Source organism: Lysobacter firmicutimachus (genome assembly GCF_037027445.1).
Taxonomy (GTDB): domain Bacteria; phylum Pseudomonadota; class Gammaproteobacteria; order Xanthomonadales; family Xanthomonadaceae; genus Lysobacter; species Lysobacter firmicutimachus.
Map to the genome: position 1 here is coordinate 4835344 of NZ_JBANDL010000002.1, position 56225 is coordinate 4891568.

Here is a 56225-nt window from a genome sequence, read left to right on the forward strand (position 1 = left end):
CTGCTGGACGCGATGAGCCGCGAGCAGATCGACAACACCCTGATCGTGCGCTTCGCCGATCACGGCGAACTCGGGCTCTCGCACGGGCTGGTGGAGAAATTCGTCAACGCTTACGACGAGGCACTGCACGTGCCGCTGCTGTTCTCCAATCCGATCGCCTGGCCGCGACCGCAGCGCAGCCAGTGCCTGGCCAGTTCGGTCGACCTGCTGCCGACCCTGGCGTCCCTGCTCGGCGTCGCCGACCAGTTTCCCGACCTGGTCGGTCGCGACCTGAGCCCGGCGCTGGCCGATCCCGAGGCTTCGGTGCAGGACGAGGTGCATTTCACCTACGACGATATCGGCGGCGCCGGGCCGAGCACGATCCGCGCGATCCGCAGCGAACAATGGACCTATGCGGTCTACCTGCCGCCGGAGGACCAGCCGGACCAGGGCGGCGACTGGGAGTTGTACGACCACCGCACCGACCCGCAGCAGGACCGCAACCTGGCCGGCGACCCGGCGTACCGGGACCAGCAATGGCTGCTGGAGCAGGCGCTGGTGGCGCAAATGCAGGCCAAGGGCACGCTGCCGACGAACTGGCCGCCGGCCTACGTGCCCGGCCGCAGCCGCGGCGGGCCGGCGTAGCGCGTCGCCGAGGCGACCGCCTGCAGGAACGGCGTGAGCCGCGACCAAGGGACGCGCAGAAAACCCCTGAGCCTTCGTCATCGAGCGAAGCCAAACCCCACCTGTAGGAGCGGCGTGAGCCGCGACAACCGCAGCGAGGTGCGCAAGCGTCGCCCGCCGAAGCACGGATATGCGGCGCTTCGCCGTTCGCATGCAGGTCAACGGCTTTGGCCCCTGCGTGGTATTGCACCGCTTCGGCGGTCGCGGCTCACGCCGCTCCTACAGGGGGCGGGGCCATCGCGATGGATACGAAAACGCCCCGCGATGGCGGGGCGTTCCGTGACGATCCGGGGCGAAGCTCGGGGCGAAGCGCTCAACGCTCCAGGATCGCCACCACGCCCATGCCGCCGGCGGTGCAGATCGAGATCAGACAGCGGCCGCCGCCGCGCTGCTTGAGTTCCTTGGCCGCGGTGGCGACGATGCGCGCGCCGGTCGCGGCGAAGGGATGGCCGGCCGCCAGCGAGGAACCGTTGGGATTGATCTTGGCCGGGTCGATCTTGCCCAGCGGCGCGTCCAGGCCGAGGCGGTTCTTGCAGTACTCCTCGCTCTCCCAGGCGCGCAGCGTGCACAGCACCTGCGCGGCGAAGGCCTCGTGGATCTCGTAGATGTCGAAGTCCTGCAGGCTCAAACCGTTGCGCTTGAGCATCTCCGGCACGGCCACGGTCGGCGCCATCAGCAAGCCTTCGCCGTGGACGAAATCGACCGCCGACACCTGCGCGTCGCGCAAGTAGCACAGCACCTCGTGGCCGTGGGCCTGGGCCCATTCCTCCGAGGCCAGCAGGCAGGCCGCGGCGCCGTCGGTCAGCGGGGTCGAGTTGGCCGCGGTCAGGGTGCCGCGGCCGGAGGTCTTGTCGAACGCCGGTTTCAGCGTGGCCAGCTTCTCCAGCGAGCTGTCCGGACGCAGGATGTTGTCGCGCGAGACGCCGCGGAAGCTCACCACCAGGTCGTCGAAGAAGCCGCGCTCATACGCCGCGGCCAGCTTCTGGTGCGAGGACAGTGCCCACTCGTCCTGCGAGTCGCGCGAGATGTTCCACTGCTTGGCCATGTCCTCGCAGTGATCGCCCATGCTCTTGCCGGTGCGCGGCTCGGCGACGCCGGGGAACTCGGGCTTGAGCTCGCGCAGGTGGAAGCCCTTGAACGCGGCCAGCTTGTCCTTGGTGGTCTTGGCCCGCGCCGCTTCGAGCAGGCGCCGGCGCAACTGCTTGCCGTACACGATCGGCACGTCGGAGGTGGTGTCCGAGCCGCCGCCGATGCCGGCCTCGATCTGGCCCACCGCGATCTTGTTGGCGATGGTGATGATCGAATCCAGCGAAGTGCCGCAGGCGCGTTGCAGGGTGATGCCCGGGGTCAGCGGCGACAGCCCGGAGGACAGCGCGGCCTCGCGGCCGAGGTTCCAGTCGTTGCTGTGCTTGATCACCGCGCCCATCGCGACTTCGCCGAGCTGCTGCCCGTGCAGGCCGAATTTCTCGACCAGCGCGCCGAGGGTGCGGACCGACATGCCCAGATTGCCCACGTCCGCATAGGCCGTGTTCTGGCGGCAGAACGGAATACGCACGCCACCGAGCACGGCGACGGGACGGTTTGGACGCATCGGCACACCTCGCGGGGGATTCGGGACGGCCCGCCATGGCGGAGCGGGCATAATGGGGCTCAGTGTAGCGCCGCACACGCGCTCTACCAAACGCCAGCGTATCCTCGGTGACCATGAGCCCTGCCAGCCCCTCCGCCAGCGGTCGATCCGCGCCCCTGCACGTCCTCGGCGCCCTCGCCCTGGAGCTCCGCGGCGATGCCACGGTCGACCGCGCCGCGCTGCCGCGCCAGGACGCCGGCGCCCTGGCGGAAAAGATCGCCCGCGACCTGGCCGGCTTCGCCGCCGACAGCGCCGGGCTGGACCTGATCACCGTCGGCGCCCATTACGACCCGGTTGAATTGCTGCGCCCGGGTTGGCCGCTGCACCGCGAGCTCGACCAATTGGCCGCCAACGCGCCGCGCGAGCGCCACGCCGAAACGCCGGCCGGCCGGGTCATCGCCTTCGGCGCCCACGACGCGCAACTGCCGGGCGCGCTGACGCCCTCGCCCGACTATGCCGGCGGCCCGCTGCGGCTGGTGCCGTTCTTGCTCGGCGGCGACGCCGCCACCGTGGCCCGGGTCGGCGATCTGCTCGAATCCAACCTGCTCGAAAACGGCATGGCCGGCGCCGATACCGCCCTGGCCGCGCAGGCCGCATTCGGCCTGCAGGTCGAGCATGCGCGCTACCTGACCGTGCACGACCTCGCCGCGATGATGGCGATGCAGTACGAACACGCCGGCCTGGGCGCGCTGTGGCCGTTGCTGGAAACCGCCCTGCTCCAACCCGAGGGCGAGGAATGGCTGGACGCGCCGCCGGAGCCGCTGGTGCATTACAGCGAAGGCGAGGCCCGCATCGCTCTGTTCTCGCCGGCCGCCTGGCACGCCCGCTACGCGCCGGAGGCGCCGTGCAATACCGAGGAATGCCGGCAGACACTCAACCGCCGTTACCAGCATTTCGAAGCGCGCCTGCGCCAGATCTCGGCCGTGCTCGGCGCCCACGCCGTACCGGTCACCTTCGTCCACTGCGACGGCCCGGCCGAGCGCGAAGCGCTGTAAGGTCACGGGACGCGCAGAAAGCCCAAGGCCGTCGCCTCAGATCGAAGCCACGCGCCCGCCGCCTGTAGGAGCGGCGTAAGCCGCGACCGCCGCAGCGGCGCGCGTGAGCGCCGCAACCGAAGCCCGGACCCGCGGCGGTTTTGTTCGCTACGCCATGGAGCGCCGGTCTTCGGCAGCATGCGTGGCATCGCGCCGCTTCGGTTGTCGCGGCTTACGCCGCTCCTACAGGAAGCGCCGCCGCACCGGCGATCGCTCAGGTGCCCTGCTCGTAGATGTCGTAGCCCGCGTCGTCCATGCCCATCGCCCGGTAGGTGCGCTGCGCCGCGGCATTGCCGCGTTCGACGTACAGGCGCAGGCCGACCACGCCGGGCGTCGCCCGGGCCAGGGCCGCGACGTGGCTGTGCAGGGCCTGGTACACGCCCTGACGACGATGCTCGGCGGCCACGTACACGCTCTGGATCCACCACCAGTCGCCGTTGCGCCAGTCGCTCCACTCGCGGGTCAGCATCAAGGTGCCCGCAGGCACCGCGATGGTCTCGTGGCCGGCGACTTCGGCCTCGCGCATGGCGACGAAGTAGCGCGCCTTGGCCGGATCGGCCAGGCCGGCGCCCACGCCGGCCTGCACGGTCGGCGGGTCGAGCCGCTTGTGCTCGGTCTCCCAGGCCATCGCGACCATCCAGTCGGCGATCAGGTCGCGGTCGGCGGCGACGGCGTCGCGAATGCGCAATCGGCTCATGGCGGCGTACTCAACATAGCGGGCTAAGGCGGCGGGCTCAGAACAACGTGCTCGGAACAGCATGCCCAGACGGCGAGCTCAGAACAACGCGCCGAAGACGGCGCGGCTCAGCTCGGCATGGCCGATGACGACGCAGCGCACGACAGCCGGTCGCTTCGACCGCCCGGCGCGCGCGGCGCGAATGCCGCGCGCAGTCGCCGGCTCAGCGCGCGATCTTGATGATGCCGCAAGCCAGGCGCGCGCCGGCGTTGCCGGCCGGCTGGCTGGCGTAGTCGTCGGCGGCGGCATGCACGATCACCGCGCGGCCGGCGACGTCGTTGATCGCGCCGCCGCCGAGGGTGACGCCGCTGGCGTGCACATCGACCTTGGCCACGCCCTCGGCGTCGGCGACCAGGTTGTTCATGTCGCCGGCGTGGTGCGGGCCGTGCCCGACCTGCCCGTGCGGCTGGCCGGAAGGATTGAAGTGGCCGCCGGCGCTGCTGGCGTCGGCCGCGCTGCAATCGCCCTTCTCGTGGATGTGGATGGCGTGGCTGCGGTTGGCGCCGAGGCCGCCGATCTCGCCGGTCAGGTGCACACCGTCGCCCATCGGCCGCAGGGTCAGCTTGCCGCTGACCAGGCTGCCGGAGGCCGAGGCCATCACCGCGACCGCGGATTGCGCGGTCGACACCGGCCTGGGCCCCGGCGGCGGCGTGGGCTTCTTGACGGGCTGGCCGCCGCAAGCGGCGAGCGCGAGCGTGGCTACGGCGATCGAGGCGGTGCGCAGGATCGGGAACATGCAATGGCTCCTGTCGGCGCCAACTCGGACGGCGCACGTGCGAGGGGAATTCCGACGCTAGCCCCGGCGGGGTTCAGTGCCGGTGAAACGGATGCCGCAGCGCCGTCGACGCGGCCGCGCCCGCGCGAGCGCCGGCTGCGACAGCGCTGGCGACCGCGACGACGGCAGCAGCGGAACGCTAGTCCGGATTATGTCGGCAGCGGCCGCGCCGGGCCGGACGCGGTTCGCATTCCGCCAAGCGCGGTAAACCGCTGCCCCGCTCACGCGCCGCGCCGGCCCGGGCCAAGCTTGCGCGTCAGCGTATTGCGCCCCAGCCCCAGGCGCGCCGCCGCTTCGGTGCGGCGTCCGCCGGTGTGCTCCAGCGCCGCTTCGAGCAAGGCGTGGTCGAAGCGCTCGCGCGCCTCGGCATGCAGATTGGCGCGGCCCTCGGCCAACTGCGCGCGCACCCAGGCCGACAACTGGAGTTCCCATTGCGTCGCGCCCGCAGTAGGCGCTTCGGCCACGTCCAGCACTTCGTCCAGGTCGGCGCGGGTGAGGGTCTCGCCCGGCGCCAACGCGGCCAGGCGCCAGCACACGTTCTCCAGTTCGCGCACGTTGCCGGGCCAGTCGTGCGCCAGCAGGCGTTCCAGCGCCGGCTTGGACAGGCGCTTGATCGGCGCGGCGAAGCGCGCCGCGGCCGCCGCGAGGAAGCGCTCGGCCAACTGCGGCACGTCGGCGCGGCGCTCGCGCAGCGGCGGCAAGCGCAACCGCACCACGTCGAGCCGGTGCAGCAGGTCGGCGCGGAAGCGTCCCTGCGCGACCAGGTTTTCCAGGTCCTGATGGGTCGCGGCGATCACCCGCACATCGACCCGGATCAGTTCGCGCCCGCCGACGCGGAAGAACTCGCCCTCGGCCAACACGCGCAACAGCCGGGTCTGCAACGGCAACGGCATGTCGCCGATCTCGTCGAGAAACAGGCTGCCGCCGTCGGCCTGCTCGAAGCGGCCGATGTGGCGGCGCTGGGCGCCGGTGAAAGCGCCGGCCTCGTGGCCGAACAGTTCGCTTTCCAACAGTTCGGCCGGAATCGCGGCGGTGTTCAAGGCCACGAACGGCCGCGCCGAACGCGGCGATTCGCGGTGCAGCGCGCGCGCGACCAGCTCCTTGCCGGTGCCGGTTTCGCCGGTGATCAGCACCGACAGCGGCGCCTGCGCCAAGCGGCCGATCGCGCGGAACAGGTTGAGCATCGCCGGGGTGTCGCCGATCAGCGTATCGGCCGGCGCCTCCTCGGCCGCCGCAGGCGCCGGCTCGGGCGCGCCGTTCGCGGCCAGGGTGCGCGCGGCCAGCGCCACCGCCTCGTCCAGATCGAAGGGCTTGGACAGGAACTCCTGCGCGCCGCCGCGGAACGCGCCGGCGGTGCTGGCGACGTCGGTGTAGGCGCTCATCACCACCACCGGCAGCGCCGGCGCGCGCGCTTTCAGTTTCTCCAGCAGTACCAGGCCGCCGTCGCCGGGCATGCGCACGTCGGTGAACAGCAGCTCCGGCGCGCCGCGCGCATCGAGCGCGTCCAGCGCATCGGCGGCGTTCTCGAATTCGTCGACGCGGTAGCCGGCGGCGCGCAGGGCGGTGGCCAGAACGAAGCGGACCGAACGGTCGTCGTCGACGACCCAGATGCGTGCGGCGCTCACGGGCGCGTCTCCTCGGCGCCGCCGTCGATCTGCATCGGCAGCAGCAGGGTGAATACGGTATGGCCCGGTCGCGAGCGATAGGCCAGCGAACCGCGGTGCTCGCGCGAGACCTGCTGCGCCAGCGCCAGCCCCAGGCCGCTGCCTTCGGCGCGGCCCGACACCAGCGGCAGGAACAATTGCTCGGCCAGTTCCTCGGGCACGCCGCGGCCGTCGTCGACGATTTCCAGGCGCAGGGCGATCGGATGCACGCTGTCGGCGATGCGCACGCCGTGCTCGATGCGGGTGCGCAGATGGACGTGGCTGGCGCCGGCTTCGATCGCGTTGCGCACCAGGTTCCACAGCGCCTGCATCAGACGGTCGGCGTCGCCGAAGAACTCCGGCAGGCTGGGGTCGTAGTCGCGCACCAGCCGCACCGCCCAGCCGGCGTCGGCCTCGGCCAGGCGCAGCACGCGCTCGAGCACGGCGTGGATGTTCAGCGGCGCATGCGGCCGCGGCGGGGTCGCGACCAGCAAGCGATCGACCAAAGCGGCGAGGCGCTCGACTTCGCTGTCGATCAGCTCGACCAGCTCGCGCCCTTCCAGGTCGTCGATCCGCCGCCCCAACAACTGCGCCGCGCCCTTGAGGCCGGCGAGCGGATTGCGCAGTTCGTGCGCCAGGCCTTTCAACGAGGCCGACAAGGCCGAAGGCAGCAGCAAGGCCGGGTCGTCGCCGGGGAACTCGTCGACCGGATGCGCTTCCAACAGCCAGCCGCCGGTGTCGCGCCGGCTCAGCCACAGGTCGGCGAAGCGGTCCTCGCCGCCGGCATAGCGCAGGCGCATGCGCCGCATCCGCAGCGGCGCCTCATCGCCGCCGGCGCGCGCCAACGCCCGCGCCAGGCGGCCGTCGTCGTCCGCGTCCAACCCCGCCAAGGGCCAGCCCAACAGGCGCCGCGCGCCGATCCCGAACCAACGCGAGAACGCCAAGTTGCAGCCGGCGATCGCCCCGGCCGGATCGGTCCAGGCCATCGGCGTGGTCAGGCTGTCCTGGCTCAGGTCGGGCGCGGGCTGGGGGTCGGAGGGCATTGCACCATCTTAGTGCAACGGATGGGCGAGGGAGGGGTTCAGGCGCGCTTGCCCTCGGCCCCTTCTTTCATTGCGGGATTCAATTCGTCGGCGAGCTCGGCGAACTGCGCCACCACGTAGTCGACCAGGGCGCGGATGCGCGGGGTGTCGCGCAGATCGGAGTGAAAGCCCAGCCGCACCGAGCGCAGCGGCATGGCCTGCGCCAGCGGCACTCGCCGCAGCGAAGGCTCGCGCTCGCCGAGCAGGCAAGGCAGCACCGCCATCGCCGCGCCGGCACGCACCGCGGCCAGGTGCGCGCGCAAGCCGTTGCAGCGCAGGACCGTGCGCGCCGCGTGCGCCAGCGGCGGCAGCCACTGCTCGTGCGGCACCTCGCCGGCGGCGCGGTCCAGATACGCCACGGCGTGGCCGGCGAAACCGTCGCCGGGCTCGGGCCGGCCGTGCCGCTGCAGATAGTCCTCGGCCGCGTACAGCGCATACGCCGCTTCGCCGATGCGGCGCTCGATCAGGTTCTCCTGGGTGAAAGCGCCGAAGCGGAACGCCAGATCGGCTTCGCGCCGGGCCAGGTTGTAGACCCGGGTGTCGTTGACCAGCTCGATCTCCAGCCCCGGATGCAGGGCGCCGAAACGCGCCAGCATCGGCGCCACCACCTCGTCGCCGAGCCAATCCAGGCTGGTGACCCGGATCTCGCCCGACAGGCCGGTATCGCGCGCGGCGACCTGGCGCTGCACCGCCGCGGCCCCGGAATCCATCTGCTCCAGACCTTCCAGCAGCGAATGACCGAGCGCGGTAGCGCGCAAGCCGATCGCTTCGCGGTCGAACAGCTTCGCGCCCAGCCGCTGCTCCAGGGCCTCCAGCCGGCGCCCGACCGTGGGCTGGCTGGTGCCGAGCGCGCGCGCGGCGGCGCTGAGCGTGCCGTGGCGCGCGATCGCCAATACGGTCTTGAGATCGTCCCAATCGATCGACATCGTCCACTCGCTCATGCGTTTGCGTAGGCCCGGCATACCGAATCGTCGACTGCGATCGCGGCGGCCGCTTCCTAGACTGTCACGACCGCGGCCGCCGACCAAGCCAGCGATGCGACCGAGGTCCGTTTCCTCTTCCGTTTCCTCTTGCGAAAAAGCGAGGCTCGCATGTTGCGGCTCGACCATCTGATCCTGCGCGTCGCCGACCCGACGACGTCCGCCGAGTTCTACCAGCGCACGCTCGGGCTGATCGCCGAACGCGGGGAATCGCCGTTTCTGGCCTTGCGCCTGAGCGAGGACTGCGTGATCGACCTGCTGCCGCAGGCGCCGCACGACCCCGCTCACCTCGCCCTGCACACCGACCGCGCGCGATTCGAGGCGGTGCGGGCGACATTGCGCGCGCTCGGCATCGCCCACGGCGGCGGCCCCTTCGTACGCGACGGCCGGGTCGCGGCGCAGTACGGCGCGCGCGGCTGGGCCGACGCGCTGTACTTCCACGATTCCGACGGCCACAACATCGAGGTGCGGACCTATGAGCCCTGCTGAAGACGCGGGCGCCGCGTCGGCCGGCGCGCCGATCTATCCGGACCTGCGCGGCAAGTCCGCCGTGGTCACCGGCGGCTCGCGCGGCATCGGCGCGGCGACCGCGCTCGCCCTCGCCGGCCAGGGCATGCGCCTGACGATCGTCGGCCGCGACGAGGCCGCGCTGGCCGCCAGCCTGGCCGCGGTCCGCGCGGCCGGCGCCGACGCGATCGCGGTGCGCGCCGATTGCGCGGACGCGGCGCAGACGCAGCGTATGCGCGACGAAGTGCTGGCCCGCTTCGGCGTACCGGACGGCGTGCTCGCCTTCGCCGGCGGCGGCAGCGGCAAACCGGTTCCGGTCCAGGATATCGACGAGCGCGACTGGCGATCGAGCCTCGACCACAACCTCACCGCGACCTTCCTGACCCTGCGCGCCTTCCTGCCCGGCCTGCTCGAACGCGGTCGCGGCAGTCTGCTGACCATGGCCTCGGCCGGCGCGCGCGTCGCCGCCGGGGCACCGGCCGGCTATGCCGCGGCCAAGGCCGGAGTCATCATGCTGACCCGTCATCTCGCCCAGGAAACCGGGCCGCGCGGCCTGCGCGTCAATTGCCTGTCGCCGTCGGCGGTGCTGACCGAGCGCACCCGCGCCCATCTGCCGCCCGAACGGCAAGCGCAGATGCGCGCGGCGTTCCCGCTGCGCCGGCTCGGCGAGCCCGAAGACGTCGCCAATGCCGCGGCCTTCCTGCTCAGCGCCGCTTCGTCCTGGATCACCGGGGTCGTGCTCGACGTCGCCGGCGGACGGGTGATGGTGTGAAAGCCGGCGCCCCGCAACGGCGGCGCCGGCGCCGGGTCAGGGTTGCTTGACCGCGTTGGAAGAGCTGTTGGCGACGTAGATGCTGGTGCAGTTTTCCTGGGTGTCGAAGGTGAATTCGATATAGGAATCGGCTTCGACGGCTTGCGCCGCCGATACCATGGCGGCGTTGTAGGTAATGCAGCGCACGTAGCGGCCGCCCGAGTTCTGCGCCTCGCAGACCGCACCCGCACTGCCCGTGCCGACGGCGCTGATGCCGCAACCGATCACCTGGTTGCCGTCGGCGCTGTTGCGTGCGGTACCGACCATGCCATAGGCGCGGAACGCATGGCCCTGGGGGTTGTTCTCCACTGTCACCGGCACGTTGGACTTCAGGCCGGCCTGGGCCGCGCCGCAGACCGCCACCAGCATCGCCGCGGCCAGCGCGGTCCGGATCGAACGATTCATCGTGTTTCCTCCTTGAAAGCTCTCCGGGATGGAGAGCGTGCCGCACACTGGAGCATGCGTCCGCGACGGCCGCCATCGGCGTTTTCGACCCGTGCAACGGAATGCGGGTGGCGTCGCGCCATCGCCGAGGCGGCGGTCGCAGTCGCGAGGCTTGCGCAGGCGCGCAACCCGGTTCACCCTGCCGTTCCGCTACGCCCGTGCCGGCGTCCGCATCGTTCCTCCGCCTTGCCATGACCGATCTCGACGCCTACCTGCAACGCCACTACCGCTCGGCCGAACAACTGGCCGCCGCATGCGCGACGACACCGCAGACGCTGGCCGAGCTGGTCCGCCACCGGCTGGTGCCCGCGCCTTCGTATTCGGTTTGCGCGCAGGGCCGCCTGCATTCGGCGGCGTTCGGCGAGTTCGCCGACTGCGGCGCGCGCCCGGGCGATTATTTCCATCCCGGCAACGCGGCCTGGGTCGCGCTGGCCCTGCGGGTCTGCGACGACCGCCCCATGCAGGCGGCGCAGGACGAATTGCAGGCGCGGTTCCGCTCCGGCTATGCCGCGGCCCTGCGCGACTGCGACCGCCGCATCGGCCGCTTGCGCGATGCCTTCGACGACAATGGCGAACCGATCGCCGCCGGGCTCGATGCGCGCACCGCCGAGGCGTGGGCGGCGCTCGTCGATGGCATCTACAGCCTGTGCGTGGCCGATCCCTCTTCGGAGCGCGCGATCGCCGAGAAGGAAGTGCTGCAGGAAACGCTGACCGCCCTGCACGCCGACCCGGCCGCGTCGACGTGGCCGGACCAGGAAAAGGCCCGCGTGCGCGGACTGATCGATCGCTATGCCGACGCAGCGATGCCGTTCTCGCCCTTGGAGTACCCGCGCAGCAGCCGCAAACGGCTGGTCGAGGATTTCCGCGCCGCACTGGGAGCCCGAGGAGCCGATTCGCCGCACGACGGCGGTTGAGTCGGCCCCGGCTGGCGCGCAATCCGGCCGGCGCGGTCGCGTTGTCCGTTTGCTACTCTGCCGGGCACTCCATCTCCTCCATCGCGGGTTCTGTCGCCATGGCCGAGCACCCGGAAGTCGCCGCCGCCATCGTCGCCCGCCTCTCGGCGATCTGCCTGGGCCTGCCGGAGGCCTGGCAAGAACGCGCCTGGACCGGCACGCGCTGGATGGTCGGCAAGAAGAACTTCGCCCACGTGGTCGCCATCGCCGAAGGCTGGCCGCCGGCCTATGCCCAGGCCGCCGGGCATCCCGGCCCGCTGACGGTGCTGACGTTCCGCCTGCCGCAGGCGCGCGCGGACGCGCCGCGCTTCAGGCGCGCCCCGTTTTTCCGCCCGGTATGGTTCGCCAACCTCGTCGGCCTCGCCCTGGACGCCGGCACCGACTGGGACGAAGTCGCCGATCTGCTGGCCGAAAGCTACTGCGTGCTGGCGCCAAAGAAGTTGGCGGCGATGGTGGATCGCGGCTGAGTCCGCTGCGGCTCGCGCGGACCGCCTCCGCGCCATCGCACACAGGCGATGGCTTTTCCGTTCACATGACGATATTCGACCGTACCGAACCGGCCGGCACAAGCCGGCTCGGCACAGGCGAGGCTGGAACGGACCGGCTGCGGTTGCAGCCGGTCGTACCGATGGGGCTACAGCGTCGGGCTGCGGGTGTTCATCGCCCCGGCGGCGTCGCCACCGCAGCGTCCCAGTCCAATACGTACCACCACCAGTCGTTGTGCACGCCGCCATAGCTGCCGACGAAGTTGGGGATCTTGCCCAGCCAGTACAGATGCCAGCCGCGGTCGGCGGCGGCGTGGCCATCGGGGAAGCTGCAGCGCGGCCCGCCCCATTTGCTGCAGTCGTTGGTCGTGGTCGCGCCGGTCAGGTCGGGATAACGCTCCCAGTCGTCGCAGGTATTGGTCTCGCGGTGCGGGTTGGTGTAGTCGTAGCCCCACCAGTTGTTGACCGGATCGAACGTCGGCGCGTTGAGGCTGCCGTGGATGTTGCCGCAGGCCGCGGTGCCGACGTCGAAACCGCGCATGGTGAAGCGCTCCAGCGGATTCGGGCCCGGCATCGACGCGGGCGGCGGGCCGTACGTGTTGCGCCACTGGTCGGCGAAACGATGCTGCATCGTGCCCTCGACGCGATGGCCCATGTCCTCGAGCATGCGCTCGGGCTCGCGTTCGTAATTGAAGCCCATGATGTTGAGCTTGACGTTGCATCCGGTCAGCGTGTGCGGAATCGGATCGCCGTTGGTGTCGAAGGCGCCGGGGCCGGTCATGTTGGCCTCCCAGTAGCCGAAGTACGGCCCGCCCCACAGCCACAGTTCGTCGATCTCATAGCGATTGGCGCGCTCGCACACACCGTAGTCGCGCAACGCGGCGACGTAGTCGAAATCCTCTTCGCGCGGGCAACTGTCCGGCTCGTCGGCCAGGCAGCGCTGATAGCGTTCGTCGGTGTAGACCGGGTTGCGGGTGCGCGGCGGGAACGCGTCCAGGCGCAGGTGCTCGGCGATGGTGTACTGCACGACCTGGTCGCTGGCCTGCTCGATGAACTCGATGTACTGCTGCTCCAGCACGCGCGGGTCGCGCCAGCCCATCGCCTGGTTCAGCGGCTGATCGATGCGCTGGCCGTTCAGGCGGTACTCGATGGTCGGGTTGTATTCGATCACCATCACCCGCTTGTGGATCGGCTCGTCGACGCGCGCGTTCGGTGAGCGGCCGACGCCGGCGAACAGGCCGCTGATGTTCTCCCAGGTGTTCCAGTTCGGCTCGGTTCGGCGCAGCACCTGGTTGCCGCAGACCACGAACTGCCGCAGTTTGCCGTCCTGGTACAGGGCCGAGTGGAACGACGTGATCGGGCTCTCCGAACCGCAGGCGCCGTGCACCACCGAACTGATGTCCTCCCATGCCGGCCAGCCGCCGGCGGCGGTCTGGGTACGCCGGTAGAGGCTGCCGCCGCGGACCAGGAACTGGCGCTGCAATCCGTCGCCATAGACCGCAACCGAGAACGAGGCGATCCGGCCGTCGCCGGTGCCGGAAAAGGCGCTGTCGATGTTTTCCCAGGCCTGCCAGGTGTCGGTGCCGGCCTGGATGCGGCGATAGACGCGACCGCCGCGGGTCAGGAACTGGCGCAGCAGGCCGTCGTTGTAGCGCTCGGCGTCGAAGGCGGTGATTTCGCCGGAACCGACCAGGCGGCTGCCGTTGAACGCGGCGGAGATGTTCTGCCAGTCGTTCCAGTTCGGCTCGGTGCGCAGGTAGATGCGGCCGTTCTTGACCAAGTACTGGCGTTGCAGGCCGTCGGCGTACACCGCCGGCGCGAACGAGGACAGGGTGGCCCGGTCCTGCGCAGCAGCCGGAGCGGTCAGCCCGGCGCAGGCCAGGGCCAATGCCGCGGCGATGGCAGGCGCACGGCGGCGGCGATGCGACGTATCGGCCGCGGGAGCGGGGGCGGGTGAAGGCTTGAGACTCATGATCGTGACTCCTCGATGTGGACGACCGCGGCCTCCAGCCGCGGCATCGAGGGGTACGAGCGCAGGCGCCGGAACCTGACATGGCGATCGCGAGGCCGCTCTCTGCCCCACAGGAGGCAGGAGCGGCGCGAGCCGCGGCCGCGATGCATCCGCCGCGGCGCCATTGCCGGGAGCCGACGGGGTCACCAGCCATCGGCGTTGCCGCGCGATCGGCCGCAACGCGGTCGCGGCTGGCGCCGCTCCTACCCCGAGGTACCGCAACGGCGGGACCAGTCGCGACTCAGCCGCGCCCGCCAGGGACGCAGCTCGCCGACCGCGCGCAGCGCCGCGGCGAAGGCCTCGTGCTGGGACGTCGACGGCCGTCGGCGGCATTGTGCATACGCCAAGGCCAGGGCATGGAAACGGGCCGCCGGATCGGATGGAGTGCCCGGCGCGTCGGTGGAGACGGCCGACAAGACGCGCACGGCGGCTGCCAGGTCCGCGGCCGCGGCCGCGCCGGGCACCGCGTCGGACATCGCCATGGCGCTTGCACCGGGCTCGCCGGCGTCTGCGCGAGCGATCCAGGCCAACGCCTGCAAGCCCAGCGCATCGCGTCGCGCCGGCGCCTGCGCCGGCAAATGCGCGGCGTCGCCGCGGATGACCTCGGGCAACCGTGTCAGTGCCGCGTCCACCCGGCCGTCGGCCAGTTCGACCAAGGCCTGCACATACAGCGCATGGCGCAGAAAGCTGTCGTCGGCGCCGAAGTGCGCGCGCGACTGGGCCGCCACGTCGTCCGCCAGCGCGCGCGCTTCGGCCATCCGCGCCTGATCGATCAGCGCCACCGTCAGCACCCGGCGCAGGATCAGCCCGTCGGCGCGGTCGCGGATGCCGCAGGGGCCGATCATTTCCAGCGCCCGGCGCAGGCGCCGCTCGGCGTCGGCGGGACGGTGCTGGTCGATATCGAGCATCGCCAGGTTGCCGAGTGCGCCGTAATGCAGGCGGCAGGCGGCCGGGCGCTGCAGCGCCGCCGCGGTCAATTTCAGTACCTGCCCGTAAGCATCGCGCGCGGTCGGCGCGTCGTCGCGCTCGCTGGCCAGATTGGCGCGCCACAGCTGCAACTGGGTCCCCAGCTCCGGATCGCGCGACGGCCGCTTCGCCGCCAGCGCCAGCGCCGCATCGAGTTCCTGCTGCGCGCGATCGGAACGCTGCAGATGATGCAGATAGCCGATCCGGCGCATCCGGGTCTTGATCAGCGTCTCCGCATCGGCGCCCGGATCGGTCTGCATCAGACCGATCGCCGCCGCCGCAGCGCGGTCGGCCTCTCGCATGCGCCCCAAGGTGGCCCAGGCGCGCGCGTTGGCGGCCAACAACGAGGCGCGCGCGCGCGGATCGCGCTCGCGGTCGCTCAGCAGTTGCTCCAGGCTGGCCGACAGCAGTTCGCGCGCCGACACCTCGCCGCCGTCGGTCTGGCGCGGACGCGCCTGCTTGAACAGGTCGACGAAGTACTCGGCGGTGGCCTCGGCGCGCTCGCGCTGAGCCTCGGCCCGGCCTTGCGCGGCCGTCGCGGCATCGCGCGCGGTGCGGGTCCGAACCAGCTCGCGGTCCAGCCGCTGCAGGTGATAGACCCCGCCCGCGACGGCCAGCGCCAGGCCGGCGGCGGACGCCGCGAACGCCGGCCACTGCCGGCGCAGCAGCCGGCGCAAGCGATACAGGCGGTCTTCGCCGCGCACCGCCACCGGCCGGCGCGCGAGCCAGCGTTGCAGATCCTCGGCCAGCGCGGCGGCGCTGCGATAGCGTTGCGCCGGCTCCTCGGCGCAGGCGCGCGCGGCGATGCAGTCCAGGTCGCCGCGCAGGCGCGCCTGCAATCGCGCCGGCGTGGTCGCGCGTGCGGCCGCCAGCCGCAGAGCCGCCTGTGGATCGCGCCGGCGCAACGCGCGGTAGGCCGCCGCCACGCGCGGCCCCCCGATATCGGTCGCCGCCGGCACGCCGATCAGCAAGGCGCGCAGCAAGCGGCCGAGCTGATAGACGTCGGTGGCGGTGGTGATCGGACGGCCGTCGCGCTGCTCGGGCGCGGCCCAGGCCGGGGTCATCGCCAGGGTCGGCGCCTGCTCGCCCGCGTCGGGCTGCAACTGCTTGGCGATGCCGAAATCCAGCAGCTTGACCCGGCCGTCCTCGTCGACCAGCACGTTGGCCGGCTTGAGATCGCGATGCACGATCAGCGCCCGATGCGCGGCGTCGACCGCCGCGCAAACCTGACTCAACAGCTCGGCCCGTTGCTCTAGGGCGGCCTCGCGCGCATCGCACCACTCGGTGATGGGCGCGCCGCGCACCAGCTCCATCGCGAACCACGGCCGCCCATCGCCGGCGACGCCGCCGTCGTACAAGCGGGCGATCCCCGGATGCTGCAACTGCGCCAGCAGCTCGCGCTCGCGCTGGAACCGCTCGGCCAACGGCGCCAAGCCGCCCCAGATGCACTTCAGCGCGACCTCGCGCTCGAACGCGCCGTCGCAGCGCTTGGCCCGGAACACCTCGCCCATGCCGCCGCGGCCGATCCGTTCCAACACCCGGTAAGGCCCAAGCCGGTGCCCGGGGCCGATGGGATCGGAATCCGCCTCGCCTCCCTGCGCGGCTGTCGTGCCGCCGGTGGCCTGCGCCAACAGGGCCGCGACCCGCACGCGCAAGGCAGGGTCGGCGATGGCCTCGATCCCTGCGGCGCGCCGGGCCGGGTCGGTGTCGAGCAGGGCGCGCAGCTCCAGCAGGGCTTGGCGTTCGAAATCGTCGGAAGCGGCGGACATGGGGTGGGCAGCGATACGCGAATCGGGGGACCGTGCCGCAGGCAACGCGTTGCCGCGCCGCAAGCGGCCATCCGCCCTGCCCGATCCGCCCGCCACGGACGACGCGACGTCGACTCAGTCGGCCAAGCGGTCGCGCAACCACGCCCGCGCCGCGGCCCAGTCGCGATACACCGTGCGCTCTTCCAGCGCCAGCAATCGCGCGACCTCGGCCACGCTCAGGCCGGCGAAGCAACGCAACTCCACCACTTGCGCCAGCCGCGGCTGCAGGCGCTCCAGGGCCCGCAGCGCCTCGTCCAAGGCCGGCAGCGTGGTGTCCTGCGCCATCGGCAGATCCATCGCGCACAGGAACTGGTCGCGCTTCCAGCCGCCGCCGTGCTTGTCGCATGCGGCCCGCCGGGCACGATCGACCAGCAACTGACGCATGATCCGCGCCGCGGTGTTGAACAGATGCCGGCGATCGTCGAAACGCGGCGCCCGTTCGGCGTCGAGCAAACGCAGCCATACATCGTGAACCAGCGCCGTCGGCTGCAAGGTGTCGTGACCGCGATGGCCGCTCAGCTCGCGCCGCGCCATCGCGCGCAGCTCGCGGTAGACATGGGGCAGCAGCGCATCCAGCGCCTGCCGGTCTCCGCCGCTCCAACGCTGCAGGCAGCGAGTGACCTCGTGCTGCGCCGGGTCCGCAGTCGCCGGCGCCTGCTCCGGGTCCCACGCCCGTTCCGCGCCGCTGTTGGCTTCTCGCACTGGTGTTTCCACCCGGTCCATGGGCGCATCTCCGACTGGTCCTTAGGCCAGAACGCGAATCGCGCGGCATGGCGGCCGTCGGCGCGATGCCGACTCGGCCGCATCGGCACAGTGCCCGCGCGGCGGCTGGGTATAGTGCAAGAAATCGTCGATGGAGCCGCCGCATGTGGGATCCGGACAAATACCTCGATTTCGCCGACCTGCGCGGGCGACCGTTCTTCGATCTGATCGGGCGCATCCGCGCCGAGCGGCCGCGGCGGGTGGTCGACCTGGGCTGCGGGCCGGGCAACCTGACTCTGGCCCTGGCCGCGCGCTGGCCGCAAGCGGTGCTGGAAGCCAGCGACAGTTCGCTGGAGATGGTGCAGGCCGCGCGCGCGGCCGGGGTCGCCGCCGAACGGCTCGATGTGCGCGATTGGCGGGCCCAGGCCGATACCGACGTGGTCGTGTCCAATGCGGTGCTGCAATGGGTGCCGGAACATCGCGAGCTGCTGCGGCGTTGGGCGCGCGAACTGCCGCGCGGCGCCTGGCTGGCGGTGCAGATGCCGGGCAACTTCGACGCGCCCTCGCACCGGCTGGTGCGCGAACTGGCCTCCGCTCCGGCCTGGGCCTCGCAGTTGGACGGGCTGGCGTTGCGCGGCGACGGCACGGTCGATGCGCCGCGCGATTACGCCGAATTGCTGGCCGATGCCGGTTGCGAGGTCGATGCCTGGGAAACCACCTATGTACAGCGCCTCAGCGGCGCCGACGCGGTGCTGGAGTGGATCAGCGGCACCGCGTTGCGGCCGATCCGCAACGCCCTGGACGACGCCGGCTGGCAACGCTTCCGCGACCAACTCGCGCCGCGCCTGCGCGCGGCCTATCCCGCGCGCGCCGACGGCAGCACCTGGTTCGAGTTCAGGCGCGTGTTCGCGGTCGCACGCACCGGCGCGGACTGAGCGCGCGCGGCGGCCTATGATGGCGGCTCCCGCCTGCCCCGCCCGGAGCCGCCGATGAAGCCCGCTGTCCGTCGCCGTTGTCTCGCCCTGATGCTGGCACCGACCGTGTGGCTGGGCCTGGCCCACGCCGCGGGACCCGCGCCGGTGCGGCCGGTGCTGGTGATCCACGGCGGCGCCGGAGTGATCCGCGCCGGCATGGACCGCGCCGAGGAAGACGCCGCGCGCGCCGCTCTGGCGCAGGCGCTGCGCGCCGGCCAGGCCGAGCTCGCCGCGGGCAAGCCTGCGCTGGACGCGGTGGTCGCGGCGATCACCGTGCTCGAGGATGCGCCGATGTTCAACGCCGGCCGCGGCGCGGTGTTCACCCACGACGGCAAGAACGAGCTCGACGCGGCGCTCATGGACGGCAGCGGCCGCCGCGCCGGCGCCATCGCCGGCGTGCACCGGGTCAAGAATCCCATCGTGCTGGCGCGCGCGGTGATGGACAAGTCCAGACACGTGATGATGGTCGGCGACGGCGCCGAAGCCTTCGCCCGCGAACAGGGCCTGCCCCTGGTCGATCCGTCGTATTTCCGCACCGAGAAGCGCTGGCAGCAATTGCAGAAGGCGCTCAAGGAAGAAGCCGCCGGCCAGGCTCACGCCGACGTCGAAACCGCCAAGCATTTCGGCACCGTCGGCGCGGTCGCGCTCGACGCCCAGGGCCGGCTCGCCGCCGGCACCTCGACCGGCGGCATGACCAACAAACGCTACGGCCGGGTCGGCGATTCGCCGATCATCGGCTCCGGCACCTATGCCGATGCGCGCTGCGCGGTGTCCGGCACCGGCTGGGGCGAGTACTACATCCGCGCCGTCGCCGCCCACGACATCTGCGCGCGCGTCGCCTACGGCAAACAGGACCTGCGCGAAGCGGCCGAGTCGGTGATCAATCGCGAGATTCCCGCCGCCGGCGGCAACGGCGGCGCGATCGTGCTCGGCGCCGACGGCCGCTTCGCCCTGCCGTTCAATACCGAGGGCATGTACCGCGGCTGGATCGACGCCAAGGGCGAACCGCAGGTGGCGCTGTTCAAGGACGACGAACTGGCCGGCCCGGCAGCCGACTGAGCGCGGCCGCGCCGGCGACGACGCGACGAGGTTCGCTCAAGCCGGCAGCGCCGCCTGCGCCACCAGGGCCTCGACCTCGGCGCGCCACCCAGCGCGTTGCGCTTCGTCGCTGGCCGCCACCGGCCCGTACATGCGCCGGATCACGCTGTCGACGCCGCACAGGCCGAACACGCAGCGCGCCCAGATCGCCTGCAAGGGGTCGCCGAACACCGCGGCCTCGCGCTCGGCCGGCGTGTTGGACGTGTTGAACACCAAGGCATGACGCGCGCGCAGCAGCCCGGTCGGCACACCGTCCCAGGACGTGCCGACCGGGTAGCCGTAGGCGGTATCGAGACGGAACACGCGGTCGATCCAGCCTTTCAGGATCGCCGGCGGTTGTCCCCACCAGTTCGGGTGGAAGATCAGGATCAGATCGGCCCGAGCCAGTTCGGCGCAATGGCGTTCGACCAGGGCGTCGTCGGAGGCGGTGTTGCCGCTCTCGCCGGTTCGCTGCACCGGATCGAAACCCTCCGCGTACAGATCGTGCCAGTCGATCGCATACCCATGCGCCTGCAAAATGCCGCGCGCGGCGTCGGCGAGGGCATGGCTGAAGCTGGCCGGACTGGGATGGGCGACGACGAGACTGGCGTGCATGGCGGGCGCGGGCGACGAGGGAGCTCGAACCTAGCCGGATCGGCGACCGTCGCGCCAGCGACAGCTGTCATATCGAACGCCTGCAGCGGCGCTCAGCCTTTGCCCGCAACCCGGCGCGCGACCGTCTCGCTGCCCAGTTCGCGCAAGGCGTCCTTGCCGATCCAGCGCGGCGCGGCGTCCGCCGACTGCGCCAGGCGCTGCGCCACCGCGAGCGCGGCCTGGCGCAAGGCGGGATTGCGCTTGCCGATCTGGCGCAACGCCCAGTTGACCGCTTTCTTGACGAAGTTCCGCCCATCGCCGGCCTGGGCCTCGACCAGGACCAGGCCGCGCAGGAAGGCTTCGTCGCCGGCGGCCTTGTCGTGCACGGCCTTGGCCGCGAGCAAGGCGAACGCGGCGCGACGCACGAACTCGTCCCGGCGCGGCGCCCATTGCGCGATCTTGCGCCAGGCCCAGGGGCTGGGCTCGAACAGGTTGGAACAGACCGTGTCGCACAGCGCCCAGTTGTCGAACTCGCGCGCCCAACGGTCCATCTGCGCCGAGCTCAGGCTCGCGGGATCGTCGAGATAGGCCGCGAGCAGGCGCGCCTCGTGCCAGCCGCTGTCCCACAGCGCCGCGGCGAGCGCGCGATCGCGGCCCAGGCGTTTGGCCAGGGCCTGGATCTGCCCCATCCGCACGCCGAAGGCGCGCTCGCTGGGAATGCCGAAACGCGCCATGCCGGCGCGGTCGTCGGCGCTGCCGGCCGCGCGCAACACTTCGAGCGTCTGCGCCAGCCGTTGCGGCAAGGGCTGCGCAGAGAACGCAGCTTGCGCGGACTTGCGCGCTGCGTTCTTGCCGTCGGTTGGCCGGCGCGGCGCCGGCTCCGCCATCGCCCGCGGCTTGGCTGCGCTGCGATCGGGAATTTGCTTGTTCGCGGTCCTGGCCATGGCGTCTGCGCTGCGCGACCGCAACCCGGCGGCCGCGGCGCCAATGTACCCATCGGCGCCGCAACCCGCCATCGCGACGCAGCGGTCAGCCCGCGCCCGGCTCGTGCTTGGCCGGACGCAGCAGACTGGCGACTATCGAGCTGCCGATGATCAGCGCCACGCCCAGCAACGAGACCAGGATCGGAATCTTGTACACATCGATCAGCAGCATCTTCACGCCGATGAAGACCAGCACCACCGCCAGGCCATAAGGCAGCAAGTGGAATCGGTCGGCCATGCCCTGCAGCAGGAAGAACATCGCGCGCAGGCCCAGCACCGCGAACACGTTCGAGGTCAGGACGATGAAGGGGTCTGAGGTGATGGCGAAGATCGCCGGGATCGAGTCGACCGCGAAGATCACGTCGGTGACGCCGATCAGCACGATCACCGCGAACAGCGGAGTGAACCAACGCCTGCCGTCGCGCAGGATCGACAGCTTGTCGCCGCTGTACTCGTGGGTCAGGCGCAAGTGGCCGCGCATCCAGCGCAGTACCGGGTTGCGTTCCAGGTCCGGCGCCTTGCCCGCGGCCAGCAGCATCTTGATGCCGGTGATCACCAGGAACGCGCCGAACACGTACAGCACCCAATGGAACTTGGCCAGCAACAACGCGCCGGCGAAGATCAGTACCGTACGCAACGCGATCGCGCCGAGGATGCCGATCACCAGCACCCGCTGGCGCTGCTCTTCGGGCACGGCGAAGTAGGAGAACAGCATCAGGAAGACGAAAATGTTGTCGACCGCGAGCGACTTCTCGACCAGATAGCCGGTCAGAAATTCGAGCCCGATCTGGTTGCCGACTTCGGCGCCGGACTCGCGGCTCACGTACCACCACAGGCCTGCGTTGAACACCAGGGCCAGGGCGATCCAGCCCACGCTCCACCAGGCGGCTTCCTTGAAGGTGACTTTGTGAGGGCCGCCGTGGCGCATCAGCACCAGATCGACGAGCAGGGCGGCGACGACGAAGGCGAGGAAAACGCCCCAGAGCATCGGACTGCCGATGGTTTGCATGTGAATCTCCCGGAAAGAATGACGGCACGGCCGCTGCCGCGAAACGTCGTCCGGAAAGATCGGGAGACGCACCTTCGCCGCTGGCGGCGAAGGTCTTGCTCGCATCCCGGCCGACATGGACCGGGACGCCCGTCGCACCGGGGTCGTGGACCCGTAATGACGATACGACAGCGGGAGCTACTCCCCTTCTGTCGGGCACGATACCACGCATACGGCTGAATTTCCGTTCAGCTTGGCGCCGAGGCCTGTCGACGGCCGTGAAGCGCCGGCCAGGATTACGTGTACAGCGGCATACCGTTGTAGTCGTTGCCGTTGCCGTGAAGCGCTTGGCGTCGCATCGAACTTGCGAGAACGCCCTGACGCCCCGGAGGGCGGCCCGCAGGGAGGCGAGCCGTGCGCAGCCCAGGGAGGGCCGGTGCGGAGCAGTCCCGCGAAAGCTACGTCCCATAACGGCTTTTGATCCGAAACCGCCATGGCGTTTTCTTTGGTTACTTTTGACCGAGAGCTTTTTAGCCTTCGAACGGCAAACGGCGCGAGGCCGTAAGAACGCGGTCGCGGCTCACGCCGCTCCTACAGGGGGACAGGACAAAGACGCGGCGAAAGTTAAAGATGGCGGTCGCGGCTTGCGCCGCTCCTACGTCCCGCGACGGCTTCGAGCTTAGATCGATAGCGAAGGCATCGATTACTCCGCACGTCCCGCAGTCGCGCTGCGGTATAGCCCCACCGCGCTCAGGCGCGGGGTGTCGTAGGCGTGTTCGATGGTCAGCCGGACCCGCCGCGCACGCAACGGGTCGAAACGCTCCAGGCGCTTGTGACCGATGGTCGTGCCCCACGCGAACGGCTGCCAGCGTCCCTGGAGCCAACGCTCGAGGCGGTAGTTGGCGATGTGCTGGCCGCAGGCGATGGCTTCCTGCAGGCACAGCGTGTCGAACTCCATCTCTTCGGCGGACTCGAACTCGATCCAGGCCGTACGCGCATCGGCCGGGGCGCTCCAGAACGTGTCCGGATCGGCCTCCAGCACACGCTCGGGCGCGTGCCGGCGCACATTGCCACTGGCGCGCACGCGCGCGCCGGCCAGCCGATTGCCCGCGCCGAACGTCGCCTCGCGCAAGCGAGCGAAACCGGCCAATGCCGCCACGTCGGCCTCGTGAAAGCGCCCGGCGCGGGTCGGCGGCACGTTGAGCAGCAGCTTGCTGTTGCGCCCGACCGAAGCGAAGTACAGCGCCAACAACTGTTCCGGGGTACGCACCTTGGCGTCCTCGGCTTCGTGCCAAAACCAGCCCGGCCGGATGGATACGTCCGACTCGCCCGGGCGCCACGCCGAGCCGTAAGGGTCGCCCTGCTGCAGCGCGTCGCCGCCCCAGGGACGGTCGAAGCCGGCCTGCGGCACGCGCGCCGGGTCGACCGTCGACCAGCAGGTGTGGCCGGCGATGCCGCGCTCGTTGCCGATCCAGCGCACGTCGGGCCCAGCGTCGGAGAATACGATCGCCTGCGGCTGCAACTCGCGCACCGTGCGGTGGATGCGCGGCCAGTCGTAGGCCTGGCGCTTGCCGTTCGGCCCCTCGCCGTTGGCGCCGTCGAACCAGACCTCGTGTACCGGGCCGTAGCCGGTCAGCAATTCGGTAAGCTGGGCGATGTAGAAATCGTCGTAGTCGCGGCCGCTGCCGTAGCGCGGCTCGTGCCGGTCCCAGGGCGAAAGGTAGAAGCCGATCGCCAGGCCTTCGGCGCGGCAAGCATCGGCGAACTCGCGCACCACATCGCCGCGGCCCTCGCGCCAGGGGCTGCGGCGCACGCAGTGCTCGGTGGTCGCGGTCGGCCACAGGCAGAAGCCGTCGTGGTGCTTGGCGGTGAGAATCAGGCTACGAAAGCCGCCGGCTTTCGCAGCGCGCGCCCATTGCCCGGCATCAAGATCGGTCGGAGCGAACACCCACGGGTCTTCGTCGCCCTCGCCCCACTCGCGGTCGGTGAAGGTGTTGATGGTGAAGTGCACGAACATCGACAGCTCATCGCGCTGCCAGGCCAGCTGCTGCGGCGTGGGACGCGGGCGCGCGACGGGCGTGGCCGCTGCGCCCGCTGCCGCCAGCGTCGGCGCGGTCGCGGCGAGCGCCGAGGCGGAAGTAGCGAGCAGGAAGCGGCGACGGTCCATGGCGATGAGGTGCGAGCTGGCGGACGTTCGAGTCTAGTGACGGGTGCCACCCGCGCAAGCTTTGTCGCGATTGGATTTATTTGGATGGGTTTGGATTTTTTGCGGCTTCTTAGAGCGAGGAACCGGTTCGACGGAATGGCTGCGACTGTGGCTTGTCGCGCGCCGCCTGCTGATCGCCGTCGCGTCATTCGTCGCGCCCTCTTAAGATCGGCGCAGGCGTCTTGCGCGGCACGAAGTCCGTTGCGAACGGCGGCGCGGTGGATTCGCTGCTTGGCGCCGACGACCGCAAGGCGAATTATCGCGTCCCTTTCGAATCGACAGAGCGGTTGACCGCGCCCTGCGCACTCTGCTGGACTGCCGCGACCCGCCGTGGAGAGTCCCGATGTTTTCGATGCCCTCGCCGCGCGCAGCGCTGGCTCCCGTCCTGATCGCGCTGGCCGTTGCGGCCGCGCCGGCCGCGGCCGTGCCGCCCCCCGCCGTCGCAGCGCCGACCGAATCGCAGGCCGCCTTCGATGCGCGCATGCGTTGGTGGCGCGAAGCGCGCTTCGGCATGTTCGTGCACTGGGGCCTGTACTCCGGCGCGGCCGGACGCTGGAACGGCGTACCCGTCAAGGGTTCGGCCGAGTGGATCCAGCGCAACGCGCATGTGCCCGCCGACGAGTACGCGCGGCAGATGCTGCCGCTGTTCAAGCCCCAACCCGGCTTCGCCCGCGAATGGGCGCGGCTGGCCAAGCGTGCCGGCGCGCGCTATCTGGTGTTCACCAGCAAGCATCACGAAGGCTACGCCCTGCACGACAGCGCGGTGAGCCGGTTCGATGCCAAAGACACGGTAGACCGCGACCTGGTGCGCGAGATAGTCGACGCCGCGCGCGCCGAAGGCCTCAAGGTCGGCCTGTACCACTCGGTGATCGACTGGCACCATCCGGCGTATCCGTATCGCGACTTCGCCCGCCTCGAGCAGCCGCTGCCGCATCCGCTGGAAAAGGCCGTGCCGGCCGACGATCCCGATTACGACCGGCGCGCGAACCTGAAGGCCTACCAGGATTTCCTGCAGGCGCAGGTACGCGAATTGGTCGATCGCTACGGCCCGATCGACGTATTGTGGTGGGACTACTCCAACCCCGGCGCCGAAGGCGAAACCTGGCGCGCGACCGAGCTGATGGCGATGGTGCGCAAGGCTCAGCCCGGCATCGTGATGAACAACCGACTTTACCGCTCGCTGGGCTATGACGACCCGCAGGGAAGCCTGCGCTGGTTCGACCGCGCGCACGGCGACTTCACCACGCCGGAGCAGGCGGTGCCGGCGCAGGGCGTGCCCGGCGTCGATTGGGAGGCCTGTCTGACCATGAACGGCACCTGGGGTTATAGCGCGCTCGACCACGACTGGAAATCCAGCCGCGAACTGATCCGCACCCTGGTCGATACCGCCAGCAAGGGCGGCAATCTCTTGCTCAACATCGGACCGCGGGCCGACGGCAGCGTGCCGGAGGAAAGCGCGGCGCGCATGCGGGCGATCGGCGACTGGCTGCGTCGCAACGGCGATGCGATCTACGCCAGCCGCGCCAATCCGCTGCAGCCGGTGGATTGGGGACGCATCACCGCCGGCGCCGACGGTCGCTTGTTCCTGCATGTGTTCGACCGGCCCGCCGACGGCGAACTGCGTCTGCGCATTGCCGGCGCGCAGTACGCGCGCCTGCTCGACGGCGGCGCCGTGCTGGACACCCGCCGCGACGGCAACGAGTTGGTGATCGTGTTGCCGCCGCGCCTGCCCGACGCCGACGCCACGGTGATCGAGCTGCGCGCGCAAGCCAACCGCTGAGCGCCGTTCGTCAGACAGTGCGGCCACATTGTTCATCTACCTGATCCGTGCCTCGTTCTTGAGGTGTCGCGGCGCGGCATGGATCTGCCGCAGGGCGGCAACCGGTCATTCTCGATGCTATGGAGATCACGCATTGTGCGCGATAGGCATCTAGAAATTACCCTTTTAATTCAACTTCTTAGGAATTTTTTCATCACGCGGCGTTGACATACCCCCCACATAAATAACGGGGACGTCAGGGGGCGTCATCAATGAAAAACATCGAGGTGTTCAGTATCGCCACGGCGCGGATCTGCGCCGCGGCGCTGGAGCAGCATCCCGTCGTAGCGCGTTTCAATGCCGAAGAATCGGCCCGGCACCTTCCCGGCCTGGATCCGAACAATCGCGAGGCGATGGCCGCCGCGGTGTTGGCCTGTGGGGCGACGTTCGAGTGGCTGTTGGACGAGGGGTATCTGCGCAGCGGCGCCTGCGTCAAAGAGTCCTTGAACGGCGTCGCCTTCGTCCATGTCGCCTTGCGTTACCGGCTGACCGAGAAGGGGCTGGCAGTGCTCGGCACGCACGCCAACACCGCCGAAGAGAGCAAGACCATCGGCGAGCGCTTGGTCGCCGCGGTCAAGCTCGGCGGCGCCGAACGGATCAAAGAGTCGGTCAAGCTGATGATCGGCGCCGGTGCCGGCACCAGTACGCGGCCGGCCTTGCCGGCCTACGGCTGACCGGCCGAGCGCCAGCACCGCAATGCCATCGCCACTTCGCAGCGGACGACCCTGGGGTCGTCCGCTGCGGCCGCCGTGGCGGCAGGCCCCTGCTCGGGCGACGCCTCAGGGCGTGTAGGTCAGCAGCAGCTGCGGCGCGCTGGCGCCTTCGCGCGAGGACCAGTCGACGCCGTCGGTGACGCCGGACGCCGGCATCAGAATCACGCCGTGGTTGGCGACGCTGCCGTTGGCCCAGTTCTTCACCAGTTGCAGGCCGGCGGCATTGAGGTTGAGGTACTGCGTGCCGGTCGCGCTGGGCACGAAGGAGCCGAGCTTGCTGCCGAGCGTCGCGCCGCTGTAGGTCGCATTGCTCTCGGTCCAGGCGGCGGTGACTTGGTACAGATCGTAGCTGCCGGTGGAACGGTCGGAAACCTGTAGCTTGAGCTGCGCCGACTGCAGGTTCAGCCCGGCCGCGGAGGAGACGTTCCAACCCATCAGCCCGCGCAACTGCTGACCGCCGTCGCTGCCGTCGGCGTAGAGCACCGCGGTATTGACCCGGCTGCCGCCGGATTTGACCGTCACGTCGCGCACCGCATTGAGCGTCAGCGAGGACGGCGGGGTGCTGTTCTTGTTGCAGGTGCCGGTGAAGTGATCGGTGTAGCTGCTGCCGGCGCGCGGCACGAAATCGCCGGTGTAGCCGGTCGCGGTCAGGGTCAGCTTGAGCACGCCGTGGGTGCTGTCGTTGCTGGCCTCAAGCAGCGAATGGCTGCCGCCGATGTCGTAGAACGAGCGCCCGCCGGTGCCGACCAGCACCTGGCGGATGCCGTCGGCGGCCGGCTGCTGGCTGGGGTTCATCTTGGCGTAGCGCTGGTAATTGTGGTCGTGGCCGACCAGCACCAAGTCGGCCTTGGCCGCGTACAGCGCATCCCAGAACGGCTTGACCTGGCTGTAGCCGCTGTAGCTTCCGCGGCTGAGCAGCGGGTGATGGAAATAGGCCGCGGTGCAGGGCTTGGTGTTGGCGGCGAGGTCGGCCTTGAGCCAGTTGATCTGGGTGGTGGAGACGGTGCCGCCGGTCATGGTGTTGAGGGCGATGAAGTGCCAGTCGCCGACGTCCCAGCTGTAATAACCCTTGCTGCGATCGCCGGCCGGACCGGTCTGGTTGCCGACGCCGTTGAAGTAGTCGAAGTAGCCGCTGGCGCCGCTGGTGTAGTACTCGTGATTGCCCGGCGACGGGCTGGTCAGGGCCTTGAAGCGACCCCAGGTCGGCGCGTAGCGGTTGTTGAACTCGCTCAGCGTACCGCTGTCGTAGGCGTTGTCGCCGGCGGTGAATACCGCGGTGGGGTTGATCGACACGATCAGGTCCGAAGTGCCTTTGCAGGCGGTGCCGCTGGTGTCGCAGATGTCGCCGGCACCGGCCACCACCACGCTGGCCAGGTTCAACGGCACCGCGCTGTAGTCGTAGCGGTCGAGCTGGAAGCCGCTGTCGGGCTGGCTGAAATACGGCTTGATGTCGACGCATTCGCCGCGCAGCGCGCGGGTGGTGAAACTGCGGTCGTTCCAGTGCCGGCCTTCGAACACCAACCGGTCGCCGCCGCTGCTGCTCAGCACCAACGAGTCGTAGCCGGACAGCTTGAGCTCCTTGAAGCCCAGGCGCAGCCACTGGGCCCCGGTTTCGCAGACCCGGCCGGGCATCGTCGCCGCCGCCAGCGGGGTCGCCTTGGCCGCCTGCACCGGCTTGCTGTGGGTGCTGTCCTCGGACAGCTGCAGGGTGCGCTGCGCGGCGTGCGCCGGCGCGCCGGCGAGGGCTCCGCCGATCAAGGCGGCGGCGATCGCGGCGCCGATCGGCGCGCGCTGGAGGATGAGGTTCACTGGCTGTCTCCGGATGACGGTGATGGCGGGCGTCCGCGACCCGTTCGGGTCGCGATGGTTGCGGAGTTTGGCCGGAAAATCGCTACACGATTGCGACGGAAATCGCGTCGATTGCGGATACTCGTGAGGCTGCCGTCACAGCTTGCCGCGTCGTCCGACCAACGGTCGGCAAGTGCGCGGCGGGGACGCGTCGAAACAGAACACGACGGCGCCGTAGCGGCGCGAGTTCACGCGCGGACGACCCGAGAACGACGAACGCGGCCTTGATTCTTACACGCGCGCAGTGGCCACCGCTTACGCAGCGCCCGCCTCCGCCCACGGCCGCGCGGAGCCTGCCGTTGCCGTGAAGCGCTTGGCGCCGCTTCGATCTCGCGAGAACGCCCTGAAGCCCCGGAGGGCGGCCCGCAAGGAGGCGGGCCGTGCGCAGCCAGGCCAGGGAGAGACTGTGCGGAGCAGCCAGGCGAAAACCTCGTCCCATAGTGGCTCTTGATCCGAAACCGCCATGGCGTTTTCTTTGGTTACTTTTGACCGTAGGAAATCCAGTAGGACGTTGTCGCCTTGGACAAAGAAAGTGACCCGGCCGCTTGCGGACGGAAGCTTTGCTTGAAGCTTTGAGCTTTGAAGCTTCACGGGCCTTCAACGACAGACGCCGCGCGACCGCAAGAGCGCGGTCGCGGCTTACGCCGCTCCTACAAGGGGCTCGGGACAAAGACGCGGCGACCAGGCGAGAGGGCGGTCGCGACCTGCGCCGCTCCTACAGCAGCGGCGCGGTCATTCGGCGCCGCTGGTGCCGCCAACGCCGGCGATCTCCAGCAGTTCGATCTCGAAGTCGAGCACGGTATTGGGCTCGATCTGACCGGGCACGCCGCGTTCGCCATAGGCGAGCTGCGACGGCACCCAGAATCGGTAGCGGCTGCCGGGCGTCATCAGTTGCACGCCTTCGGTCCAGCCGGGCATCACCCGATCGAGCACGAACTCGGCCGGGTGATCGGTGTCGTACGTGCTTTCGAACTTGCTGCCGTCGGGCAGGCGGCCGATGTAGTTCACCCGTACCGTGTCGCTGGCCTTGGGATGAACGCCCCTCCCTTCTTTCAGCACTTGGTACTGCAGGCCCGACGCGGTGCGGCGCACGCCGGCGACGCCGGCATTGCGCTCCAGGAAGGCGCGGCCGCTGTCGAGATTGCGCGCCGCCAGCGCCTGCTGCGCCCGATCCTGCTTGTCGCGCAGCGCGGCGCTGAAGCCTTCGCGGATCTTGCGGCTGCCCGCATCGTCGAACAGCGGCTGGGCGCCGGCCTGGGCATCGCGGATCGCGCGCAGCACGATCTGCGGGTCCAGTTCGCCGCGAATCGGTTCGATGCTGCGGGCGAAGTCGCGGCCGACCACGTAGCTGATGCGCGCCTTGTCGTCGCCCAGCTCGGCCGCGGTCAGCGGCGCCGCGGGCACGACCGCCGCCGATTCCGCCGGCGTTTTCGATGCCGGCGCGCAGCCGGCCAGCGTCATCGCGAGCGCAACGGCGGCGCAGCGGACGGACAGGGACGAGGCGGAACCAACGACGGGCAAAGGCAACATGCGGACTCCGTAACGCACAGCGAAGCGGGAAAGTTCGGACAGGCCGCGCCGTTTCGCGGCGCGCGCCGCGACGACATCAATCGGTCACCGCGAAGCTCAGCATCATGCCCATGTCCTCGTGCTCAAGGTTGTGACAATGCAGCATGTAGCGTTGAGTGCCGGCGAAATTCTGGGCGAAGTCGACCGCCAGGCGCACGATTTCGCCCGGCCAGACCACCACGGTGTCGTTCCAGCCCAGGTCCTGCGGCCCCAGGCCGCCCGCGGCGACCTGGCGTCCGCGGATGTCCGGCGGGCTGATGCTGCGCGAGAGCACGCGGAACTGGAAGCCGTGCAGGTGCATCGGATGCGGCATGCTGGTCATGCTGTTGCGGATCTCCCACACCTCGCGGCTGCCGCGCCGTACCGAGAACGCCGGCTCGTGGCCGGAGAGATGGAAATTCCAGTCGTTGATGAACCAACGGCCTTCCTCGTCCATGCGCAAGCGCAGCGCGCGCACCGGCCAGTCGCGCGTGTCCGGCATCGGCGGCAGCTGCGCGATCGCCTCCAGCGGCGGCAACCGCGCCGGCGGTCGACGTTCGGTGGCGCACTCGATCACCCGCAGTTCCATCAGGTCCAGGGGCTCGCCCATCGCCGCCGCGCCGGGATGATCGCCCATCGGATCGGGCGCGAAGGCGCCGGACTCGTCCTCGTTCTCCATCGCCACGTACTCCAGGCTGCGCAGCCGCACCCGCTCGCCCGGCGCGAGTGCGCCGAAGTCGACCAGCACGTCGGCGCGCTGGGCCGGAGCCAGGAACAGATCGTCGACCGGCCAGGCGCGCTCGAGCAGGCCGCCGTCGGTTCCGATCAACTGCATCGGCAGCACGCGGTCGCCATGCAGGAAGCACGGGCGCAGCATGCGCGCGTTGGCGACGTTGATCAGGCGGAAGCGGTACCAGGCCGGGATCACGTCGAGGTAGGGCTCGGGCGTCCAGTTGACCAGCACACGGTTGCCGATCCAGTCGTCGGCGCCGTCTTTGTAAACGATGGCATTGTCCGGCCCGACCTGCTTGTCGGCGATCATCAGCGGCAGATCGCGCTCGCCCCAACGCATGCCCAGGCGTTGTTTCAACGCGCGCTCTTCGTCGTCTTCGACCAACATCAGCCCGGCCAGCCCGCGCTGCAGCTGCACGCCGGTGCGGCCGTGCGGATGGGCGTGATACCAGTACAGGCCGGCGCGGTTGTCGACGCGATAACGATAGCGACGGCGCGCGCCGGGCGCGACCGGATGCAGGCCGCTGCCGTCGTTGGCCTCGTCGACCGCCAGGCCGTGCCAATGGATGGTGGTCGCTTCGGCGAGACGATTGTCGAGTTCGACCTCGACCGTATCGCCGCGGCGCGCGTGCAGGATGGGATTGAACAGGGCACGGCCGGCGGACGCGCCGGCATAGGACCACAGCGTGGTCGGCGCACCAGGAAACAGCGCTTGTGTCGTGGCCTGCGCGATCAGACGCAAGGGCATGCGCAGATCGACCTCGGCTAGCAGGCCTTCGCCGCCGGGCAGGCGCAACGGCTGCACGAAGCGCGCGTCGGGCGGCAGCAGTTGCAGGTCCGGCGCGGGGCCGCTGGCGAAGCGATGCCCGTGTCCGCCGGTCCAACGCCAGAGCGCTATCGGGCCGGCGACGGTCGCCGCGCCACCGACGGTCAGCCCGATCAGGAAGCGGCGGCGTTGCGGATCGGTCATCGTGCGCGGTCCCCGGAGGCGCTGGAGCGACCCGCCATCTTCCACGGCCGATGTTGCAGTTGTCGCAACCGCGCGCGACTTCTGTGACGCAGATCAATCCCCGGTTCGCCGCGATCGGGAGGGCGGAACTGCCGGCGGACATCCGGACCGCCCGGCCCCGTCTGCAGGAGCGGTGTCAGCCGCGACCCACCGCAGCGAAACAAGGCCACGCCGCCACTCGAAGCCGCCCGCGGCCAGCGCTGCTGGCCGCGACCGAAGGGCGTCGGCTGCGGCGAAGGCGTTTGCGGACGCCTCTTGGGCTGATCGCCGCTCGCGCCGCTCTATGCAGGCGCGCTACCGCGCGTCGCTGCCAGCGATCACGCCGCAGCCGCCGGCCTCGCGACCTCGCGGTCCTGGCCGCCGAATTCGCGATAGCGCCGCAGCCATTGCGCCGGATCGAGCAGCAGGTCCGGGGTGTACAGGCCCGGCGCCGGAGCGGCGCCGCCGGCGAGGCCGAGCAGGCGTTCGACGCCGAGCGCGATGCCCAGACCGGTCAGCGGCGCCTGGCCTTGCGGATGCACCAGTTCGTGGCGACGATGCAGCGGCGCGCCATGGCGGTCGCGGCCGTGCAGGTCGATCGCGATCTCGGTCGAGTAGGCTTCGCCGCGACGCCGGCTGGCCGTTTCGGCCAGGGCCAGGTCCAGGCGCACCGAATGCGCGTCGGTCGCGGCGGCCAGGCTGACCACGTCCATCGGCGAGTACGCGCTGGCCGGCAGCACGGTGCCGTCGACGCTGACGATGTCGCGTTCGGCGTCGCGACCGCGCACCCAGCGCCAACGGCCTCGTTCGAGAATCTGTGCCGCCGCGGCGCTGGTCAGGCGCTCGTAGTCGGCCGCCGCGGCCGGCCCGCCCATGTCGAGTTCGTCGAGCAGGGCCGAGATCTCGATCCGCTCGACCCGGTCGAACTCGCGTGCGTAGTGCAGCGCAGGCAGGGTCGCCGCGCCGGCCAGCCAATGGCTGGCGAGCAGGATCGGCGCGCGTTGCGGATGGCGCAGATGCAGGGCCACTTCCGGCGCCATCTCGAAGGAACCGTTGGAGGTGCTGAGGTAAGGCAAGCCTTGACGCAGCGCGTATTTGAGCGTGTTCAGTCCTTCGTCCTTGAGCATGGTCACCACCGCGGAGTAACGGCCGGCCGGGTCGAGGCCGAGGTCGGCCCGGTCGAGATCGATCCGGACCGGCGCGGCTTGGCCGAGCTCGGTCGCGGCGGCCGCGGCCTTGTCCGGGTCGCGGCCGCCGATGGCCAGCGGCAAGCCGGGATGCAGGCGGCGCAGGGCGCGCGCGACGTGGCGGCCGACGATGCCGGAACCGCCGGCGATGAGGACGGGAGCGAGCGAAGCAGCGTTCATGGTGACATCCTGTGGTTGGGCAGCGGCGTCGGCCGAAAGGCGCGGACGCAAGCTACGATTGGTAACTTACCAACAGTAAGATACGCTTTCCCCGCACTGTCAAGCCCACGCCACACGAGAGACTGCGTTCCATGAGCGACACCCCCGCCCCGGCCCGGCGCCTGCCCAAGGCCGATCGCCGCGAGCAATTGCTGGACACGGCGATGAACATCGTCCGCGAACAAGGCAGCGACGCCCTCACCCTCGGCTACCTCGCCGAGCGCGCCGGGGTCAGCAAGCCGATCGCCTACGAACACTTCGGCACCCGTGCGGGGCTGCTGATCGCGTTGTACCGGCAGATCGACGAGCGCCAGTGCGCGATCCAGGCCCAGGCCTTCGAGCGCGCACCCAAGCGCCTGGGCGACGTCGCGCGGCTGATCGGCGAGTCCTACATGAGCTGCTTCCGCACGGCGGGCCCGGAGTACCACGCGATCTTCGCCGCGCTGAAGGGCGACGAAGAGATGGAACGGGTACAGCAGGAGCTGCTCGAAGGCTATGTCGCGTTCTACCGCGGCTTGCTGGCGCCGTATGCCAAGTTCGACGACGAGGAGCTGCAACGCCGCTGCGTCGCCATCGTCGGCGCCGGCGACGCGCTGTCGCGCGAGATGACCCACGGCCGCATCGCCGAAGCGGACGCCGCCGCGACCATGACGGCGATGATTCTGGGAGCGATGCGCGCTTAGCAGTAGCGCCTTGCCGCCCATCGCTGGATCAACGCGTTGACGGCATGACGGCGCGAGACCGCAACAACGGGGTCGCGGCTTGCGCCGCTCCTACCCACGCAGCAGCGACGCCGGAGACATTGCCGTTGCCGTTGCCGTTGCCGTTGCCGTAATGAGCTTGGCGCCGCATCGATCTCGCAAGAACGCCATGACGCCCCGGAGGGCGGCCCGCAGGGATGCGGGCCGTGCGCAGCCAGGCCAGGGATGGCCTGTGCGGAGCAGCCCCGCGCAGGCTACGTCCCATCGCGGCTTTTGACTCTAAACAGCCATGGCGTTTTCTTTGGTTACTTTCTTTGTCGCCTTGGACAAAGAAAGTGACCCGGCCGCTTGCGGACGGAAGCTTGGCTTTGAAGCTTTGAAGCTTCAGAGACCTGCGAATAACAGACGCCGCGAGATCGCTAGAGCGCGGTCGCGACTTGCGCCGCTCCTACAGGGGGCAAGACAAAGACGCGGCGAGCGGGCAAGATGGCGGTCGCGGCTTACGCCGCTCCTACAGGATGGCGACGGCTAGGCCGGACCGATCTCGGCGGCGCGGGCGAGCAGCAGCTCGCGCTCGCGCGCGTTGCGGGTCAACGCCGCGGCACGCTCGAACTCGGCGCGCGCCTCCTCGCGCCGGCCGAGCTTGAGCAACAGGTCGCCGCGCACGCTCGGCAGCAGGTGGTACTGCTTCATCGCCGGCTCTTCGAGCAGGCTGTCGGCCAGTTGCAGACCGACCGCCGGCCCGAACGCCATCGACAACGCCACCGCGCGGTTGAGTTCGATCACCGGCGACGGCGTCAGCAAGGCCAGCCGCTGGTACAGCGCGGCGATGCGCGGCCACGGCGTGTCCTGCGCGGTCGGCGCGCGCGCATGGCAGGCGGCGATCGCCGCCTGCAGCGTGTACGGACCATTGCCGTCGGACAGGCGTGCCGCGCGCTCCAGCGCATCCAGGCCGCGCTGGATCTGGATTCGGTCCCAGCGCGTGCGGTCCTGTTCCAGCAGCAGGATCGGCTGCCCGTCCGGGCCGGTGCGCGCCTTGGCGCGCGAGGCCTGGATTTCCATCAGCGCGACCAGGCCATGGACCTCGGCCGCCCTGGGCATCAAACCGGCGAGGATGCGGCCCAGGCGCAAGGCGTCTTCGCACAATCCCGGCCGCATCCAGTCGTCGCCGGCGGTGGCCGAGTAGCCCTCGTTAAAGACCAGGTAGATCACCTCCAGCACCGATGCCAGACGCTGCTCCAGCTCCTCGCCGCGCGGCACTTCGAACGGCACCTGGGCGTCGGCCAGGGTGCGCTTGGCGCGGACGATGCGCTGGGCGATAGTCGGCTCGGCGGCGAGGAAGGCGCGCGCGATCTCGTCGGTGGTCAAACCGCCGAGCAGGCGCAGGGTCAGAGCGACGCGGGCCTCGGTCGACAGCACCGGATGGCAGGAGATGAACACCAGGCGCAGCAAGTCGTCGCCGATGTCGTCGTCGAGCCGGTCGAAGAACGCCTCTTCGATCTCGTCCTGGCCGGCTTCGATCTCGCGCCCGATCTCCTCGTGCTTGCGGTCGAGCAGTTTCTTGCGCCGCAGGCGGTCGATCGCGCGATGCTTGGCGGTCTGCATCAGCCAGGCGCCGGGATTGTCCGGCACGCCGGTCTCCGGCCAGCGCTCCAGCGCGGACACCAACGCGTCCTGGGCCAGTTCCTCGGCCAGGCCGACGTCGCGCACCATGCGGGTCAGGCCGGCGATGACCTTGGCCGACTCGATGCGCCAGACTGCGTCGATGGCGCGATGGGTCGCGCCGAGATGGGAAGAGGTGGCCGTCACGGCGACCGATCAGACCACCTCGCGTGCGTCCGCGCAAGCGCCGTTCGGCCCTTGCGGCTCAAGCCACGCAGGGCGCTTCGGCGCAGTTGATCATCCACGGTACGCCGAAGCGGTCGGCGACGATGCCGTAGCGCTGCGCCCAGAAGGTCTGTTGCAGCGGCATCTGCACGGTGCCGCCGTCGGCCAGCGCGGCGAAGATGCGTTCGGCTTCGGCGACGTCGCTCAGCCCCAGGGCCACATGCGCGCCGGTCACGCCGCGATAGGGATAGAGCGCCGTGGCGTCGGTGCCCATCAGCTCGAACCCGTCGAGCCGGTAGCAGGCGTGCATGACCTTGTTGCGCTCTTCCGGGCCGATCTCCTCGCAGCCGGGGTTGTCGGCGAAGGTCATCATCGCGACGACCTCGCCGCCGAGCGTGCGGGCGTAGAACTCGAAGGCTTCGCGGCAGTCGCCGTCGAACGAGAGATAGGTGCTCAGTTGCATGGTGGCGGGTTTCCGTAAAGGTGAGGGGCTGGGCGGTGGCAGGGCCGGCGCGGCGCCGTGCAGCAGGATCGACAGCAACGGCCGCATGCGCCGGCGGTTCAATGAGCGCGGGCGGCGCCGGCGTCGCGCGGACGCGGCTCGGGGCGTTGCGGCTCCGCGTCCGGTTCGGGCGCGAAATCGATCTGGTCGAACACGCGGCGAATCTCGATCTGCGAGCGCAGGCCGTCGGGGTTGGGCACGCGCTTGACCCATTCGATCGCTTCTTCCAGCGAACGCGCCTGGATCAGCCAGAAACCGGCCACCAATTGCTCGGTTTCGGGAAACGGACCGGCGACCACCCGACGCTCGGCGCCGTCGAAGTGCACGCGCGCGCCCTGCGCGCTGGGGCGCAGGCCCTCGGCGGCGAGCAACACCCCGGCGCGGACCAAGGCCTGGTTGTAGGCGTCCATCGCCTGCGACAGCGCCGGCTCCGGCTGCCGGCCCGATTCGCTGTCCGGGTCGGCCTTCACTATCAGCATGAATTTCATCGTCGTCTCCTGGCAGGCAGGGCCCGGAACCGGGCGCTTACAGGGACGACGAACGGGCAACGGCCGGATCGACAGACCGGCACGGAAAAAAATCGCGGCCCGTCGCACCGCGGGTGGACGGACCGCGAACAAGCGCGCCGACCTTGGGGGATCGGCGCGTGGAGGTCCACGCGAGCGCAGACGAAGCCCGGCCCATGCCGGCGCTTGTCGAACCGGAGCGCTCGCTTCGACCTTAATCGCTGCCGCCGGCAACGAACCGGACCGGTGTCCGGTAACGCAGCGCGCGCGTTTGCCGAAGTTGCCCGGTTGCCGGATCGCCGGCCGAAGACGCAACGCGTTGCTGTTGCTGTTGCTGTTGCTGTTGCCGTTGCCGTTGCCGTTGCCGTTGCCGTGAAGAGCCTGGCGCCGCATCGAACTCGCGAGAACGCCCTCAAGCCCCGGAGGGCGGCCCGCAGGGAGGCGGGCCGTGCGCAGCCAAGCCAGGGAGGGCCGGTGCGGAGCAGCCCTGCGCAAGCTACATCCCATAGTGGCTCTTGATTCGAAACCGCCATGGCGTTTTCTTTGGTTACTTTTGACCGTAGGAAATCCAGTAGGACGTTGTCGCCTTGGACAAAGAAAGTGACCCGGCCGCTTGCGGACGGAAGCTTGGCTTTGCGCCTTATAGCTTTGAAGCTTCACAGACCTGCGAACGACAGACGCCGCGAGGCCGAAAGGGTGCGGTCGCGGCTTACGCCGCTCCTACAAGGGGCAAAGGGCAAAGACGCGGCGAGAGTGAAGGATGGCGGTTGCGGCTTGCGCCGCTCCTACCCACGACGGTTTCGGGCTTCGATCGATGGCGTCGGCGTTGGGTTCTCTGCGCGTCCCGGGGTCGCGGCCTCCGTTGCGCCTACGCTGGGCGGCGGCGCGGCTTCGATGGGACGGGCGCTGCGGTCGGCCTGGGCAAGGCGACGGTGCGGCGGATCGCATTGGCCAGCGGGCTGGGCAGCCCGCAGCACGGCACCGGCGGCGGCACCGGCCCGCGCTTGCGGTCGCCGGCATCAGGCATGCACGAGGCCCATGCCGCGACCGGCTGCCGCGCGCGCGCGCGGGCGGCCCATGCCCCGCTCAACCGGCATCGCGACCATCGCGTGCGCCGCTCGTCTTCTGCCATTGCTGCAGGTAATCGTCGAGCCGGTCCAGCCGCTGATCCCAGAACGCGCGATACCGATCCAGCCAACCGGAGATCTCCTGCAGCCGGGCCGGTTCCAGGCGGCACGGTCGCCACTGCGCCTCGCGGCCGCGCGCGATCAGTCCGGCGCGCTCCAGGACTTTGATGTGCTTGGAAATCGCCGGCAGGCTCATCTGGAACGGTTCGGCCAGCTCGGTCACGCCGGCCTCGCCTTGCGCCAGGCGCGCCAGGATCGCGCGCCGGGTCGGATCGGCCAGGGCCGCAAAAGTGGTGCTGAGCGAATCCACGGACATGTCGCTGAACCGGAAGGTTAAATAGCCGAGTCGTTGATAAGCCTGCACCAAAAGGGTGTCAAGCCGCCGTCGTCATGACTTTGGCCTGCATCAGCGCTCGGTCGCGCCCTCGGACGACTTCGCCCCGCCGTCGTCCACGCTCGGGCGCCCTGTTCGGCCTGTACCGATCGCAGCCGCGCCCGCACCGCGACGCATCGACGGCGCTGCGCAGCGCATCCGACTCGGCCAACCCCCCCGACCGCCCGGTCTCGCGCTCGCGCGGCCATGGCGCGCCAAGTCGCGCTCGGGGGGCTGCGATGCAGGAGGGCGCCGGCGGCGCGACATCGGCGATCGGCCGACAGGCCTGGGCAGCCGCTCGAGCGGCTCCGCTGCACCCGGGGCCTCGCGAAAGAACAGCCAGGAGCCGGCCGATGCATCGGCCGGACCGCATCGCGCGCCCGGGCTTTCTTGCCGGCCGCGCACGCGGCGCACGGCTCATTCGTAGGGTGCGTGCTCCAGCCCCTGCGAGGCCAGGATGTGATTGATGTGCGAGACGACATGACCGCGCTCCGGACGCGGCGTCACCGTCAGCAGGCGTTCGACCAGACTGTCGACGCGGCTCCAGAACACTTCGTCGTCGCGCCAATGCCGGCGCCACAGCGGCAACGCCGCGCGCAGCTGGCACAAGTCGCCGTCGAGTTCGGCTCGAGTTCGGTGCATCTCACTTCCCCTCCGCAACGGCAGGCCGCAACCCGCCACGCTGTCGGCCGTCCAGGGAGCGGCCTTGGCAACACCAGTCCATGCTGGGGGCGCATGGACGCTCTACCGCAGCCCGATCGCCGTCCATCCGTGGTCCGGCGTCCGCTTCCGCGGCCCTCCCGAGTTCGAACGTGGGAACGCGCTGCTTTCCCCACCTTAGGTCAGGAACGGCCTGTCGATAAAGTGATGACGCTCACAATAGCAAAGCTTCGAGCAGACGGGCGGTAGGCGGGAGGGACGGCAACGGACATCGGCGGTGGCCCTCGCGACACCCGCCGCTCAGGCCGGATCGGCGGTCGCGGTGGGCGCCGGCGCCCGCCAACGTTCGCGCAGGCGCAAGCCCGGTCGCTCGACCAGGTAATGCAGCGCGGCGCCGGCGAGCAGGGCGCTGCCGGCATAGACCGCGAACGCCAGTGGGCCGTGCGCCTCCAGGGCGTCGCCGTAGGCGCGCGACACCATGCCGAACACCGCCTTGTGGGTCAGGTAGAGGCTGAACGAGGCGGCCGCCAACCACGCGGCGCCCGGCACGCGCAGGCGCCCGGTCCAGCGCTGCTCGGCGCTGCCCGCCACGACCAGCAACGCCAGGCCCCACGACAGCACCGGAAAACCGAACACCGACGCCTGCAGCCCCAGACGTTCGCGCGACAACCAGATCGCCGCAGCGACCAGCCCCAGTCCCAGCACGACCAAGCCGCCGGCGCGGCGCTGCAAGGCCTGCCAGGCTGCCGGCCGGTACGCGCGCAGCGCCGCCAGCAGCACGCCGGCGAACAGGCCGTCCAGGCGCATCCAGGTCGGGTAATAGATGCGTTCGACCCAGGCATCGGCACCGTCGTTCGCGCTCGCCTGCCAGACGGCGGCACGCAGCGCCATGCCGCCGCCGATCAGCAATGCGGCCAGCAACCCTGTCTTCCATCCTGCCGCCCGCCGCGTCGTCAGCCAGGCCAAGGCCGGGAACAGCAGATAGAAATGCTCTTCCACGCACAACGACCAGGCATGCGAGAACGCCTTGTTGTGCCGGTAGTCGATCAACAGATTGACGCCGAAGCTGAGGAACTGCCACGCCGGCTGCATGCCCGGCCGCTCGCGAAACGCCGGCAGCCACAGATACAAGGCCAGCACCACCCAGAACGCCGGCAGCACGCGCAGCGCGCGCCGCAGATAGAAATCGCCGAACGCCAACGGCTCGCCGCGGCTCAAGGGCCGCAGCACCTGCCAGCCGATCAGATAGCCGCTGAGAACGAAGAACAGATCCACGCCCATCCAGCCGAACTGCGACATCGGCATGAACGGCGAGCCGAGTCCGGCTCCGGCGGCATGGAAAAACATCACCCAAACGATCGCGATCGCGCGCAGCAGATCGAGGCCGGGCAGTCGGCTCATCTAATGGTCCTGGAGTTGGGAGTAAGACAGACGGTGCGGCTGCGATCGCATCGCGACATTGCATCGCGACGTAGAGACCGCACGCACAGTCTGCGCCCGGTGCGGGACGGCAACAAGATGCTTTGCAAGCGCAAGCAGCCTGGGTTGCCACGTTTGGTTGGGAGTCGGGAGTCGGGAGTCGGGAGTCGGGAGTCGATCGAGAGCATGGACACGGTGCGGCTCCGACTGCGCCGTGTCGCCATTGCTCCCTTTGAAAAAGGGGGACGAGGGAGGATTTGCTTTTGACTGCATCGCCTCGGCCGCCCCAAGAGCAAAGCCCGGCGCCGAGCCGGCTTGCACCGCACCGCCACCTAGGGTCGTCCCGAGGATGCCCCCGTGGCAGCGGAGGATTAGCGTCTGCATACGCGCACCTCGCCGGTGCGGGATTTTCGCTGGGAGAAGGCCCATGGGCTTCGGGCTGCCAAACTTGTTCGGAGGCGGCAACCGACCGACCCTGCCCGGCCTGGGAGGGCCCAACGGCTTGCCCGATCCCCTGGGCCTGGGCGGTCACGGCCACGGGCACGGCAACGGCGGCCCGCCGGGCCTGGACGGCGGTCTGCCGCCCGGGCTGGCCAAGCCGCACGACGGCGGTCCGAATCCGGGCGGCCATGTCGACAACGGCAACCATCACGGCAGCGACCACAACAACGCCGGCAACGCGCCCTCGCCTTCGGGCACGACCCCGGCCACGCCCGACACGCCCCCTACGTCCAGCCACAACACGCCGAACGTGGTCAGTTCGGGTTCGCCGATCGACGACCAGATCGCCGCCTACCCCAGCCGGCTGCTGCCCGGCCAGTCGGCGCACGGCGCGACGTCGGCGCAGGCGTTCAATCAATCCACCCAGTACCCGCCGCCGACCCTGTCCGAGCGCGCCCTGAGCAGCTTCGCCGCCTCGCCGGCGGCGATGAACCGCGCCGACGCCGTGCCGGCGAACGCGAACGCGCTGCAGGCGGCGCCGAACCAGGTCGCTGCGCTGCCGACTCCGGTCGCCAGTGCCCAGGCCGCAAGCCAGGCGCAGGCCGCGACGCCGGCGCTGGCCCTGCCGCCGGCGCATGCCAACGCAGTGCCGGCCGCGCCGATGGCGGCGATGGCGCACGGTGAGTCCTTGGCCGCGCAGCAGAGCCTGCTCAACCAACTGGCGATGATGCAGAAGCTCGGCCAGCCGCCGGCCGCGGTCGCCGCCAACGCCGCCGCGCCGCATACCGAAAACGCGACCGCGCCGAACGTGATCCCGCTGACCGTGAACACCTCGGCCAACGACCCGCGCGGCCTGCCGACCGCCCTCACCGATCGCGTGCAGCTGCTGCGCGGCGACAGCGCGCTGAACGGCGGCGCGTACGTCGGCGACGGCCCGATGCGGCGCCCGCTGGGCCGCGGCGCGCGCGTGGATGCGGCCTCGCTGACCTATTGGCTGTGGGCGCTCGGGCGAGGCGGCGTGCATCGTCCGACGCACGAGAAAGAGCCCAACCGCGAAGTGCTGCGCGCGCTGCAGTGGCTGTTCTGGGTGTTGACCGTGGTCGCCTACGCCTGCCTGGCGACGGCGCTGATCATGTTGCTGCCGACCGGCGAACTGGTCAGCGACCGCGTCGCCACCGCCGGTGGCGGCGGTGCGCTGATGATCGGCGTAGTCGTCGCCGCGGGCGCGTGGCTGCTGGGGCGGCGGTTGAACAAACGCGGTTGAAGCGCACCTGAGATTATCCGCTGGAGCGGCCCGCCCAGTGGCCGGCACTGAGACGGGCGGAGCCCTCGGTGGGGGGCGGCGCTTGGGTCGATGGCGCCGTTTCATGAAGCGCCTGCGCGCCCCTGTCGCGGCTTACGCCGCTCCTACAGGCGATGGGTCGCGGCCGCGAGGCGATGGCTGCGCGTCCCTGGGTCGCGGCTCGCGCCGCTCCTACCCTTCGATGGCGCTGCTCACCCTGTGCCGCGCAAGCGCCCGACCGTTCCCCGTTCCCAGCCCCACAAACGAAAACGCCGGGCCCGAAGGCCCGGCGTTCGCGCGACTCGGAGTCGGTTGCGGCCGGCGCTTAGTTGCGCTTGGCCATCGCGCCCTGGGCTTCGCCCATGGTCTTCAGCGCGGTGCTGACGGCGTTGATGAACATCGAGTACATCTGGCTCTGCACGGTCAGCTCGGTCGAGTCGGCCGCGGTCGGCTTGTCGCCGATGGCCTCGGCCTTGTTCATGAGCGCTTCGCCAGCCTTTTCGATCAGCTTGCCCATCGCGGTGGCGAATGCCACCAGCCAGCCGCCTGCGGCGCCCGCGCGGCCGCCGCGCTTGGAACCGCCGGTCTCGTCGACGCCGGCGCTATCGACCATCTGCTGCTGCGAAAACTGAGCGTACGAGGCATTGATGTCCGACATGACACTCTCCTGGTGATTGGGCGATATCAGCCGCTTGTCGCGTTTCGGTGCGGAAGCGGGATTGAATGACTGGGTGGGTGAATTATCGGCCCGGGCCGAAGCCTGTACAGCTGGGGCGTTCCCTAGGGGAATGCAGGCCGCGGGGCGCGGAATGTGAGGGCTCTCACGCTCCGCGCCGCGCCGGGTTCAGCGATAGGTCTTGACCGGGCGCTTGGCGCCCAGCGACGACGGCAAACCGGCCGGCGGCGCCGGCGGCGCGCCGCCGCCGCCGTTGCCGTTCGCGGCCGCCGAGGTCTCGCCGTCGGCCTGCGCCTGCAGCCACTGCAGGGCCTTGTCCTCGCCGTCGCGCTGGCGGCGCTGGGCGAACTCGAGCGCGCGCTTGACGGTCGGGTTGTTGAGCGGCTCGGCGAAGGCCTTGCTCAGCCCGTCGCGGTCGCCGGCCTGGATCACCCGGCTCTCCTGCAGCACGTCCAGGGTCTGGCTGAGGTTGGCCATCAGCGCCTGCGGGTCGGCGACCTCGTCCGGCTTGGCCTCGTCGAGGGCGCGGGTGAAGTGGTGCATCAGCGCGTCGCGATCGGCCGCGTCGATGCCGGACTGCTCGCGCAGCAGGGCCTCGAAGTCGGCGACCATTTGATCGCGCTGCTCCTGGGTCGGGGTGAAGGGCTGGGACATCGGACTCTCCTGTCGCAACTGATGGTGAAAACGAAACCTGTTCGAACGGAACCAGTAGACAACGCGTCCGCGCCGCATCGGAAGCGCACCCGCGCCGATCTTCGACGCGGTGCGGATTTCCGCCGCGACCGCGCAGTATCGCCAGGCGCGCGCGGCGGCGAATCCTCGGGCCGCCCCCAGGGTCTGCGCGCCGGTGCGCGCCAGCGCCCCGGCGCCGCTCAGCGCTTCGGCGCGAAACCGCCGTCGCGCAAAGCGACGGTGCGAAAATCGATGCCGACCGTACGTCCGATCGCGGCCATGCCGTCGCGCACGCTGGCGCGCTCGGCCGGGCTGCGCGCGTTCTGCCAGGCGGCGCCGGCCAAGGTCGCGACCAGGCCGTACAGCTCGGCCGCTTCCTGCAGTTGTTGCGGTCGCATCGAGGTCAGCTTCTGCCCGCGCGCCAGGCTGTCGGCCAAGCGCGCGCGCAACCCCGAGAACGCGGCATCGTGGTCGCTGCGCGCGCCGTCGTTGGCCAAGGTCCAACCGTAAATCATGAAAGCGTTGAGCACGTCGCCGAAGTTGCGCGCGGAATAGCCGTGCGCCTGCAACCGTTGGCCGAACTGCGCCTGCAGGCGGCCGGACTGCAGCGCCTGCAGCACCCGGCCGCGGTCGTCGCCGCCGATCTGTTGCGCCAGCAATCGACGGAATTGCGGATGGCGCTCGAACGCATCGTCGATGTCGCGCAACACCTCGCTGTCGAGGCTGGGGCGACGGCCGGTCAGGCTGTCGGCGAAGGCGGCGTTGAGCGCGGCCGACACGGCCGGCCGCGGAGCGAAGTCGAGGCTGTCCAGCGTCGCGCCGCCGCGTGCGGGCGCTTGCTGGCCGCGGGCGCGCGGGCGCGCCTCGCGACGGCCGGGCTCGGCATCGTCGCGGTGGCGCATGATCTGCGAATGGGTGTACGCGCCGACGCCGTCGATCAGCGGCGCGTTGTCCTGCGCCGCCACGACCCAGGTGCCGGCCAGCCATAGCGTCGCGGCCAGGCCGAGCCGCAACGGGCGGCGCCGCAACGCAGCGGCGCGGGTAGAGAGGAGCGTGGACGGGGCCATGGCGGTCTCCTGCCGCGCGCCGGCGAAGGCGCGCGGCGCGAGTCGTTCGCGGTCAGCCGTGGAAATGCGGATCGATGCTGAGCTGGCCGAGATTGCGCGCGGCGAAGCGGCGCGCCAGCTCGGGACCGGCCTCGCGGATCGCATCGAAGCTGGAGCGCGAGCGCACATCGGCGCGCAACTGCCAGCCCTCGGCGGTCTTGGTCAGCAGCAGATCGGTGCCCGGCAAGGTGTCGTCGGACAAGCGCAGCAGGACCTGGCCGTCGTCGCCGCTGGCGCCGCCGTCGCTGACCGCGAGCTGACGCACGTGGCGCTCGACCAGGTCGGCGAACGCGGCTGCGTTCGAGGTCGGTTGGCTGGGCTGGGTCTGGGTCGCGGCATCGCGCATCGCCAGCTGCGCCTGCCACATCGCCGACGCCTCGGCCGGCGGCAGCGAAGCGTCGGCGCGGTCGCCGCCGGCCTGGCGCGATTCCTCATGGCTGCGCTCGCCGACCGCATGATGGCGCGCGGTATTGGTCGCGGCGCGCTCGCGCACCGAATCGCCGATCAGGCGCTGGCTGGTCTGCTCGGCGGCCTCGCCTTCGCCTTCCAGCAAACCGAAGCCGCTGTCCTGCGCGGCGTCCTGGCTCTGCGCGCCGGACTGGGCGAACGTGCCCTGGCGCTGCTGCATCAGGCTGCGGAACTGGTCGACGCTCTCCGGCGCGGCCGGCTGGCGGGGCTGTTCGCGCGGCTGCTTGGCCTGTTCGGCGGCCTCGTTGCGCTTGGCCGAATCGGATTCGGACGTCGAGGAGCTGTTGCGGATCATGCTCATGGCGACCTCGGTTCAGAAGGGGCCGTTCGTCTGCTGGCGCTGGGCCAACATCAGATCGGCGGTCAGGGCTTCCTCGCGGCGCTGGTGTTGCAGGTTCTGTTCCTTGCGCCACAGGTCCTTGCGTTTCTCCAGCGCGTCCAGCCGCGCCTTGGCGCGGAAGAACGCCTTGCGCGATTCGTCCAGCGCCGCCTCGGCCTCGCGCAGCTTGCCCTGCGCTTCCTGCAGGCGCTGCTGGGCGGCGACGCCGAGTTCGCCGAGGTGGTCGATGTGCGATTCGCGCTGCGACATCGCCATCGGCCAGGGCACGCCGGGCGGCGGCGGGTCCATCAGGCGCAGGCGCTGCGCCGCGCGCTCGTCGCGGATCGCGTCGATCTCGCCCTGGATGCGGGTGCAGGCGTCTTTCTTCTCCTGCACCTGGCGCTGGCGTTCGAGCACCAGCATGCGCGCCGTCTCGACCCGGTGCGCGCGCAACTGCAGCAGCGTGTGCAGGGGATAGCGCTTCATGCGAACAACCTGCGCAGGGCGTCGATGGATTGCTTGTAGTCGGCCAGGTCTGCGGAGGACTGCTGCAGCAGCTTGCGGATCGGGCCGATCTTCTCGATCGCGATGTCGGCCTCCGGATCGCTGCCGCGCTTGTATTCGCCCAACTGCAGCAGCAACTCGATGTCCTGGTGCTTGGCCAGGTACTTGCGCAGCTGGCCGGCGGCGCGCTGGTGGGCTTCGTCGGCCACCCGCGGCATGGTGCGGCTGAGGCTGACCAGCACGTCGATGGCCGGGTAGTGGTAGGCGGCGGCCAGCTTGCGCGACAGCACGATGTGGCCGTCGAGGATCGAGCGCACTTCCTCGGCGACCGGGTCGTCGCCGTCTTCGCCTTCCATCAGCACGGTGTAGAACGCGGTGATGCTGCCTTTGTCGTTGTTGCCGGCGCGCTCGAACAGGCGCGGCATCTGGCTGAACACCGACGGCGGAAAACCGCGCCGCGCCGGCGGCTCGCCGATCGCCAGGCCGACGTCGCGCAGGGCGCGGGCGAAGCGGGTCACCGAGTCGACCAGCAACATCACCCGCTTGCCGCGGTCGCGGAAGTACTCGGCGATGGCGGTGGCGACCCACGCCGCGCGGCTGCGCTCCAGCGCCGGCCGGTCGGAAGTGGCGACGACGATGATCGATTTCTGCAACCCGGCCTCGCCGAGGTTGTCGTGGATGAATTCGTTGACCTCGCGGCCGCGCTCGCCGACCAGGGCGATCACGTTGACGTCGGCCTCGCCGCCGCGCGCAAGCATGCCTAGCAAGGTGCTCTTGCCGCCGCCGGCGACGGCGAAGATGCCCAGGCGCTGGCCGACGCCCGCGGTGATGAGGGTGTCGAGCGCGCGCACGCCGGTGGCGAAGGGGCGCTCGATCAGCTGCCGCGCCAACGGATTGGGCGAGGCGGCGTAGATCGGCACCTGCACGGTCGGGCCGAGCCCGCCGCGGCCGTCGAGCGGTTCGCCGTTGGCGTCGAGAATGCGGCCGAGCAGGCCGTCGCCGCAGCGCACCGAGGCCTGGCGGCCGGTGGCGACGACTTCGGTGTCGTGGGCGACGCCGTCGAGCGGGCCCAGCGGAGTCAGCAAGGTGTACTGGCGCGACACGCCGACCACTTCGGCGGCGAGACGGAACTGGCGGTCGCGTGGGCTGCGCAGCTCGCACAGCTCGCCGATCATCGCCTTCAATCCGGTGGCGCGGATCATGGTGCCGTAGGCCTCGGCGACCTTGCCGACGCGCACCACCTTGGGCACCCGCGCCAGCGCGGCGATCAGCGGGTCCTGCTGCGGCACCGGCGCGGGCGCCGGTTGCAGGACCAGGCGCGGCAGGCTGCTCACGGCCGGCTCCGCGCGTCGCGGTGCGCGGCGTTCACGGCGCCGGCTCCGCGTGCTCGGCGCCGTACTCGGCGCCCGACAGGGCCAGGCGGATCGCCTCGATCTGCTGGGCCACGCCGGCGCGCACTTCGCCGACTTCGGACACCACCACGCAGCTGAGCTTGTCCAGGCTTTCGTCGTCGACCAGTTCGATCACGCCGACCACCGGGTGCGCCTGGCGCACCAGTCCCAGGCCCTTGGCGACTTCCTCGCGCACGCTGGGATGGACCCGGATCAGCAGGAATTGTTCGGCCTGGGCCGCCTCGACCGCGTGCATCACCAGCGGCGGCACCACGCTGCGCGCATCGAAGTCGGGCGAGATGCGCGAAACGATCGCGCAGGCCAGCTCGGTGACGCGGCTGCCGGCATCGGCCAGCACCCGCGCGCGGCGTTCGTTGAGGTCGGCCAGCTGCTGCGCCATCTGCTGCTGGGCGCGCGCCAGGCCTTCGGCGAAGCCGGCCGCGTAGCCGGCCTCGCGCGCTTGTTTGATTTCTTCGCCGGCCTCGGCGTACAGCGCATTGACCCGGGCCAGCATCTGGTCGAGTTCGGCGATCGCGTTCCACTGCTTGGCCGGCACTACCGTGCCGGCGACCGCGCGCTCGAATTGGCGCCGCTCGAACACCGCCACCGTAGCGCCGCCGCGTCCGGGCTGGACCCGGCGCGGAGCGCCGTCGGCAGCGCTCGCCGCAGCGGCAGCGGCGGACGGCGTGGCGACGGAGGCGAGCGGGTCGGCGTGCATGGCGATTCCGGAACAGGGCGCGCAGCGGCTCAGGCCGCGAGCGGACGCGCGCCGTGGTGAGCGTAGAGGCGTTCGACCGCTTCCGGCGGCAAGTGCCCGCGCAGGTTCGAAGCGGCCTCGTGGGCGGTGCGCGGCAGCAGCAGCCGCGACCAGTCGGCCAGGCCGGGGTCGCGGCGCTCGGCCCACAGCCGCAACTCGGTACGGCCGCGGCGGTCGAGCAGGTCGAACAGCAGGTGATCGTCTTCGCTGGCGCGCAGCGCCGCGTCGAGTTCGGCGCTCAACTGGGCGCCGAGCTGGGCCTGGACCTTGCCGTCCCAGACCAGGCTGTCGAGCGCCAGCAGATAGCTGTTGTCCAGCGCCTGCTTGAGCCGGCGCACCGGTTCGCGCCGGACTTCGGAACGGATCGCCGGCGCATAGGCCAGCGCACCCAGATCGCGCACCAGCCGGTTCATGCGCAAGCGCGGCCAACGCCGCGCGGCGGCGCCGAAGCCGTCGCCGGGTTGCGGCGCCAGCAGCGCCGGCGCGTCGGCGGCGAGCCAGCGCGCGACCATGCGCCGGCCGAGCGCGCTGGCGCGCGCGTGGTCGAGCAGTTCCGGCGCGAGCGCGTCCTCGCCGACGCCGATCCAGCTCGGATCGACTTCGGCCAGGATCGTCTTCAGCGCCGTCGCGCTCATCCGTTCCATACCCCGCTGCGGGCGTTGCTGACCGGCTCGGCCGAGGCGCCGAAGCGCGAGCGCAGCCGGGCCAGGAAGAACGCGGCGATGGCCAGCAGCACCAGCACCGCGCCGCCGATGATGACCGCGCTGAGGTCGATCGAACCGAGCACGGCCGCGAACGGACCGCCGCTCTGGTGCACCTTGGGCGGCGCGGTCACGGTGAAGAACTTCACCGTCACCTTGTTGACGTCGTCCAGGCCCTCGACGCTGTCCTTGACGAAGACTTTGATGTCGGTCTCGCGGTCGCGCAGGCTCTGCCCCGGACGCTCGAACACCAGCACCGAGGCCGACGAGTCCTGCACGTTGCCGCCGAGCGGATCGCGGTCCGGCAGGGCGATGTGGACGCGCGCCTCGACCACGCCGTCGATGCGCGACAGCGTGCGCGACAGCTCCTGCGACAGGCCGTAGAGGTAGCGCGCCTTCTCTTCCAGCGCGGAGGAGGCGAAGCCCTCCTTCTTGAACACCTCGCCGAGCGAGCGGTACTGGGCGCGCGGCAGGCCGCGCGAGTTCAGCACCTGCATCGCGTACGGGATATCGCCGCGATTGACCATGACCTCCCAGCCGGTCTTACTCGGCGAGGGGTCTTTTTCGGCGGGGATGCCGGCGTCCAGCAACGCCGCCATCAGTTCGTTCGCCTGCTGCTCGTCGAGCTGGCTGTACAGCGTGGTGCGCGTGCAGCCGACCATCAGCAGGCAGGCCAGCAGGGCCGCCACGACTCGTACCGCGTTGAAGCCTGAGGCCCTACCCATGCATCCCCCGTTGGATGACGAAATTACGACTGCTGACGGAACAGCTGCTGGATGCCGTCCGACGTGCGATTGGCGACGTTCGAGGTGAGCTGCGAGGTGAACATGAACTGATGGCAGCGCATGGTCATCTGGATCATCTCGCCCGGCGTCAGGTCCGCGGCGTTGGCCGACATGGTCTTGGACATGGCGTCGATCTTGTCGGCGCCGCCGTTGAGGTTGTCGAGCGCGGCGAGCACGGCGCGCGTGCCCTGCGAAGGCTCGGTGGAACCGGTCGCGGCGGTCTGCGCGCTGCCGCCCTGCGCCGCCGGCGAGGCGCCGCGGTCGAACGCCGCGGCGAATTCGCGCACGTCGTAGGCCGAGGCCTGCGGCGACTGGGCCGGCGAGGCCGCGGCGGGCTGAGCGGCGGGAGCCGCGACTTGGATGGCTTCGATCATGGCCCTGTTCTCCTGAAACGTGGGGTCCGAACGAACAAAGAAACGGAACGACGCTCGACGCTGCGACCGCGCGCCCCGCACCACCGACGACGCCCGGGTCCTAGGACCCGGGTGCCGTTCCGGCAGGCTGCGGCGACGTCGGGCCGCGAGGCGCCGATATCAGCCGCTGCGCGAGGCCAGCGTCTTCAGCGAATCGCCGACGCTGTTCTGCGAAGTGGCGGCGTTGTTGGAGATGAACTGCATGCGCAGGCTCTCGGCGGTCAGCGCGACCATGCTGGAGGGCTGGTCGTTGCCGCCGCCGATCTGGCCGGACAGGTCGGTGATGCGCGCGGCCTGCGAGTCCAGGGTGGCGCCCCAGGCCTTGGACATGGCCTCGTACCAGCTGCCGCCGCCACCGCCGCCGACGGCACCGCCGCCACCGCCGCCGCGCGAAACGCTGAGGTTGTTGGAGTTGTTGGCGTTGGCGATGAACGTGTTCACCAAGCCGGCGCCGTTGGCGGGGTTAACCGTGTTGTTGCTCATTGACGTCTCTCCTGCGGAGTGCGGCGAGGCCGCTGAATGGCGTGGAACTACGGATGGATGTTGCCGAGCCTAATGAAACCGGTTCGGGGCGTGCGAAACCACCTAGTGAAAACCCTGGGTCCTCCCTAGCGCCGGGTCGCGGCCGGCTTGGCCGGCGCCTCGGCCACCGCGGCGGCGGGCTGGGCCGGCGGCTGAACCGGGTTCGCGGCCGGTGCCGGCGTCGCGGGGTTCGCCGCAGCGGCCGGCGCGGTCGCGGCCGTACCACCCGACGCCGGTTCGCCCGCAGGCGCCGCCGCGGCGGCCAGTTCGGCCGCGGTCAGTGGCTTGGCCTTGATCTCTTCGGGCAGGTTGGTCAGCTTGTTCATCGCCCAGACCTTGGCCCCGATCACCATCAGGTTGCGGCCGTCGGGCAGCGCATCGCCGGCCTCGTACTTGTTGCCGTCGACGTCGATCACGTGCGGGGACTCGCCGCGCACGATCTGCACGATCCGGGTCGGCTCGCTGCTGACCGGCTTCTTGGCCGGTTCCGGCAGGCTCGGCCCGGCCGCGGGCTGATCCGACAGGTTGCGCGGGATCACCCGGCGCACGCCGTTGACGTCGCGCATCGCGCGCGAGGCGACCGCGCGCTCGAACGCCGCTGGGTCGTCGAAACGGCCGGCGACTTCGACATCGCCGTTGCCCAGGTACTTGGTCTCGGTGCTCAGGCCCTGGCTGCGCAGCACCTCGCGCACGTCCGCGGCGATGTCGTCGCCGGTGCGCAGGTCCAGGCGCGCGGCCACGTTGTCGGTGGCCAGACGCTTGCGGATCATCTCGCGGGTGGCGGCGTCCTTGACCGTGCCGGACACCACCACGCTGCCGTCCTCGTGCTCGACCACGCGGCCGCCGGCGATCGAGAACTCCTTGATCAGGGGCGTGGCCAGCTCGGTCGCCGTCGGCTCCTTCTCGAAGCCCGGCATCACCGCCGCGGCGATCGCCACCGACACCAGCGACAACGCCGCCAGACCGGCGATCAGCGGCAGATGGCGCATCGACGAACGCGGCGGACGCGCCGCTTCGCTGAGGTGCTGGGGCAGGATCGAGGCCCAGGCCGGGTCTTCGGCGGCGCCGACCGCGAGCGACGCGCTGCCCAGGTCGACGCGCTGCATCGCGGTGAGCTCGGCCGGATCGCCCGGCGTCAGCGTCTGGCCGTCGATCTGCAGCGGCGCGTCGACCGCGCGCAGCGAAATCGTGCCGCCCATGCGCATGATGAAGGCATGGTGCGGGGCGACGCCGGCATCGGACAGGACGATGTCGCAATCGCTGCCGCTGCCGATCAGCAGGGTTTCCTGCGCCGACAACGGCCGGCTGGCGCCGGCGTGCAGGCCGGAAACGATGCGCAACACGCTGACCGCGGGCGCGGCGGCGGGACGCGGCGGCTCGCGGCCGGCGTCGGTGCGAGGTTCGGTTTTGGCGCTGTTCGGGTCGGGGGAAGACATGGCGGACTCCTACTCGACGCCGCCGTCCGCGGCGGCGCTGCGGGCCGGGACGCGCGAGACGCGCGGGACTGCCGGCCGGCGATGGACGGGGAAGACTGCACGGCGATGGAGGGCGCGGCGAGGCATCGTCGGGGCTCCGTCAGGCGTTGACCTGGCCCGCCTGCACGATCCGCAGATCGGGCGCGAGTTCCTGGTAGGACAACACCGGCAGTTCGAAGAAATCGATCTCCAGCAGCTTGCGCAGATGGCGGCGAACGTCCAGTGAACACAGCAGCACCGGCTTGACCCCGTCGGCCTGGCGGCCCAGGTGCGAGCGCACCTCGGCGCCGAGCCGGCCGGCCAGTTCCGGCGAGATCGCCAGCTGGGTGGTGCCGCCGGTGACGCGCACCGACTGGCGCAGGCGATCCTCCAGTTCCGGATGGATCAGCAGCACCTGCATGGTGCGTTCGCCGTCGGCGTAGCGATCGGCGATTTCGCGCTTGAGCGCCACCCGCACGTACTCGGTCAGCAGGACCACATCCTTCTCGCGCCCGCCGACATCGGTGATCGCCTCGAACGCGTCGCGCAGGTTGCGGATCGGCACGCCCTCCTCGACCAGCCGGCGCAGCACGTCGGCGACCCGCTGCGGCGCGACCACGCGCAGCATTTCCTTGACCAGGTCGGGGTAGTCGCGCTGCATGCGCCCGAACAGGTTGGAGGTTTCCTGAATGCCGATGAAGCTGCCCATGCGCCGCTCCAGCGCGGCGCGGCAGTGCTCGATCACCGTGCTCAGGCCGTCGCGGATGTCGCCGCCGCTCTGGCCGGTCCATTCGCCGGCCAGCGGCGGGAAGAACCCGGCCAGCTTGGGCGCGTTGGCGTCGCCGGCGCGGGCCGGGCGGAACTGCGCGTTCGGCGACAGCCGGCCGAAGGCGATGCGCGCGCCGAACGCGGTCAGGCGATAGCCGCCGATGCCGTCGCCGTTGTCCAGGTCGGCGGCGATGCGCAGGCTCGGCACCGGCAGCGGCACGCCGTATTCCTCGCGCAGCCGGCGCGCGACCTCGACCAGCCGCTCGCGCGCGGCCGGCTCGCCGAACGCGGCCGCCAGCGACGGCGCCAGCTCCAGCTGCAACGGCGCCGGCGGCGCGACTTCGTCCTGGTTGAGCGGCTTCTCGTCGGCCGCAAGCTCGCCCGCGGGCACCTTGAACGCGCGCCGCAGCACCGCGTGATGGTGGCGATAGCGCCAGGCGGCGATGCCGAGCAGGACCACCGACAGCAACAAGAACACCGGCTTGGGGAAGCCCGGCACGAACACCATCAGGAACGCCAGGCAGCCGGTGATCAGCAGCACGCGCGGCTGGCCGGAGACCTGGCGGGTGATCGACTCGCCGAGGTGGCGGTCGTCCTCGTCGCCGGCGGTGCGGGTCACCACCAGGCCGGCGGCGATGGTGGCCAGGATGGCCGGGATCTGCGAGACCAGGCCGTCGCCGATGGTGAGGATGCTGTAGGTGTGGGTCGCGTCGCTGAGCGGCATGCCCTTTTGCAGCACGCCGATGGCCAGGCCGCCGAGCAGGTTGATGATGATGATGACGATGCCGGCGATGGCGTCGCCCTTCACGAACTTCATCGCGCCGTCCAGGCTGCCGTGCAGCTGGCTTTCCACCTCCAGCAACCGGCGCTTGCGCTTGGCTTCGTCCTTGTCGATCAGCCCGGCGCGCAAGTCCGAGTCGATCGACAACTGCTTGCCGGGCATGGCGTCGAGGGTGAAGCGCGCGGCGACCTCGGCCACGCGCTCGGCGCCCTTGGCGATGACGATGAACTGGACCACCGTGATGATCAGGAACACCACGAAGCCGACCACCAGGTTGCCGCCGGCGACCAGGCTGCCGAAGGTCTCGACGATATGGCCGCCGTTGGCTTCCAGCAGGATCGAGCGGGTGATCGCGATCGACAGCGACAGGCGGAACAGCGTGGTCAGCAGCAGCACGCTGGGGAAACTGGAAAATGCGACCGGCGTCGGAATATACAGGGCGATCAGCAGCAGGCCGAAGCCGATCGCGATGTTGACCGCGACCAGGGTGTCGATGATCGCCAGCGGCAGCGGCAGGATCATCACCCCGATGATGGTCACCGCGGCCGCGGCCAGGACCACGTCGCTGTAGCCCGCACGGCGACGCGGCGGGGCGCCGGGCGTTGCGGCGATCAACGAGCTCAGCAATGCGCGCATGCGGTCAACCCCGGACTCTGGCGATGGCGGCCGGGCGCGGCGCGCGCGCGAACAGCGACGCGCGAGCCCGCGGGGTCTGGCCGCGGTTCGCGATCGGAAGGAGGTCGGCCCTGTCTCGAACGGTGAAAGCAGTCACTGCTTTGTCACGTATCCCTGAGCACCCATGCATGGCGCCTGTCCTTACACGATCCCGGTTCGGACGGCCGATACTAAGTGCTGTTTGTCATCATTTGTATGAACGAGATGCAATTTGCGCGACTTGCGCACAATCACGTCCGCTTGTTTGCGCAGAGCCACATTCGCGCGCATTCATCATTGTTTTTGTGAGCGCGTGCGCAATTGCGTCACCGTGTTCGACTAACGTAGGGTCCTACGCGTCAGGATTCGCCCGCAGCCGCGGGCGGAGTCTGTGCCAGGCTGCGTTCCGGGGCCTGGCCGGCGCCGTCCTCGGCCGGCGCCGGCGCGATGTCGGCGGCGTCCAGCTCGGCGATCAGGCTGGGCGATTGCCCGCCCACGCCGACCGCGAGCGCGCGGCCGCTGCGCGTGCGCAGCACGACGATGCGTTCGCGCGGGCCGACCGGGAGCACCTGCACGATCGTCAACGGCGCATCGCGCGCCACCAGGCCATGGCGCTTGCGCAGGTAGTACAGGACCGCGATCAGACCGACCAGGACCACCGCCACTGGCAGCATGATCGACAGCAGTTCGAAGAAGAACGACGGCGGTTCGGCAGCAGCGGCGGCCGGCTTGGCGGCCGGCGCCGCGAGGGCGGCCGACCACGGCCAGACAGCCGCGGCGAAGCCAAGGCGAAGCAGCGGACGCAACAGGAAAGGGATGGGCATGACGAGTCGGGACGGAACCGGAACAGGGAGTGCGCGGCCGGCGTCGCCGCGGCGACATACCGTAACAGCCCGCTGCGCCGCCGCCACCCTGGTCGCGTTTCACGCCGCACAACGCCGGCCCGAGGCAATGATGTGAACATGGTCACGACTTCTTCCCGCTCCGCCGGCCCGCGCGCGCAGCCGGCCGCATCGGCGCAGGCCGGCTTGCTCGAGGCGGTACCGTTCGCCTGCGCCCTGTTCTCCGCCGGCGGCGCCCTGCTCGCCGGCAACGCGCGCTACCGCGAGGAGTTCGGCGAATTGGCCGAACACGCTCAGCGCGAGGCGCTGTTGGCGCTGCTGCATGCCGGCGGCGAGGACGAGGCGCGCGAAGTGCGCGCCCCGCACAGCGGCCGCTGGTACGCCCTGCACTGGGGCCGCGCCGAGCATCAGGGCGCGCCGGCGCAGGTGCTGACCGCGATCGACATCAGCGAGCGCATCGAAACCCTGGACTCGCACAAGACCCGCCAGGAGAAGCTGCTGTTCACCTCGCGCCTGATGTCGGTCGGCGAGATGGCCGCGACCCTGGCGCACGAACTCAATCAGCCGCTCGCGGCGATCATGAATTATCTGAACGGCAGTCTGCGCCTGGTCGAACAAGCCGGCGGCCCGGTCCAGGTCGAGCGCGCCCTGCAGGCCGCGCGCACCCAGGCCGAGCACGCCAGCGCGGTGATCGCGCGGGTGCGCGAGTTCGTGCGCGCGCGCGAGCCGCGACGCGACGCCCACGACCTGGGCCAGATCGCCGCGACCGTGCTGGAACTGCTGCGGCTGGAGGCCGAGCGCCTGCAACTGCGCATCGACCTGGGCCTGCCCGCGCAACTGGCGCCGGTGTTCGCCGACCGGGTCATGATCGAGCAGGTGCTGCTGAACCTGGTCAAGAACGCGATCGAGGCCATGCGCGATATCCCGACCGCGCGCCGCGAGCTGCGCATCGACGCGCGGATGAACCTCGACGAGCAGATCGAGGTGCGGGTGTCCGACCGCGGCGCCGGGCTCAGCCCGGCCGAGCAGGACCAGCTGTTCTCGCCGTTCTTCACCACCAAGACCGACGGCCTCGGCATCGGCCTGGCGATCTGCCGCTCGATCGTCGAGTACCACCAGGGCCGGCTGTTCTTCGAACCGCGCGAAGGCGGCGGCAGCGTGTTCGGCTTCACCCTGCCGCGCTACGAGGCCCGCGCTTGATGACCCGGATCGCGACTGCCGCGCTTGCGCGCATGACAAAGGTCACGACCGCGCCCCCCTCCTGTCGGGTTATACCGTCGCGCCCGGATCCGCTCCGCGCGCCGGACCGGCCTCGGCCCCGAAGCGCGCACCGATGACGCCGATGACCCCGCCCCGCGTCCTGCCCGCTCCCGCCGTCGGCCCCGCTGCCGGGCGCGGGCGCGCGCATCCGCTCGCGCGGGGCCGGAGCGCGAGGTATCGCCCATGACCGAAGCCCGGATCTACCTGA

52 protein-coding genes (2 of these 52 only partly in view) are annotated in these 56225 nt (G+C 70.5%); 14 read left to right on the plus strand and 38 right to left on the minus strand.

All coding sequences use genetic code 11. The features are described from left to right. Positions 1-624 carry the 3' portion of a sulfatase family protein gene (locus V2J18_RS20890; RefSeq protein WP_336132777.1) on the plus strand. 831 nt of this gene lie to the left of the window's left edge, so the window shows 624 of its 1455 coding nt (coding positions 832-1455); its start codon lies off the left edge, out of view; the stop codon is at positions 622-624. Between the two features lie 352 nt (positions 625-976). Here V2J18_RS20890 and V2J18_RS20895 read toward each other — a convergent pair whose 3' ends face one another. Beyond that, entirely contained in the window at positions 977-2254 is a 1278-nt protein-coding gene (locus V2J18_RS20895; RefSeq protein WP_064749100.1) for an acetyl-CoA C-acetyltransferase, read from the minus strand. A gap of 113 nt (positions 2255-2367) precedes the next feature. On the opposite strand from V2J18_RS20895, the gene V2J18_RS20900 reads away from it, so the two are divergent. Further along, complete coding sequence (locus V2J18_RS20900; RefSeq protein WP_336132778.1) at positions 2368-3288, plus strand: hypothetical protein; 921 nt, start codon at positions 2368-2370, stop codon at positions 3286-3288. 253 nt (positions 3289-3541) lie between these two features. Here the strand turns inward: V2J18_RS20900 and V2J18_RS20905 are convergent, their stop codons facing one another. From V2J18_RS20905 to V2J18_RS20925, 5 genes are all read right to left on the minus strand, one after another. Beyond that, complete coding sequence (locus tag V2J18_RS20905; RefSeq protein WP_064749102.1) at positions 3542-4024, minus strand: GNAT family N-acetyltransferase; 483 nt, start codon at positions 4022-4024, stop codon at positions 3542-3544. 202 nt (positions 4025-4226) lie between these two features. After that, complete coding sequence (locus tag V2J18_RS20910) at positions 4227-4799, minus strand: superoxide dismutase family protein (protein ID WP_336132779.1); 573 nt, start codon at positions 4797-4799, stop codon at positions 4227-4229. 260 nt (positions 4800-5059) lie between these two features. Further along, the gene (gene ntrC, locus V2J18_RS20915; protein WP_336132780.1) at positions 5060-6463 is read right to left on the minus strand and encodes a nitrogen regulation protein NR(I); all 1404 of its coding nucleotides are present in this window, start codon (positions 6461-6463) and stop codon (positions 5060-5062) included. Beyond that, positions 6460-7524, minus strand: coding sequence for a two-component system sensor histidine kinase NtrB (locus V2J18_RS20920; RefSeq protein ID WP_064749105.1), 1065 nt, complete (start codon positions 7522-7524; stop codon positions 6460-6462). The genes ntrC and V2J18_RS20920 overlap by 4 nt, the downstream gene beginning before the upstream one ends. A 38-nt stretch (positions 7525-7562) precedes the next feature. Next, a complete protein-coding gene (locus tag V2J18_RS20925; protein WP_336132781.1) occupies positions 7563-8504 on the minus strand; it encodes a LysR family transcriptional regulator in 942 nt (313 codons plus the stop codon). A gap of 150 nt (positions 8505-8654) precedes the next feature. On the opposite strand from V2J18_RS20925, the gene V2J18_RS20930 reads away from it, so the two are divergent. Further along, positions 8655-9032, plus strand: a complete 378-nt coding sequence (locus V2J18_RS20930; protein WP_336132783.1) for a VOC family protein — start codon at positions 8655-8657, stop codon at positions 9030-9032. Continuing rightward, the gene (locus V2J18_RS20935) at positions 9019-9822 is read left to right on the plus strand and encodes an SDR family NAD(P)-dependent oxidoreductase (RefSeq protein WP_064749108.1); all 804 of its coding nucleotides are present in this window, start codon (positions 9019-9021) and stop codon (positions 9820-9822) included. The genes V2J18_RS20930 and V2J18_RS20935 overlap by 14 nt, the downstream gene beginning before the upstream one ends. A gap of 36 nt (positions 9823-9858) precedes the next feature. On the opposite strand, the gene V2J18_RS20940 is transcribed toward V2J18_RS20935, so the two are convergent. Beyond that, positions 9859-10266: a hypothetical protein gene (locus V2J18_RS20940; protein ID WP_336132785.1), complete on the minus strand. Its 408-nt coding sequence runs from the start codon at positions 10264-10266 to the stop codon at positions 9859-9861. A 230-nt stretch (positions 10267-10496) separates the two neighbouring features. Here V2J18_RS20940 and V2J18_RS20945 point away from each other — a divergent pair, with 230 nt between their 5' ends. Beyond that, positions 10497-11219, plus strand: coding sequence for a DUF6058 family natural product biosynthesis protein (locus V2J18_RS20945; RefSeq protein WP_064749110.1), 723 nt, complete (start codon positions 10497-10499; stop codon positions 11217-11219). A gap of 98 nt (positions 11220-11317) precedes the next feature. Further along, positions 11318-11725 (plus strand): MmcQ/YjbR family DNA-binding protein, encoded by a 408-nt coding sequence (locus V2J18_RS20950; RefSeq protein WP_064749111.1) that lies wholly within the window; start codon positions 11318-11320, stop codon positions 11723-11725. A gap of 190 nt (positions 11726-11915) precedes the next feature. On the opposite strand, the gene V2J18_RS20955 is transcribed toward V2J18_RS20950, so the two are convergent. From V2J18_RS20955 to V2J18_RS20965, 3 genes are all read right to left on the minus strand, one after another. Then, positions 11916-13715 carry a PLL family lectin gene (locus tag V2J18_RS20955; protein WP_141233538.1) on the minus strand — a complete coding sequence of 600 codons (1800 nt, stop codon included), beginning with the start codon at positions 13713-13715 and terminating at the stop codon, positions 11916-11918. Positions 13716-13957: 242 nt separating this feature from the next. Continuing rightward, the gene (locus tag V2J18_RS20960; RefSeq protein WP_336132788.1) at positions 13958-16489 is read right to left on the minus strand and encodes a serine/threonine-protein kinase; all 2532 of its coding nucleotides are present in this window, start codon (positions 16487-16489) and stop codon (positions 13958-13960) included. Positions 16490-16603: 114 nt separating this feature from the next. Continuing rightward, positions 16604-17251, minus strand: a complete 648-nt coding sequence (locus tag V2J18_RS20965) for an ECF-type sigma factor (RefSeq protein WP_064749117.1) — start codon at positions 17249-17251, stop codon at positions 16604-16606. A gap of 143 nt (positions 17252-17394) precedes the next feature. Here V2J18_RS20965 and V2J18_RS20970 point away from each other — a divergent pair, with 143 nt between their 5' ends. Continuing rightward, entirely contained in the window at positions 17395-18165 is a 771-nt protein-coding gene (locus V2J18_RS20970; RefSeq protein ID WP_064749118.1) for a trans-aconitate 2-methyltransferase, read from the plus strand. A 54-nt stretch (positions 18166-18219) separates the two neighbouring features. Beyond that, positions 18220-19263 carry an isoaspartyl peptidase/L-asparaginase family protein gene (locus V2J18_RS20975; protein ID WP_079248272.1) on the plus strand — a complete coding sequence of 348 codons (1044 nt, stop codon included), beginning with the start codon at positions 18220-18222 and terminating at the stop codon, positions 19261-19263. A gap of 36 nt (positions 19264-19299) precedes the next feature. Here the strand turns inward: V2J18_RS20975 and V2J18_RS20980 are convergent, their stop codons facing one another. From V2J18_RS20980 to V2J18_RS20995, 4 genes are all read right to left on the minus strand, one after another. Continuing rightward, positions 19300-19896 (minus strand): NAD(P)H-dependent oxidoreductase, encoded by a 597-nt coding sequence (locus V2J18_RS20980; RefSeq protein WP_064749120.1) that lies wholly within the window; start codon positions 19894-19896, stop codon positions 19300-19302. Between the two features lie 92 nt (positions 19897-19988). After that, positions 19989-20819 (minus strand): DNA alkylation repair protein, encoded by an 831-nt coding sequence (locus tag V2J18_RS20985; RefSeq protein ID WP_336132792.1) that lies wholly within the window; start codon positions 20817-20819, stop codon positions 19989-19991. Positions 20820-20904: 85 nt separating this feature from the next. Beyond that, positions 20905-21867, minus strand: a complete 963-nt coding sequence (locus tag V2J18_RS20990) for a TerC family protein (RefSeq protein ID WP_336132794.1) — start codon at positions 21865-21867, stop codon at positions 20905-20907. 682 nt (positions 21868-22549) lie between these two features. After that, positions 22550-24013 (minus strand): alpha-L-fucosidase, encoded by a 1464-nt coding sequence (locus V2J18_RS20995; protein ID WP_336132795.1) that lies wholly within the window; start codon positions 24011-24013, stop codon positions 22550-22552. Positions 24014-24395: 382 nt separating this feature from the next. Between V2J18_RS20995 and V2J18_RS21000 the strand changes: the two genes are divergently transcribed. Both V2J18_RS21000 and V2J18_RS21005 read left to right on the plus strand, forming a co-directional pair. Then, the gene (locus V2J18_RS21000) at positions 24396-25832 is read left to right on the plus strand and encodes an alpha-L-fucosidase (protein ID WP_336132796.1); all 1437 of its coding nucleotides are present in this window, start codon (positions 24396-24398) and stop codon (positions 25830-25832) included. Positions 25833-26083: 251 nt separating this feature from the next. Further along, positions 26084-26545, plus strand: coding sequence for a hypothetical protein (locus tag V2J18_RS21005; protein ID WP_064747408.1), 462 nt, complete (start codon positions 26084-26086; stop codon positions 26543-26545). Between the two features lie 105 nt (positions 26546-26650). Here V2J18_RS21005 and V2J18_RS21010 read toward each other — a convergent pair whose 3' ends face one another. From V2J18_RS21010 to V2J18_RS21025, 4 genes are all read right to left on the minus strand, one after another. Then, on the minus strand, positions 26651-28393 hold the full coding sequence (locus V2J18_RS21010) for a DNRLRE domain-containing protein (protein WP_336132797.1): 1743 nt from the start codon (positions 28391-28393) through the stop codon (positions 26651-26653). Positions 28394-29164: 771 nt separating this feature from the next. Further along, positions 29165-29836: an FKBP-type peptidyl-prolyl cis-trans isomerase gene (locus V2J18_RS21015; protein WP_186442655.1), complete on the minus strand. Its 672-nt coding sequence runs from the start codon at positions 29834-29836 to the stop codon at positions 29165-29167. 202 nt (positions 29837-30038) lie between these two features. Beyond that, positions 30039-31682 carry a multicopper oxidase family protein gene (locus tag V2J18_RS21020; protein WP_336132798.1) on the minus strand — a complete coding sequence of 548 codons (1644 nt, stop codon included), beginning with the start codon at positions 31680-31682 and terminating at the stop codon, positions 30039-30041. Positions 31683-32038: 356 nt separating this feature from the next. After that, positions 32039-33067, minus strand: a complete 1029-nt coding sequence (locus tag V2J18_RS21025; protein ID WP_336132800.1) for a hypothetical protein — start codon at positions 33065-33067, stop codon at positions 32039-32041. A gap of 131 nt (positions 33068-33198) precedes the next feature. Between V2J18_RS21025 and V2J18_RS21030 the strand changes: the two genes are divergently transcribed. Beyond that, entirely contained in the window at positions 33199-33789 is a 591-nt protein-coding gene (locus V2J18_RS21030) for a TetR/AcrR family transcriptional regulator (RefSeq protein ID WP_064749631.1), read from the plus strand. A gap of 546 nt (positions 33790-34335) precedes the next feature. Here the strand turns inward: V2J18_RS21030 and V2J18_RS21035 are convergent. The 6 genes from V2J18_RS21035 to V2J18_RS21060 all read right to left on the minus strand — a co-directional run bounded on the left by V2J18_RS21035 (position 34336) and on the right by V2J18_RS21060 (position 40203). After that, entirely contained in the window at positions 34336-35616 is a 1281-nt protein-coding gene (locus V2J18_RS21035; RefSeq protein WP_336132802.1) for an RNA polymerase sigma factor, read from the minus strand. Positions 35617-35674: 58 nt separating this feature from the next. Beyond that, a complete protein-coding gene (locus tag V2J18_RS21040) occupies positions 35675-36097 on the minus strand; it encodes a VOC family protein (protein WP_064748810.1) in 423 nt (140 codons plus the stop codon). A gap of 98 nt (positions 36098-36195) precedes the next feature. After that, on the minus strand, positions 36196-36624 hold the full coding sequence (locus V2J18_RS21045; protein ID WP_064748809.1) for a YciI family protein: 429 nt from the start codon (positions 36622-36624) through the stop codon (positions 36196-36198). 1104 nt (positions 36625-37728) lie between these two features. Beyond that, the gene (locus V2J18_RS21050; RefSeq protein ID WP_064748799.1) at positions 37729-38085 is read right to left on the minus strand and encodes an ArsR/SmtB family transcription factor; all 357 of its coding nucleotides are present in this window, start codon (positions 38083-38085) and stop codon (positions 37729-37731) included. Between the two features lie 474 nt (positions 38086-38559). Next, positions 38560-38784 carry a hypothetical protein gene (locus V2J18_RS21055; protein ID WP_064748800.1) on the minus strand — a complete coding sequence of 75 codons (225 nt, stop codon included), beginning with the start codon at positions 38782-38784 and terminating at the stop codon, positions 38560-38562. Positions 38785-39102: 318 nt separating this feature from the next. Beyond that, the gene (locus V2J18_RS21060; protein WP_336132803.1) at positions 39103-40203 is read right to left on the minus strand and encodes an acyltransferase family protein; all 1101 of its coding nucleotides are present in this window, start codon (positions 40201-40203) and stop codon (positions 39103-39105) included. 520 nt (positions 40204-40723) lie between these two features. Here V2J18_RS21060 and V2J18_RS21065 point away from each other — a divergent pair. Next, positions 40724-41926, plus strand: coding sequence for a hypothetical protein (locus tag V2J18_RS21065; protein WP_336132804.1), 1203 nt, complete (start codon positions 40724-40726; stop codon positions 41924-41926). A gap of 343 nt (positions 41927-42269) precedes the next feature. Here the strand turns inward: V2J18_RS21065 and V2J18_RS21070 are convergent, their stop codons facing one another. From V2J18_RS21070 to V2J18_RS21135, 14 genes are all read right to left on the minus strand, one after another. Continuing rightward, positions 42270-42602, minus strand: coding sequence for a hypothetical protein (locus V2J18_RS21070; protein ID WP_064748030.1), 333 nt, complete (start codon positions 42600-42602; stop codon positions 42270-42272). A 186-nt stretch (positions 42603-42788) separates the two neighbouring features. Then, positions 42789-43274, minus strand: coding sequence for a hypothetical protein (locus tag V2J18_RS21075; RefSeq protein ID WP_336132805.1), 486 nt, complete (start codon positions 43272-43274; stop codon positions 42789-42791). Positions 43275-43492: 218 nt separating this feature from the next. After that, complete coding sequence (locus V2J18_RS21080; RefSeq protein WP_336132806.1) at positions 43493-44359, minus strand: hypothetical protein; 867 nt, start codon at positions 44357-44359, stop codon at positions 43493-43495. A gap of 52 nt (positions 44360-44411) precedes the next feature. Next, entirely contained in the window at positions 44412-45167 is a 756-nt protein-coding gene (locus tag V2J18_RS21085; protein WP_064748027.1) for a hypothetical protein, read from the minus strand. Positions 45168-45179: 12 nt separating this feature from the next. After that, the gene (locus tag V2J18_RS21090) at positions 45180-45671 is read right to left on the minus strand and encodes a hypothetical protein (RefSeq protein WP_064748026.1); all 492 of its coding nucleotides are present in this window, start codon (positions 45669-45671) and stop codon (positions 45180-45182) included. Then, positions 45668-47023, minus strand: a complete 1356-nt coding sequence (locus V2J18_RS21095) for a FliI/YscN family ATPase (RefSeq protein ID WP_315851264.1) — start codon at positions 47021-47023, stop codon at positions 45668-45670. The genes V2J18_RS21090 and V2J18_RS21095 overlap by 4 nt, the downstream gene beginning before the upstream one ends. Before the next feature lie 31 nt (positions 47024-47054). Beyond that, positions 47055-47798, minus strand: coding sequence for a FliH/SctL family protein (locus V2J18_RS21100; RefSeq protein WP_064748025.1), 744 nt, complete (start codon positions 47796-47798; stop codon positions 47055-47057). A gap of 29 nt (positions 47799-47827) precedes the next feature. Beyond that, positions 47828-48472, minus strand: a complete 645-nt coding sequence (locus V2J18_RS21105; RefSeq protein ID WP_336132807.1) for a hypothetical protein — start codon at positions 48470-48472, stop codon at positions 47828-47830. After that, a complete protein-coding gene (gene sctJ, locus V2J18_RS21110; RefSeq protein WP_075575117.1) occupies positions 48469-49263 on the minus strand; it encodes a type III secretion system inner membrane ring lipoprotein SctJ in 795 nt (264 codons plus the stop codon). The genes V2J18_RS21105 and sctJ overlap by 4 nt, the downstream gene beginning before the upstream one ends. Before the next feature lie 23 nt (positions 49264-49286). Further along, positions 49287-49697, minus strand: a complete 411-nt coding sequence (locus V2J18_RS21115; RefSeq protein WP_064748022.1) for a hypothetical protein — start codon at positions 49695-49697, stop codon at positions 49287-49289. 159 nt (positions 49698-49856) lie between these two features. Then, positions 49857-50219: a hypothetical protein gene (locus V2J18_RS21120; protein ID WP_186442584.1), complete on the minus strand. Its 363-nt coding sequence runs from the start codon at positions 50217-50219 to the stop codon at positions 49857-49859. A 125-nt stretch (positions 50220-50344) separates the two neighbouring features. Further along, entirely contained in the window at positions 50345-51694 is a 1350-nt protein-coding gene (gene sctD / locus V2J18_RS21125; RefSeq protein ID WP_336132808.1) for a type III secretion system inner membrane ring subunit SctD, read from the minus strand. Between the two features lie 139 nt (positions 51695-51833). Beyond that, positions 51834-53897, minus strand: a complete 2064-nt coding sequence (gene sctV, locus V2J18_RS21130) for a type III secretion system export apparatus subunit SctV (RefSeq protein ID WP_064748020.1) — start codon at positions 53895-53897, stop codon at positions 51834-51836. A gap of 377 nt (positions 53898-54274) precedes the next feature. Further along, the gene (locus V2J18_RS21135) at positions 54275-54739 is read right to left on the minus strand and encodes a flagellar biosynthetic protein FliO (RefSeq protein ID WP_064748019.1); all 465 of its coding nucleotides are present in this window, start codon (positions 54737-54739) and stop codon (positions 54275-54277) included. Between the two features lie 138 nt (positions 54740-54877). Here V2J18_RS21135 and V2J18_RS21140 point away from each other — a divergent pair, with 138 nt between their 5' ends. Together V2J18_RS21140 and V2J18_RS21145 are read left to right on the plus strand one after the other, a co-directional pair. Beyond that, positions 54878-55957: a sensor histidine kinase gene (locus V2J18_RS21140; RefSeq protein ID WP_336132809.1), complete on the plus strand. Its 1080-nt coding sequence runs from the start codon at positions 54878-54880 to the stop codon at positions 55955-55957. A 243-nt stretch (positions 55958-56200) separates the two neighbouring features. After that, positions 56201-56225, plus strand: partial view of a response regulator transcription factor gene (locus tag V2J18_RS21145; RefSeq protein WP_064748017.1) — the start only. Its footprint extends 578 nt past the window's final position; 25 of the gene's 603 nt are visible here — the first part of the coding sequence; it begins with the start codon at positions 56201-56203; the stop codon falls past the right edge of the window.

Coding starts and splice junctions, on each gene's coding strand:
- V2J18_RS20895 (WP_064749100.1), bottom strand. CDS start 2,254: ATGCGTCCAAACCGTCCCGTCGCCGTGCTCGGTGGCGTGCGTATTCCG.
- V2J18_RS20900 (WP_336132778.1), top strand. CDS start 2,368: ATGAGCCCTGCCAGCCCCTCCGCCAGCGGTCGATCCGCGCCCCTGCAC.
- V2J18_RS20905 (WP_064749102.1), bottom strand. CDS start 4,024: ATGAGCCGATTGCGCATTCGCGACGCCGTCGCCGCCGACCGCGACCTG.
- V2J18_RS20910 (WP_336132779.1), bottom strand. CDS start 4,799: ATGTTCCCGATCCTGCGCACCGCCTCGATCGCCGTAGCCACGCTCGCG.
- V2J18_RS20920 (WP_064749105.1), bottom strand. CDS start 7,524: ATGCCCTCCGACCCCCAGCCCGCGCCCGACCTGAGCCAGGACAGCCTG.
- V2J18_RS20925 (WP_336132781.1), bottom strand. CDS start 8,504: ATGAGCGAGTGGACGATGTCGATCGATTGGGACGATCTCAAGACCGTA.
- V2J18_RS20930 (WP_336132783.1), top strand. CDS start 8,655: ATGTTGCGGCTCGACCATCTGATCCTGCGCGTCGCCGACCCGACGACG.
- V2J18_RS20935 (WP_064749108.1), top strand. CDS start 9,019: ATGAGCCCTGCTGAAGACGCGGGCGCCGCGTCGGCCGGCGCGCCGATC.
- V2J18_RS20940 (WP_336132785.1), bottom strand. CDS start 10,266: ATGAATCGTTCGATCCGGACCGCGCTGGCCGCGGCGATGCTGGTGGCG.
- V2J18_RS20945 (WP_064749110.1), top strand. CDS start 10,497: ATGACCGATCTCGACGCCTACCTGCAACGCCACTACCGCTCGGCCGAA.
- V2J18_RS20950 (WP_064749111.1), top strand. CDS start 11,318: ATGGCCGAGCACCCGGAAGTCGCCGCCGCCATCGTCGCCCGCCTCTCG.
- V2J18_RS20955 (WP_141233538.1), bottom strand. CDS start 13,715: ATGAGTCTCAAGCCTTCACCCGCCCCCGCTCCCGCGGCCGATACGTCG.
- V2J18_RS20960 (WP_336132788.1), bottom strand. CDS start 16,489: ATGTCCGCCGCTTCCGACGATTTCGAACGCCAAGCCCTGCTGGAGCTG.
- V2J18_RS20965 (WP_064749117.1), bottom strand. CDS start 17,251: ATGGACCGGGTGGAAACACCAGTGCGAGAAGCCAACAGCGGCGCGGAA.
- V2J18_RS20970 (WP_064749118.1), top strand. CDS start 17,395: ATGTGGGATCCGGACAAATACCTCGATTTCGCCGACCTGCGCGGGCGA.
- V2J18_RS20975 (WP_079248272.1), top strand. CDS start 18,220: ATGAAGCCCGCTGTCCGTCGCCGTTGTCTCGCCCTGATGCTGGCACCG.
- V2J18_RS20980 (WP_064749120.1), bottom strand. CDS start 19,896: ATGCACGCCAGTCTCGTCGTCGCCCATCCCAGTCCGGCCAGCTTCAGC.
- V2J18_RS20985 (WP_336132792.1), bottom strand. CDS start 20,819: ATGGCCAGGACCGCGAACAAGCAAATTCCCGATCGCAGCGCAGCCAAG.
- V2J18_RS20990 (WP_336132794.1), bottom strand. CDS start 21,867: ATGCAAACCATCGGCAGTCCGATGCTCTGGGGCGTTTTCCTCGCCTTC.
- V2J18_RS20995 (WP_336132795.1), bottom strand. CDS start 24,013: ATGGACCGTCGCCGCTTCCTGCTCGCTACTTCCGCCTCGGCGCTCGCC.
- V2J18_RS21000 (WP_336132796.1), top strand. CDS start 24,396: ATGTTTTCGATGCCCTCGCCGCGCGCAGCGCTGGCTCCCGTCCTGATC.
- V2J18_RS21005 (WP_064747408.1), top strand. CDS start 26,084: ATGAAAAACATCGAGGTGTTCAGTATCGCCACGGCGCGGATCTGCGCC.
- V2J18_RS21020 (WP_336132798.1), bottom strand. CDS start 31,682: ATGACCGATCCGCAACGCCGCCGCTTCCTGATCGGGCTGACCGTCGGT.
- V2J18_RS21025 (WP_336132800.1), bottom strand. CDS start 33,067: ATGAACGCTGCTTCGCTCGCTCCCGTCCTCATCGCCGGCGGTTCCGGC.
- V2J18_RS21030 (WP_064749631.1), top strand. CDS start 33,199: ATGAGCGACACCCCCGCCCCGGCCCGGCGCCTGCCCAAGGCCGATCGC.
- V2J18_RS21040 (WP_064748810.1), bottom strand. CDS start 36,097: ATGCAACTGAGCACCTATCTCTCGTTCGACGGCGACTGCCGCGAAGCC.
- V2J18_RS21045 (WP_064748809.1), bottom strand. CDS start 36,624: ATGAAATTCATGCTGATAGTGAAGGCCGACCCGGACAGCGAATCGGGC.
- V2J18_RS21050 (WP_064748799.1), bottom strand. CDS start 38,085: ATGTCCGTGGATTCGCTCAGCACCACTTTTGCGGCCCTGGCCGATCCG.
- V2J18_RS21055 (WP_064748800.1), bottom strand. CDS start 38,784: ATGCACCGAACTCGAGCCGAACTCGACGGCGACTTGTGCCAGCTGCGC.
- V2J18_RS21060 (WP_336132803.1), bottom strand. CDS start 40,203: ATGAGCCGACTGCCCGGCCTCGATCTGCTGCGCGCGATCGCGATCGTT.
- V2J18_RS21070 (WP_064748030.1), bottom strand. CDS start 42,602: ATGTCGGACATCAATGCCTCGTACGCTCAGTTTTCGCAGCAGCAGATG.
- V2J18_RS21075 (WP_336132805.1), bottom strand. CDS start 43,274: ATGTCCCAGCCCTTCACCCCGACCCAGGAGCAGCGCGATCAAATGGTC.
- V2J18_RS21080 (WP_336132806.1), bottom strand. CDS start 44,359: ATGGCCCCGTCCACGCTCCTCTCTACCCGCGCCGCTGCGTTGCGGCGC.
- V2J18_RS21085 (WP_064748027.1), bottom strand. CDS start 45,167: ATGAGCATGATCCGCAACAGCTCCTCGACGTCCGAATCCGATTCGGCC.
- V2J18_RS21090 (WP_064748026.1), bottom strand. CDS start 45,671: ATGAAGCGCTATCCCCTGCACACGCTGCTGCAGTTGCGCGCGCACCGG.
- V2J18_RS21100 (WP_064748025.1), bottom strand. CDS start 47,798: ATGCACGCCGACCCGCTCGCCTCCGTCGCCACGCCGTCCGCCGCTGCC.
- V2J18_RS21105 (WP_336132807.1), bottom strand. CDS start 48,472: ATGAGCGCGACGGCGCTGAAGACGATCCTGGCCGAAGTCGATCCGAGC.
- sctJ (WP_075575117.1), bottom strand. CDS start 49,263: ATGGGTAGGGCCTCAGGCTTCAACGCGGTACGAGTCGTGGCGGCCCTG.
- V2J18_RS21115 (WP_064748022.1), bottom strand. CDS start 49,697: ATGATCGAAGCCATCCAAGTCGCGGCTCCCGCCGCTCAGCCCGCCGCG.
- V2J18_RS21120 (WP_186442584.1), bottom strand. CDS start 50,219: ATGAGCAACAACACGGTTAACCCCGCCAACGGCGCCGGCTTGGTGAAC.
- sctD (WP_336132808.1), bottom strand. CDS start 51,694: ATGTCTTCCCCCGACCCGAACAGCGCCAAAACCGAACCTCGCACCGAC.
- sctV (WP_064748020.1), bottom strand. CDS start 53,897: ATGCGCGCATTGCTGAGCTCGTTGATCGCCGCAACGCCCGGCGCCCCG.
- V2J18_RS21135 (WP_064748019.1), bottom strand. CDS start 54,739: ATGCCCATCCCTTTCCTGTTGCGTCCGCTGCTTCGCCTTGGCTTCGCC.
- V2J18_RS21140 (WP_336132809.1), top strand. CDS start 54,878: ATGGTCACGACTTCTTCCCGCTCCGCCGGCCCGCGCGCGCAGCCGGCC.